We start from the raw sequence: 57,671 nt of genomic DNA, 5'->3' as shown, positions 1-57,671 counted from the left end.
ACGCCAGCCATCACGCCAATAGTCATAGCTGCCATGGCGCCAGTAGGGAAAACCTGTGCCTATGCCGATACGCCAGCGCCAGGGATCATAGAAGTCCCTGTCCCAGTCGGGGCGATATTCCCAATCTGGATCCACGCCAAAATCAGGATCCACCTCGAACTCATCGTCTATCTTGAGCGCCCAGGCGTCATTCACTATGGGCGGCAAGGCCCCGAGCCAAAGCACGCCCGCCAGGAGCAATAAAGGTTTCAAATCGGGCTTCATCTTGTCACCTCACTCTCAAGGGGTTTACCGCATCTTACCCTTAATTATACCCCCTGAAAATCTTGCCATGCCGGGCTCGCAAAGCCGACGCAAGCTATTTGGGAATAGCGCCCATAAATGGTATAGTGCGCGCCATATCACATTTTTCTCAACGCGAGTATTTCCAAATGAGTTTTAAGGATTTACGCAGTTTTATCGATCACCTCGAAGCCAATGGCGAACTTAAGCGTATCGCCCACCCTGTCGATCCCCATCTGGAGATGACGGAGATCGCCGATCGTGTGCTGAGAGCCAAGGGCCCGGCGCTGCTGTTTGAAAATCCTGTCGGCAAGACAATGCCTGTGCTGGCCAACTTGTTTGGCACCCCAAAACGCGTTGCCATGGCACTGGGCAAGGAAGATCCCCTCGCCCTGCGCGATGTGGGCGAGCTGCTGGCCTTCCTCAAGGAACCTGAGCCGCCACGCGGCTTTAAAGATGCCATCTCCAAGATCCCTATGTTCAAGCAGGCGCTGAACATGCCACCCAAGACAGTGCGCAACGCCCCCTGCCAGGAGGTGGTGGTCAGCGGCGATGAGGTGGATCTCACCAAGCTGCCTATTCAGCACTGCTGGCCTGGCGACGTGGCTCCGCTGGTGACCTGGGGATTGACCATCACCAAGGGGCCGAGGCAGAAGCGACAAAACTTAGGTATCTATCGCCAGCAGCTACTGGGCAAGAACAAGCTGATCATGCGCTGGCTGGATCATCGCGGCGGCGCGCTGGATTTCAAAGACTTTAAAGAGCAGCATCCGGGCGAACGTTACCCGGTTGTGGTGGCGCTGGGCGCCGACCCCGTGACCATCTTAGGCGCCGTGACGCCTGTGCCCGACGCCATGAGCGAATACGCCTTTGCCGGCCTGCTGCGGGGCGAGCGCACCGAAGTATGTAAGGCGCTGAGCTGCGATCTCGAGGTGCCCGCCACCAGCGAGATCATCCTCGAAGGTTATATCGAACCGGGCGAGATGGCCGAAGAGGGCCCCTACGGGGATCACACGGGTTACTACAACGAAACCGACGAGTTCCCCGTGTTCACAGTGACCCATGTCAGCCATAGACGCGACGCCATCTACCACAGCACCTATACCGGCAGGCCACCCGATGAGCCCGCCATGCTTGGGGTGGCACTGAACGAGGTGTTCGTGCCTATCTTGCGTAAGCAATACCCTGAGATCGTCGACTTCTATCTGCCGCCCGAAGGCTGCTCCTATCGCATGGCGGTGATCTCCATCCGCAAGCAATATCCAGGGCACGCCAAGAGGGTGATGATGGGCGCCTGGTCCTTCCTGCGCCAGTTTATGTACACCAAGTTCATCATCATAGTGGATGAGGATGTCAACTGCCGCGACTGGAACGATGTTATCTGGGCAATCACCACCCGGATGGATCCAAAGCGCGATACCGTCATGATAGACAACACCCCTATCGACTATCTGGATTTCGCCTCTCCTGTGGCCGGACTCGGCTCCAAGATGGGTATGGATGCCACCAACAAGTGGGAAGGAGAAACCAACCGCGAGTGGGGCACCCCTATCGTCATGGACGAAGCGGTCAAACAGAGAATCGATGCGATCTGGGATGACCTGGGCATAGACGATGCCCCGACACTATAATCAGTATCAGGCGTAAACTAATCGTCTGAATTTTAAAAATAAATCAAAGAAGTTAACCCTTTGAATACCTGAACAATTTAATCGGGTATTCAGAGGTGCTAAACCTCCACAGAGAGGGTCTGAAAGGAAAACGAATGAACACCATACGCTGTAAAGTTGAACATGTTACCGCCTTTAATGATGCCGTCTATCAGGTAGCATTAACCCCAGAAACCAGCTTCGAATTTAAGGCTGGGCAGTACCTTTGCGTCGTAATGGGTGAAAAAGATAAACGTCCCTTCTCTATCGCCTCGGCGCCGGGTAGCGTGCAGATCGAGCTGCACATTGGCGCGGCGGTCAGCGAGAGCTACCCCATGCAGGTGGTCGAACGTTTACAGCTGAGCGAATATATCGACATCGAGGCACCGGGCGGCGAAGCCTTCCTGCGCAGCGAAAGCCACAGACCCCGCCTGCTGATCGCCGGCGGCACTGGCTTCTCCTACATCAAGAGTATCGTCGAGCAGGCGATTGCCCTGGAACAGAAGGTCGAAACCACCCTCTACTGGGGCTGTCGTAATCAGGACGCCATGTACTATGAGTCGCTGGCACGCCAGTGGCATCAGGATCACCCCTGGCTACATTTCGTGCCTGTGGTAGAAGAGTCGACGCCAGATTGGCAGGGTAAGACCGCCAACCTGTTGGCGCAGATCAAGCAGGACTATGTCAGCCTCAACGGCTACGACATCTATATCGCCGGTCGTTTCGACATGGTCGGCGCCGCCCGCGAAGTCTTCCGCGAGATAGGCGTCGAAGAGGAACACCTCTACGGCGACGCCTTCGCCTTCATCAAGTAAATCTCATCTGCGCTTAGCCCTGGTCCGCGAGGCCGGGGCTAACTTGATTCAAGCCCTATCGCTATTTGGCTAAAGCGCCACCTTCTCATATTTGGTCCAGGCCACCAGGCTGCCCAGCAGAGGCACCACCCACACCGCCGTGCCGTTGTCGGCATGAACCCGCATGTAAAACAGCTCCTCGTCGCGGATATTGTGCTTGCGGATCTCGCGATAGAAATGCATCGCCGAAGCGCTCACCACGTCGGGCATGATGAGATCTTTCTGTCTCACCTTTACATGAAACACGTCCACATCCAGTTGCCCCAGCTTCTGGCGATACTGCTCGAACTCGCCGCGGATCTGATACTTTATCGGCGTGGTCAGACAGTCCTGGTCCGTGATACAGGCACGGGAGTAGAACTTGCCGCCGAGGGGCTGCTCATACACCAGAGAGATCCCTATGTCGGCGCGCACCAACAACTCGTCGGCCACGGGAAAATAGACGTCACCATTGTAGTGGTGTTCCACCAGGTCACCGCCAGCCTCACCAGGCGGGATAAGGATGCGGTTATAGCGTATCCGCTCCTCCATCCGCTTACTCAGCTCGACAAATTCCACCATGTTGAGCCCCGCCGGGGTGAGATCGATCGCCGTCAGGTTGACTATCTTGTCCCGGCGACACTCGCCGCGCTCATCCAGATCGCAGAGCGCCATCGAATAATGGTTACCATCGGTGAAGGCAAAGCCGCCAAAATTGTTAAACCCTTGGATGCTATTGCTCTCAGGTGCGATATGCTTCTGCCACATGGAAGGGTGCAGGCTATCGACCCCCTTAGGATTAATTAGCGTCACGGGCCGGGTGGTGCCACCAATGTCGAGATTGATCTCATGATCCGAGGCCCATCTGGCCGCATGCTTCATCACCTGGTGATAATCACTCTGATACCAGAGGGTCGCCACTATCCCCAGCAGGATCAGAATGCCGCTGACCTTGACCATAAGAGAAACATCGATGAGCGCATCTTTGATCGAGCCCGCATCGCTTACCGCCAGCATGGTCACATGGGATTTAGGCGATACATGGAGCTGATAACCACGCCGGGCTATGGTCTTTAACTGTATCTCAGGAAAGGGTTCCAGCTTCTTGCGCAGGGTGCTGATGCATTGAGTCAGCGAGGTTGCCGCCACCACACGATCGGGCCAACCCACTCCAATCAAGGCCTCCTTGTCGCAGATGGCATCGGGCTGCGAAAGCAGGTGAGCCAACACCGCCGACTCGGAAAAGCTCAGCCCTATCGTGGCGCCACAGGTACGATCGTGCAGTTGGTGCGCCTCATCATCGAACTCAAGATATGGCGTAATTTTTAACACCTGACACCTCAATAATTCCTAACCGTTAATTAGAAATATCTTATTGTTATCTTTGGCATTTTATTAACATTCGCCAAAAATTACCGTGACTACTCACTCAAATCCCAGGCCAGGATTTCAGGCCGCGACTCAGAGTGTGAACTAGCGCCCAAATCCCGGCTCTCTAGAAAATGCCAAGGGCTATACCAGCTTGTGAATAAACACGCGTCGCGTCCAATAGAGCAGCGACAAGAGCCAGGCAACGCCGGCACTTAGCAGCAGCGGCAGGCTCCATTCATACTGGGCCAGCAGGCCTAAACTGCCCAGCGGGGCACTCGCGCCGAGCATATTGATGGCGCGGTAGAGATCGGTCGGATTCAATAAAATGAGCAGGTTCACCAACCACTGGCTGGCATAGCCAAGATCCGCCACCAGGAGCAGCAACAGCAATAGATCATAGATAAGCACCAGGGCGAACCAGAGGGCTAACAGACTGCCGACGGCCCTGGCCTTCTCCGCCGACTTCAGGCTGACTAGATAGCTGATGAGGATGAAGATCACCGCCAGCAGGCAGCTGCTGGTGATCAGCAGCGCGAATGACGATAGAATCTCGCCCCAGGGCTCTCCTCGGCCAAACAAGATCAGCATGGCGGCGCTGCTAGCATAGCTACTGGCGATGGCGGTAAAGGTCACCCCGCCATGGGCCAACAACTTGCCGACGAGGATCTGCGACTTACTCACGGGATAGGTGAGCAACAGCTGCAGGGTGCCCGCCTCCTCTTCCCCCACGAAGGCATCGTAGCTAAGCAAAATGGCCGCCAGCGGAATGATAAATACCGAGATGGTGGTCAATGAGGCCACCACACTGCTCAGGCTCGGCAGCGACAGTGTGCCGCTCACGGCGCTACCGGCAAAGGTCATACAAAGGGCCAGCAGCCAGAAGATGGCAAACACCACCATGACCCAGCGATTGCGCACGCTATCCTTCATCTCCTTGGTGGCGATCACCCGAATAAGCTGGAGACTCGGCCGTTTTACTGTGGTCGACATCATAGCTCTCCCGAGGTAAGGCTGAGCCCCAGCTCGCTCATCACCTGCATCTGCGCCATCTTGGCATAGTACACCTGGGCCAGATCAGGAAGTGTCACCTTCACATCAAACAGCTGGCATTCTAGGGTCAGGTATTTCATCAACACCTCGCGTTGTGAGACGGGGCAAATCAGGTCGCCATCTCGATAAAAAGATTGTAATAGGGGATGGGTCTCGACCAGGCGAGCCAGAGCCGGATGGGCCATACGCACACCCAGGTCGCAACTTAGCACCAGCTCATCCAGGGTGCCAAAGGCCAACCTCCGGCCCCGCCCCAGCACTAAGGCCAAGTCCAGCTGCGGTTCCACCAGCTGTAACTCGTGGGTACAGACGATGGCCGTGCAGCCCTGAGCGGTCAGCTGCTTAAGCTTGTGATAGATAAACTGAGACGCCTGGGGATCCAGCCCCACGGTCGGCTCATCCAGCAAGAGCAGCCTGGGCCGCGCCAGTATTGCCTGGGCAAACCCAAGGCGCTGTTTCATCCCCTTGGAGTAGCCCTTAACCGCCTTGTGCTGGGCATAACCCAGGCCAAACTCTTCCAGCAGAGGGGCGACCGCCCGAGCAGAGACCCCTTTAAGCGCGGCGAAGTAACTCAGCACCTCATGGCCGGTCAACTTATCGTAAAAACTGATGTTCTCCGGCAGGTAGCCGATGTCGGTCGAGGCGACCTTCGATGTCTGACTCTGGGTCTGGCCCAGCACACTCACCTCCCCCTGGCTGGGATGCAGCAGGCCTAAGATCATCTTGATAAGTGTCGATTTACCCGCGCCGTTATGACCCAGCAGCGCCATCAACTTGCCCCCCGGCAGAGAGAAGCTGAGATCGTTCAAGGCGCGCAGCTCATCGAAATAGTGGCTCACCTGCTTAAAACTCACCGCCATCTGACTCATAATGACTCCCAGGCGGCGGGGCCAAGAAGAGGTGGCGGCGCCATCACGGGATGACTGTCGACCACGCCGACCGAATGTTCGCCTTGCAGCTGGTTATCCAGCCACTTCAATAATTTCACTAGGGGACTCTCCATCAAGAACTTCGCCTCCGGGTACAGCCAAAACAGGCGATCTAAACTGTCATTTGGCAGATGTTGACCATCACCGATACCATCGCCATCGAGGTCCCAGCCCCGATAATCGCTCCAATAATTTCCCCGCCCCTGTAGACTCCACTCCACTCGCGTCTCTCCCACGTAACGCACCTGGGTGGCATTAGCCAGAAACTGGTTTTGATAGACAAGGTTGTCCTCGCCGCCGAGCGCCATGGCGATACCTATCTGATTACCTGCGATATAGTTACCGCTGATCTGATTGCGTTTGGCGCCATAGACAAACAGCCCCTTGCCCTCGCTAAAGAGATCCCCGGCGACACTATTGGGCATCTGGGTGGCCTCGATCTGATTAGCCTGGATCTCGGCGTCATGGGTAAGGTTAAGCAGCACGCCAAACTCTTTGGCCTCGCGCACGCGATTAAACACCAAGCGTATTCCCTCTGAGTTCATCAGGGCATAGCCACCACTGACCCGACAGGCCAGGTTATCCATGGCCTCATCCTGCTTGGTATACATATAGTGCAGGCCGTACTGCAGCTCAGAGAGATGATTGCCATAGACACGGCTACCGACGCCAGACTCCAGGTAGATGCCATCGCGCACCGTTTTGATGCGATTGCCGCTGACATGGGGATAGTTCACCTTCAGCAGATGAATCCCATCACCACGATCCAACAAGAAGGCCTCGGCCTCCCCCTCAATCTGATTGTCCTTTAGCTTAAGGTCACTCACCTCGCTGGCGTAGATACCAAAGCCAGGACCACTGAGCTCATTGGCGACAATGGTCACCTCGTTGGCGCTAGGCAGCAGACGAATGGCGGCATCTTTCTCATAGAGATCCCGCCCCCAGTTGCGTATCGTCAGCCGGGTAAGGGTCACGCCGGTCGCGCTGACGACCAGCGCCGAGCCTGCTCCTTTGGCATCTAAGACCGCGCCAGGCTCGCCTCGCAGCGTCAGCGGCTGATCGACCTCGAAACGCCCAAGGTAACGCCCAGGCAGCAGTCGTATCTCGGCGTCATTTGGTGCAGATGCCAGCGCCATGCGCAGCGACTCGCTATCGCCCACCTCTATGATCTGAGGCTCATCGGCGGCCAGGGCCAAATGAGGCACTAAGCAGAGGCCTAGACTCAAGACCAGCGCCAGGCACTGCCCTTGTCGTCGCCAAAGGTTGTGCGATAACCTGAGTAACAGACGAAGCGACGGCCTGAATGACAGGCTTCGCCTATTTTGCCGACAGCAGCTCAAGGGTGATCTCGTCATATTCGAATACCGCACCGCCATATTGCTGGGCGAAGGCCTCGGCCGCAGCCAAAGTGGAGAAAGGCGCCACGGCAACGCCCATCACCGCCTTGCGGTTTGAGCCATAGACATACCAGGCTTTGGTGGCATCGATAAAATGCTCATCCTCCGGATGCTGCCAATCGGTCGCCGCCATATCGTGCACCCAGAGCGCCTCGACCTGACGGCGATTCTCGGGTTGCAGGGCAAACATAAACATATCCCGGGTGGAGCAGAACTTGGGCTGCATCTCGTTACCCTTAAGATCCAGGCTGCCCTTAGGGCCTGGGTATTGCTTCACCATCATGCCGCACATGTGGCAGCGCTCGTGGTTGCCTATCACTAAGCCGTCGTGGTTGTGGGTATCGCTCTCGGCGGCGCCACAACCCGAGATAAACAAGGCGCTGATAAAGATGAAGATAAAGGCTCTCATTATGACTCCTATAACTGGAAATCAGCCCCTGTCACACAGAGGCTGAGCAAGATGGTCAGATGGCAAAGTTCTGACCGGCATAGAGGATAAACATCCGCAGGCACATCATGCCGCTCACGGCGCACAGGCCAGAGAGGTAGAAGGCCTGAGAGGAATGGCTAAAGCGCTCGCCAGTGGCGAAGTTCAGCAGCAAGGGGCCGCCGAATCCCACCCCCACGACACCCAGCCAGAACACCATGGACCAGCTGCCTGTGTGGAAGGCCTCGAAGGCGCTCTGGGCCCCGGCGTTACCTGTCACCAGCGACATGATGATCATGAAGAGGAACAGGGCTTCGGCAAACATGATGGGCCACTCGGCGCCGTGCAGAATCTGCATGTCGCTGCTGTGTCTGTCTTCCTTAAACAGCCCCACCGCCAGCATCTTGGCCGCCGCCGCGCCGGCCGACAGGCCAGAGGCCACGAACAGGGCCGGCAACACAGAGGTGTTAATGATGGGGAAGCGGATGAGCGCCGAGATCAAGAAGCCCGTGTAGGCACATACCGCCAGCGCCAACACCAGCACCAGAGTCTCACTGCTACGACGCCAGGGTCTGAGCTTGTCGATCAAGGGTAGCAGCGGCGCCAGCATAGGCAGGCGACGTATCTCTTCCTCAAGCGCGAACAGGGCGATCAAGGCCACCAGCGGAATATAGGCTGACAGGGCGATCACCCCGACCGACATCACTGAGTTGAGGTTGTAGTAGACCAAGATGCGCCAGAAGAACAGCGGATTGGTCAGGTCCAGCACCAGGCAGAGCATGCCCAGGGCTATGGTGACGAAGGCGATCAGCGCCGATGCCTTGAGGAAGGGAGTATTGGCACTCTGCTGCTTATAGAAGCGGATAAACAGGGCGACAGACAGCGCACCGCCCGAGATACCAGCGAAGAACAGGTAAACGGCGATGGGCCAAGGCCAGGCGACCCCTTCCGAGAGGCCCATGGTAAATTCGAGTGTTCCGTCCATCTCTATACCCCCAACTTAACGATAGGTATGTAACGTAGGCTCGGCTCAGTGCCAAGATGAGCCTTGACCCGCACCGAATCCTTCACCGCCAGCAGGCGGCTCACATAGGAGTTGGGGTCGTTGGCGTCGCCAAAGACCAGGGCGTTGTAGCGACACTCCTGCACGCAGGCGGGCAGCTCTCCCTTGGCTAACTTGCTCTGCAGACAGAAGTCGCAGTTGTCGGCCACATCGGTCTCGCTGTTGATATAGCGGGCATTGTAGGGACAGGCGGCGATACAGTATTTACAGCCGGCGCATTTGCTGGCGTCCATGGTCACTATGCCCGTCTTGGGATCCCTATGGGCCGCACCTGTGGGACACACAGACACACAGGGGGCGTTCTGACATTGCTGACAGGAGACCCGCACATACTTACGCTGACAGTCACAGTCTGTCTTGCCGCAGTGCGGACAAGCCTGCCCGGCAACGGCAGATGACTGCTGCTCCAGTAACACCCGCGAACGTCCCTCGGGCAGATTATTGGCCTTGTTACAGGCCTCCTTACAGCCGCCACACCCCACACATTTGTTTTGATCGAACACCATCACATAGTGCGGTGCAGCGTCTTGCGCTGTCTGCTCCTTAACGCTGCACCCCAAGGGCGCCAACATCAAAGAGCCGGCTCCTAAGCACTTCAGGAACCTCCGTCTCTCTATATTTTCACTCACAGCATCCTCCATCCGTCGGCACGCATGCCGACCTCATTGAATCTTTCATTTTGGTGACTTTTACTCAGATGCAGTCACGGTACGGTTAGCCATCTTCTGCTCAGCGTTGACAATCGCACAGTTAATCGATGCTCGGTTTATGTTGGGGTTATCGCTGTCCAGTAACTGCCGCCAATGGACGATCGCTTGCTGAAAATCCCTATTCAGATAAGCGTGGGTCGCCATCAGCAGCAGTGACTGCACTTCCTCGGGGTCGAGCGCCAGCGCCTGGGATATCACGAGGGAGACCTCCAGGCTCATGGCGCGGTTATCACGGTAATAGAGCGCCGTCGCCTTCATGCCATACAGCTCGGCGTCGGGCGCTATTGCCAGTAATTTGTCTAAGGTCTCTACCGCCTCGCCGTAGCGTCCCCCTTCTGTGTAGGCATTGGCCAGGTTGAGCAAGGCCAGCCTGTCTAGGGGCGTGTCATCCAAGATGCGCGCATTCTTGTTGATGTCGGCGGCGATCAAGTAATCGATGTTCTCGTCGATCTGGCCGGTATGCCAGTCGTTGAAGCGGCCCAGCAGGCCATAGAGGGTAAGTGGTATCAGCAGTAGCATGCCTGTCACCACAATAGGTGTCAGGGTCTGCTTCCTAGCAGGGATGGTCGCATCGCCAGCCAGGGCGTTTGCCTCTTGGATGAAATAGTGGCGCCAGATTGGCGCAATAAAACAGACCAGGGTTACCGCCATGGCGAACACTAAACTATTCATAACAAGCACCTACTGCCGATAACCTAAACTAGTGGCCCATGCCCATCATGCCGCCCATGCCCATACCGCTGAGGCCCATGCCGTGGGCGTTCTCGCCGGGTGCCTCCATCTTGAGCAGCTCGACATCGAAGATCAGGGTCGAGCCAGGCGGGATCACGCCGACGACCTCCTTGCCATAGGCCAGCTCGGCAGGAATGGTCAGGCGATATGTCGAGCCCACATTCATCAGGGCGATCCCCTCTTTCCAGCCGTCGATCACCGACAGCAGGGCGAAACGGTTGGGCTCGTCGCGCTCATAAGAGTTATCAAATTCGGTGCCGTCCAGCAGCTTACCCACATAATGAACAGTGACCACATCGGACTCGACCGGCTTAGGACCGTCGCCCTGTTTGATCACCTCATATTGCAGACCCGACTCGGTCACCTTGACTCCAGGTTTGGCCTGGTTGGCCGCCAGGTAGGCCTGGCCCTCGGCCTGATGCTTACTGGCTAAGGCTTCGAGTTTGGCGGCCTTGGCGTTGTTGAGCCACTCGGCGCGGGCGTTGAGGTGAGTTAGTATCTCTTCGTTGGACATCTTGCCCTCACCCTTGAGGGCGTCTATCACCCCCTGGATCACGGTATCGACCTTGACCTGGGCGCCAAGGTCGACCTGGTTATAGATCTTGCCCGAGATGTAATGACCGACAGAGGCCCCCAATGCATAGGAGGCATCTTCGACCTCCTGGGGCGACTCGCTTGCCGTGGCAAAGAATGACCAGGTGCAGGCCAGGGCTAAGGTGGTGACACGACAAGATTTCAGTAGATTCGCTTTCATATTCACACTCTCAATCATCTATTGCTCAAAAGGTCTATTATTCAAAATGCCTAATATTCAAAATCTTAGGCAAAATTCTGTTTGTTATGGTTTTTCAATACTTCTACCCGACAGGCGCCAGCCATAGATGCCATCGTGCATCTGCATCACATTGGTGTAGCCCAGCTTCATTACCTGATGGGCCGCGATCTCGCTGGCATTGCAGAGGCGATTGGCACAGTAAAACACCATGCGCGCCGCCTTATCCTCAGGCAGCAGGGTTTTCCAGTTATCGACATTGAAGTAGACGGCCCCAGGGATATAGCCCTCGGCCCACAGCTCCAGGGTGTTGACGTCGAAGAAGTAGACATCTTTCTGAGCCAGCAGGGCCTCGGCCTCGGCCAAGCTGATGGTATGCAGGCTATGCTCGTATCTGTGCGCCGGTGCCATCTCGGCGCCACCGCCCGCCAGGCTACAAAGTGGAGTTAACCCTAGCAGCAGAGCCAGTGATAGCCCTAGTTTGGATTTCATCTTCTCTCTCCTCTAATACCCGGCGCTGGGACGGCGCCGGGTGGTTAGTGATTGACCTAGATATCTATCTCTAAGTGTCAGAGACTTAGTGGGCCTTGGCCGAATAGCCGCTGCCGTCTAAGATCTTCTGCGCCTGAGTCACATAGGTGAGGGCTGCATCGAGACGTTTCTGGCTATAACGGAAGCCATGGACACCCCAAGAGCCATCTTGCTTGATCAGATCCACTGTGGCCTGGGCCTTCTCGGCCAGCATCAGCACCTGAGTCTTGTCTTCGGTAGACAACTTGGTGACCTCAAGCAGCTGATCGATACGCACCAGTGCCTGCTCAACCTGACCGAAGACCTCTTTAATAGGCTTCTGCCACTTCATCACTTCACCGTAGATCTCCAGCTGATCCTTGTAGTGCAGGCCTGTCTCGAGTTCAGACTGGAACTGGCTATGACAACCCTTGTTTTCCACTACGTCGTGATCTGAGATAGAGGTGCGGGCACAAGACCACATGAGATCCAGGTAGGTACGACCCTCTTCGTTCTTGGCCACTGTCCAGCCCTTGGCACCCTTAGGTCCCTGGATCCTTGGCTGACCTTCTGGCGGGTTGAGTGTCTTACGCTCAGGATCGACATCGATCTTCCACATGTGCGACTTACGCACCGCATCGAAGCCAGCCTGATCGGGGAACTGCATCGCCTTGAAGTTTTCACAGCTGCCCATGTTAGGCATGTGACAACTCTGGCAGGTCTGGTTGGCGTGGGTGTCTGTGTTGCTGGCAATCACAGTCTGCGCCTCGTGGCAGTCCTTACAGTCTGTCTTCAACTTAGGCTTAGTGATGCCTGACATCCAGGTACCGTCTGTAACCTCGTGAGGATCGTGACAGGTGGTACAACGCATCCCTTTCTCGTAGTGCGCCGAGCCATACATCTGCGAGCCCTCGGTACCACAAGAAGGACAGAGCGACTTCATCTTCACGCCGAAGGCCAGCTCAGGCTTCTCCTGAGCAGCAGGGGTTTCGGCCATAGCAGGGTCGTACTGGAAGCGTTGGTGACAGCGTTCGCAGTTAGACTGCATGCCGCCGGTACCACCATCTAAGTGGCCGCCAGCGCCGTGACACTCTTCACAGGCGATCCCTTTACTGATGGTGTGTTCCTGCAGCTTCTTCGGATCGCCCAGGGCGTCGAAGTACTCCTGCTTGGTCTTAAAGTCGAACTTGAAGGTATGGCATACCTCACAGTAGGAGCTGGCGGGTTGGAACAGCATCTCCTTACGATACTTGGCGCCATAGGAGCTCATGCCCCACTGGTGAGAGCCTGAACCGCCATAGGCTTCCAGGGTCGTTGGAAACTCAGGGATCACCGCATTGATCTTCTTGGCCATCTCGGGAGTCAGCCACTCGGCCCAGCCACGTGAGAACTGGTTGGCACCAGCCACCATCTTGCCCGTGCCATCCTTCAGTAAACCACCCTCGATATGGTAAGAGCCACGCACCAACCAGGCATCGATGAAGCCATACTTGGTTCTGGGCGTACCCACGGTCGCATAGATCACATCCGGCGTGATGCCGTCGGGTAGAATAGAGGTGTCCTTAGTGCCGTACATTGTCTTGTTGAGATCGTTATCCACCTCGGGATGATCCCCGGGGAAACGGATCGTCTTGGCGTGGCGTGAACGGCTCCACTTCTCATATTGAGTCGCGTGACACTCGGCGCACTTTTCTGGGCCGACGAAGTTGTTGGGATAATCCAGAATCGACTTGGCGCCAAGGCGGTACTGTACCGCTCTGGGTTTACCCGCCTTCTTGCTGTATTCGGGGCTGTGGCCGGTGTCCAGATACTCCTCGCCCCGGTCACTGATGTGATAGTCGCCGACCAGATTGCCCGCTTCCTGATATTTGAACATAGGGTGGTTTTCAAACAGGAAATCAAACAGCTCGGCTTCTTGAACAATATAGTCTTGCAGGGTTTTAACACCATTAACCTGTTCCGTGCCCTGATAGTTTGCTATCGCCTCTTTGGCGGTCTTGCCCATCTCGGGCACGCTGTTGTATTTACCACCAGCGGCATTCACATTGGCAATGGCAATGGCACCGAAACAAAATAGCGCACTTAAGGCTACCTTGAGTTTCCATCGTCTCATCATTCACTCCTAAATATTTTTAGTTTTATCTGTTTATGTTTAATTCCAAATCAGCTCATCCTTTTCGCTGGCGGGAATTAATTGGAATAAACCTAATCGTTAACCGAACGACTTATACAACTGAGCAATTTCAGTATTTTTCACAGACAAAGAAGAAAAAAGTTGAGCTGGCGCACACGGAATTTTTCGTGAGTTATGAACAGATATAAAATCAATTTAAACAGAGGCTTAAGACGTGTTCGCGTGTGATTTTTTAGTTTTAAAAGCGACATTTTTAGATCTCAAAAAAGCTCAAGCGGCTTTTTGAGTTATGAAAAATATTGAGCAGGAAAACAGCTAAAAAAGACCCTGCGATAGCTCACAGAATACGCTTGGGAGTTCGCCTAAGGTGAGGCCAAAACAGAGACAGACCAGGCTTATCCATCACCAGCGAATAGATGAGTAGCTTGGTCCCCTTGGCTGAAGGCAAGACCATGACAGCGGAAATTGGCTTACTACATCTTATTATCTCCTTGACCCTATGTTTACTCACGGCCATGAGCCCTGTCATGCCTGCCTGCGGGGTCAAACTCAGGCTTAAGCCTTACCAGTCCCTCTTTATTCGCCTTAATAGCCTGGCGCAGATGGCTAGCCTGTTTATCCTGGCCTATCTGTTTCTCAGCAATGATTTTTCCGTGGCCTATGTGGCCAACAACTCCAACACCCAGCTGGCCAGCCTCTATAAGCTAGCCGCCGTCTGGGGGGGTCACGAAGGCTCCATGCTGTTCTGGATCGGCGCCATGGGGATCTGGAGCTGCGTGCTCAGCCTCCAGCCCAACCACAAAGACCGGTTTTTTCACTACCTCCACGCCGTGCTGGGCGCCATTCAGGCCGGCCTAATCGCCTTCTTGCTCATAGGATCGAATCCCTTCGCCAGGCTTCTACCCGGCATCCCGGTGGAGGGGCGGGATCTCAATCCCATACTGCAGGACATAGGCTTAATTCTGCATCCGCCGCTACTCTTTATCGGCTATGTGGGGCTGGCGGTCTGTTTCGCCGCAGCCATCGCCGCCCTGCTGGATAACAGTCAGCCGCTGAAACAGCACTGCCGCTTGATGCGCCCATGGGCGATACTGGCCTGGGCCATGTTGACCGGCGGCAACGCCTTCGGCTCCTGGTGGGCCTACAACGAGCTGGGCTGGGGCGGATGGTGGTTCTGGGACCCGGTGGAAAATGCCTCCTTTATTCCCTGGCTGGTCGCCACGGCGCTGATGCACTCATTAATCTTGGGCGAACGTCGAGACAGATTTCATGGCACCAGCCTGTTCCTGGCAATCTTAGGCTTCAGCCTCTGCCTGCTGGGCACCTTCCTGGTGCGCTCTGGCGTGGTGCAGTCGGTTCACGCCTTCGCCGCCGATCCCCTGCGCGGTGGCGCCATGTTGACCCTATTTGCCCTGGTCTCTATCTGCGGCTTTACCCTGCTGCTTCACCGCCTCCCCAGGCTGCACAGACAGATAGATGGCAATATGCTGAGCCGGGAAAGTCTGATGCAGCTGGGCAACCTCTTATTGCTGGTCGCCGCCATCTCCATCTTACTGGGCAGCTGCTATCCGCTGCTATATGAAGTAGCAAGCGGTCAGAGCATCTCGGTCGGCGCCCCCTACTTTAATAGCCTCTTCATCCCGCTGATCTGGCTTATCTGTCTGGTCATGGGCGCCGCGCCTTTGATGCGCTGGCAAGTATCAAACCCAGGCATACTAAGACAGTTAACGGCGCTGGCAGTTATCTGCCTGTTTATCAGCCTTACTCTTAATGCTCTGCTGCTGAAAGAGTTTGCCGCCCACTTCCTGCTTGGCAGCTTCGCCTGCCTCTGGCTACTCGGCTGTACTGGGCTCTATCTGCATAAACGCCTGGCGACGTTCACAGGCCCTGGGAATAACAGGCGCTACTACGCCATGTGCTTTGCTCACCTGGGTGTGGCCCTGAGCATACTTGGGGCCACCTGCTCCAGCTATTTTCAACAGGAGGAGCTACTCAGGATGGGGCCGGGCCAAGGCAAGGAGGTGGCGGGCTATACCTTTATCTACCGGGCGACCGAAACCGTTTCCCACACCAGCTACAGTGCGCTCCAAGCCAAGATAGAGGTGAGAGGCAGACGCGAGCAGCATCTGGCCTACCTCTATCCCCAGCGCCAGACCTTTAACAGCAACGCCATGCAGATCTCCGCCGCCGGGATCCATCGCAGCCTGTTTGCCGATCTCTATATCTCCATGGGCAATAGACTGAGCGAGGAGGAGTTTCTGATCCGCATCAGCTACAAACCCCTGATCGGTTGGATCTGGATAGGCGGCCTCATCATGATGCTTGCCGGCCTGAGTCTGCTGCTGCCACGCAAGGTGCGCCAACTGTCTCGGGCGCCCTCGCCGCAACTGGCGGTGAAAGGAGCCTGAAGATGAAAGGATATTGGATATTACTCTTGCTCGCACTCGCCTGCAGCCTTGGATCGACTCGAGCACAAGCCCAGGCGCTAGCAGAAACTCATGGAAGCCCTCAATGGCGCACGCCCGCTCAACTTAAGCATCAGGCGATAGCGATCGCCTCTGGCCTGCGCTGCCCCATGTCCACCAATCAGAGCCTGCAGGACTCCCAGAGCCCGATCGCCAACGAGCTCAAGGCGGAGATCTATCTGCAGCTGGAGCAGGGCAAGACGAGCGATGAGATAGTCGACTTCATGGTGGCCCGCTACGGCGAGCGTATCCGCTATATGCCCAGCCTAAGTGCCGGCACCGCCCTGCTGTTCTTCGCGCCGCTGTGCCTGCTGGCTCTAGCGATATTCTGGTATTTCAGGCAGACAGCTGGCGCCGCATCCTTTAACCCCTCTCAGGAAGATAGATCATGAGAAAACCACGACTTGTCCTGCTAAGCCTCGCCCTGTCCGCGCTAACTTTAATGACACCGACAGGCAACGCCCTGGCCGTGATGCCGAGCGCCAAGGTATATGACACGGGAGAGAACCTGCCTAAGCCGATGATCATGTCGCGCTTCGTAGAGATGACCAGTGCCCGGAAAGTCGATGAGGCGACCTTCGAGAGTCTGAGTGGTGACCAGGTCAAGCTGAGCGACTACCGGGGCAAGCTGGTCTTAATCAATCTGTGGGCCACCTGGTGCGCCCCCTGCATCAAGGAGATCCCTATGATGGATAAGATAAGACGGGACAATCTCGCCAAAGATCTTGTGGTGCTGCCCCTGTCCATCGACGAGGCCCATGATGAGGTGGGTGCCTTTCTGGCTCGCCACCAGTTGGCGGGATATCCCACGCTGATTGACCCTCAGCGGCAGGTGGAAAAGATGCTGCCCGCCAACATAGTACCGGCCACTTACGCCTTCGACGGCGAGGGGAATTTAATCGGATTTCTAAGGGGGTATCTAGACTGGGGCGATAAGGCGGTACAGCCCTATCTGGAACGGCTCACCGCCAAATATGCCAAGCCGAACAAAGCACAAAATCTTCATTAAGCAATGGCGCCCTTAGGCGCCACCCACCATCACTTTATTGCTCCCGCCCGGCACGACGCCAGTGATTTCGCCGGGCGGATTTTTTTACGCTTCCAATACCAAGCCAAGCGGCGCAGGCGAAAAGCCTAAGCCACGGCCTCCACAGCTTCACTCTCTGCCAGTCGCTCAATCTTGATGTCATAGTAGGCGTAGGCCGCGCTGACGAAAGGACAGATGAGGTTAAAGAAGGCGAAAGGCAGATAGGCGATGGTCGCCACGCCTAAGGTGCTGGCCATGTAGGCGCCGCAGGTGTTCCAGGGCACCAAAGGGCTGGTGATGGTGGCCGAATCTTCCAGGGCGCGGCTCAGGTTAACCGGCGCCAGACCGTGCTTCTCATACTCGACCTTGAGCATACGACCCGGCAGCAAGATGGCAATAAACTGATCGCCCGTGATCAAGTTGGCGCCGATGCAGCTCGCCAGGGTGGTGATGATCAGGCTGCCGCTGGATTTCACTAGACGCAGCACCCCTTGCAGCAGACGCTGTAGCAGGCCAGTCTTTTCCATCACACCGCCGAAGGCCATGGCGCAGAGGATCAACCAGACGGTATTGACCATGCTGCTCATGCCGCCGCGACTCAGTAGGCTGTCGAGCGTCTTATCACCCGTATTAGCTGTGTAGCCATCGAACATGGCGACCCAGATCCCCTTCACCAGGGCGACCATAGTCGGCAGGCTGTCGTCGTTGACGAACTTGATCACGCCGTCGAACTGAAACAGTGCCGCGCAGATGGCGCCGGCCAAGGTACCCAGAATCACGGTCGGGAAGGCAGGTAACTTCTTGTAGGCCAGCACTAACACCACCAGCAGGGGCAGCAGCAGATGAAGGCCGGGATGATACTGGGTCTCGATGCGTGCCATGGTCGCAGCCAGATCCGTCGCCACGCCGCTGCTGTCGCTGTTAAGGCCGATAAACAAAAAGCCTATCAGGGCAAGTAATATGCTCGGAGTCGTGGTCCACACCATGTGGCGAATATGGCCAAACAGCTCGCTGCCGGCGACCGCGGGCGCCAGGTTGGTAGTGTCTGACATGGGCGACATCTTGTCACCAAAGTAGGCGCCGCTGATGATGGCGCCGGCGGTGATCTCGACGCTCAGCCCCATGGCTCCGGCAACACCGATAAGCGCGATGCCCAAGGTGCCGGCGACCGTCCAGGAGCTACCTATACTCAGGGCCACCACGGCGCACAGTAGGCAGGAGGCGGCATAGAAATAGTCTGGGTTTAAGATCTTCATACCATAGAAGATCATGGTCGGCACGGTACCGGCCAAGATCCAGGTGCCAATCAGGGAGCCGACCGAAAACAGGATCAACAAGGCGCCTGTGGCCAACGAGACACTCTTGACGATACCCGCCTCCATCTCCTTCCAGCTATAGCCGTTCTTCACCCCGATAACCAGAGTGATACAGGCCGCCATGATCAGGGCGATCTGGTTGGCGCCATAGGAGCTGTCGGACGAGAAGAGATACACAGAGGCCGTTAACATACAGACCAGGGCGATAATGGGGATCAGGGCATCTAGTAGCGTCGGCTGCTTGTGGCGTTTAGCCGACGCGGGACTCGAATCTCTGCCAGGCTGTTCTGGCGACTGCTGATGAGAGGTCATGGGTAATCCTTATTATAATTATGGGGTTTCCTATTCTTCTCCCCGGCGATCAAACCAGCCATTTGAACTATGAACCGGCCGTTTCATCGCCAGACGGGTCAAACATAGTTACACATTTTTAACAATCCAGTCCAGACCGGGCGGGCATATCGACGCCATGAGACCAAAGGGCTTATGTCCCATAAAGCGTACAAATTCACCAAGAGCGGCTTTTTGAGACTGGTTATGCAGGATATCCACATATATCCCTGGCTTGCGCCGCAGGAAAAAAGTCACCCAGACAGCAGCCAATCCCCTACTCTCGCGGTCGTATGCCGCTAACCCAGCCGGTATAAGGGAGCTAACTTTCAATTAGCGACCGGTTAAATTAAAATTGCCGCCACGCATATAGACATTCAAGACCCATAAGGCATACAGATGAAACTGACCGCACTCGATCAGCCCCTTTACGACCACCTCTACCGCGACATCCATCAGTTCCGCTCCACCTTCGATCTGCCTATCGAAGATGAGTCCAGCCTGGATGAGCAGGCCGATACCCTGCACACCTCGCTCGCCATCGAGGAGTTGACCGAGCTGGCCGAGGCCGATAGCCGCGTCGAGCAGGCCGACGCCATCGTCGATTCTGTCTATGTACTCATGGGCCGCCTGGTGCATCTCGGCGCCACGCAGATGAGTGACCGCTTGGAGATCAGCTATGTGATCGATCTGCTGCTGCATGTCGCCAAGAACCGCAACATCGACTTCGTCCGCTGCTGGGACGAGGTGCATTCGAGCAACATGAGCAAGGTCTGCCGCAACGAGCAGGAACTGGAAGAGACCATAGCCCACTATGCCAAGCAGGGCGTTGAGATCGTCGGCAGCCGCAAGGGCGATTTCATCATCGCCAAGTGCGCCAAGGATGTGGAGATGGCCGGTAAGGTGGTACGTCAAGGCAAGGTGCTCAAGTCTGTCTACTATCGTCCGGCCGATCTGGCCAAGCTGGTCGCCGCCTAACTTACTGTAGGTGGCTCGCAGGGTTAACACCTTGTTGCCGAGCGCAGAAAATTTCTGCAATTTAGCGACAAATGTGTGAAGCCCTGCGCTAAGCTATCGACCATGGCGTGATCCAGTTAACAGCTCGCCGCATTCGCGCTACTCTCGGTGCAACTTAGATGATTGAATAGCATCAGAATGAAATGAATTCTCAATTCTGGTTTTTGTCTACGGGCCTGAGGTACTATTTATGACCAATAATATTAAAGCATTACTTGCCACCACAGCGCTGTTCTTTAGCACTCAGGCACTGGCAAATAATGGCTGTGCATTCGATGAAAAGCAGGAAGGCTTTATCGCCACTTGCAGTGAGGAGAAACAGGAAGTGATACTGACCGGCGAAGTACAAGCCCAAACCTTAGTCACAGAGCTTGATGATTTCACCCAGGGCTATAAGAGCTACCAGGTCGACGAGGCCGCCATAGCGCCAATCAAGAAGCTGCAGACACCAACCGAGATTGTCGTCATCATAGGTACCTGGTGCCCAGATTGTCACCGTGAGACGCCGCGCTTCATCCGTATCATGGAAGCGGCCAACAACCCGAACATCAAGGTGACCTACATAGGGGTGGATCGTAAGAAACTCGACCCAGAAGGCCTAGCTGCCAAGTATGATTTTACCCGCATCCCAACCTTCATCGTGAAGCAGGATGGCAAGGAGATAGGTCGTATCGTCGAGCGTCCAGAAACCTCTCTCGAGGTGGATCTGGCGAAGATTCTCGACTAAACGAACAGTAATAAAAAAGGCCGCAATTGCGGCCTTTTTTGATCTGACTAAAGATTAAAAGTCGTAGCGTACCGACGCACGTACATATCTTGGTGTCTGGAAGCTGTCGGCATAGCCGTAGCGGATGTTCTTATCGCCACTGTCTAGCTCATACTGCTCATCCACACCCGTGATACCGTCGAAGTTAAACAGGTTGTACACGTTCAACTTGAAGTTCAGGCGTCCCGCCGTGTCGAAGTCCATGGTGTAGGACAGGTTAAGATCTATGTTGTAGACCCAGTCTGTACGTCCCATGCTGCCGCGCGGTGCTGCCTCGCCATTGGCGTAGAAAGAGGAAGCGCCGTACCAGTCACGACCATAACAGGTACCATCGATGGCGATCGCCTTCACACAGTAACCCTGATCCGCCGGATGCAAGCCGAAGGCATTGATCGGACGGCCCGATTGCAGATAAGAGTTGAAACCGACACTCAAATCATCCGTGATGTGATACACACCATAGAGCTTGAAGTTGTGGCGTCTGTCGTTAGGCAGGTAGCCCTCGCCGTTATCCATCAGCTCTGGATAGTCGAACGAGGTAGTCCAACCCGGATCGGCCTGCTCGTTGTCCGAGCGAACCAGACCTTCGGTGTTACCTTCACTCTTAGACCAGGTGTATGAACCGTTCAGGGTAAAGTCTTCGGTCACGTTACCGCTAAAGCTCAGCTCAACTGCCTTATAGGTACGAGTCGCCTTAGGGAAGCCCATCTGATCTGCGGTCACGTTAACCGTCTCTTTCACGCCATCGCCGTCGACATCATAGTTGATCTCTGTGCCTATGCCTGGGTTGGTCAGTGTCGGGAACCAGCCACCGACGAAGTAGTCTTCGGCGCTAGTCTCGCCATTACCGGCATACCAGGAAGAATCATAGTTTTCCTTGATCCACTGGTTCATCCCGTAGTTGAAGGAGACGTCTTCAATCGACTGCTTCAGGTCGCGATAGACACCGCGAATGCCCACGGCCCAGTCATCGTTAAGCTGCTGTTGGAAGCCCAGGGCAAACTCGTCCGAATACATGGAACCGGCCTTGTTGTTAAACAACTGGTCGGCATCGGGCACTGTGCCGTCGGCCACCACGCGGCGAGAGATCTCATCGCCCAGGATAGGCGAGCCATCGGCGTTTACACCGTTGAGATGGCTGACGATATGCGAATCGTAGGCGGCAGAAGCCATGCGCAGGTTGGTGTTAGGCGATACCGGCTGGAAGTAACGGCCATAAGAGGCGTAAACCTTGCTCGAACCATCACCAATCACATCCCAGGTCACGCCCAGACGCGGCGCAAACTGACCGTCGAGGTCGACGTACTTGTCGCCAGAGCCTGTGGTGTTACTGAACTCGCTGTAACGCACGCCGGCATTCACAGTTACCGTATCGGTGACCATCCAGGTGTCTGATACATACAGGGCGGTGTGCACGTTTTCTGTCTCACTCGCCTTACCCCAGATACGCAGATCCGCATATTCTGTGCCTTCGGCCAGGCCATAGGCGTTGTCGGCACCGGCGGTGTAATACTCATACCAGCCATCGCCGTGCGGGGTGTAGAAGTCGGCGATCTCGAGACGCTCATAATCATAACCGGCGCGCAGGGTATGGTCGCCAATCACCCAGTCCAGATCGATACGGTAGGTGATACGCTTATCTTCTGTCTCAGACGAACCATAGCCGACCCAGTCACCCAGACGCTGATAGCTGCCTGAGCGGTAATCTTCATAGGTGGATTGATCTAGGGTGCCCGAGTTGTCCTTGGTCGACTGAGTGATCTCACCATACATGGCCGACAGGGTGATGTCGTCGGTCAGATAACCCGTGTACTGGGCGTTCCAGCCGATGCCGCCGTAGGTACTTTCGGTAAGGCCGATGGCGTCGCCACGACTACCGTCGTCATTGCGACGATACTGGGTGCTGGCATAATCCCCTTCGTTGCTGAAGGCCATCACACCGAGAGAGTGATCCTCATGGATAAACCAGTCCACCTTGGTAAACCAGCGGTTGGTATCCCACTCTTTATCGCGCAGCGTAGTCTCGCCATAGGCGGTCGACTCTTCGCCATAGGGGTTCCACAGGCCGTAGAAGAAGAGCTTATCTTCGATAAGGGCGCCAGACGCCCAGAGGTTATATTCGGTTTCTTGCCAATAGGCATCGGATACGGTTTCTATGCTGCCGTCATCTTTCATACGCGGCACAGGTTCGGCCAAGGCATCCGGGGCTACTTCGGCCTTGGCGCCGAACTTCCACTCGTTGTCACCCGACTTAGACACCAGGTTGACCACACCACCGATGAAACGGCCATATTCCGCCGACACGCCGCCAGTCTGTACCTCTGTCTGCGAGATCGCTTCCCAAGGCAAATCGATATCGCCCATCCCCTTACGCAGATCGGTAATGTTCAGGCCATTTAGATAGTAGCCGTTCTCGGCCACCGAAGAACCTGCGATGGCAACACCGCCGAAACCGTTATCGCCGGCGACCGCACCAGGGCTCAACAATGCGATTGAGGTGGAGTCTAACTCTACCGGCAGCTGATTAAGCTCCTCGATAGAGATCACCTGAGAGTTAGTGGTGCTCGAAGTATCGACACGACTGATGCGGGCGCCTGTCACCGCGATACGCTCAACTTCGTTGTTCTGGGCATCCAGCGCCACATCGAAGGTCAAGGCGTTACCCACGGTCACGGCTACATGCTGCTCTTGTACCTGGTAGAAACCATCTTTGACGATAGTGATAGTGTAGTTACCTATGGGCAGGCCCTTCAATGAAAAGCTGCCGTTGGCACCTGTGGTGGTCTCTTTGACTATACCCTTGCTCTCGTGGCGAATGATCACCTTGGCGTTATTAACATCTGCGCCGACAGAACTCGTGATGTGCCCTTTAATTGTGCCCAGACCATCGGCCGCCATCGCGGCGGGCGCAGACAACATGAGCGCCGAGCCGACTGCGATTGCCGCCAAGGTTTTCCTCGGGACAAAACGCCTAGTAGCGTTACTTCCTGACATAAGTTTTATCTCCCTTCTCTTTATTATTTTGCTGACATTCAGGGCGATGAATGTGGTGTTTTATGGGTACGGCCCCTGAACGCAACAAAAACATAACACAAAAGACATATTTTATACAATCTTCAATATACAAAAGATCTTCATGTAGAGATGCTGAGAAGAAGATGGCTAGCGAAATTAGATAAACATCTGAAAATATTTAGATAATTTAAATATTGCTTAGCAAGAGGGAAGAAATTACGAACTTTAAGGGTGCCATCTAAATGCTGGCTATCGCCGATAAAAGGCAGAATTAGGCGGCCAAGACTCGCTGGGCAAGTTGATGCAGCACGCCTTCTCTCAGGGCGCCGCCGGAGAGATTGAGGGACTGAATGTCGAGCAGATTAAACAGGGCAGATAGTATGGCTAAGCCAGCGGCAAAGGTGGGCGCACGCTCGCTATGGAGGCCGCGAATGTCTCGCAGGCTCACATCTGTCTGTGCCAGCACCTCGCCCCTGAGATCGGCTAGCACTGCCGGGGTAATGGTGGCGGAGACGCCGCGATCGTTGAGTAGCTCCACCACAGACTGTACCGTACCCGAGGCGCCGACCACGCAGTGCCAGCCATAATCGGTCAGCTGCCTGCGATAGTCACCCAGGGCGGTCTCGACCTGGCTCTGGGCCGCATCGAAATCCAGTTGTTGAAATGGGAAGCTGTTGAAGAACTTATCCTTGAAGGTGACACAGCCCATGGGAAGGCTGGTCTTAAGCAGCACCTTATTGCCATCGCCTATGATGAACTCGGTACTTGCGCCGCCGATATCGATCACCAGGCGTCGCCCCTCACCCACAGTGGTGGCGACCATGCCCTGATAGATAAGCTCAGCCTCGCGCAGGCCGGAGATGATCTCTATGGGTTGTCCCAGGATAGGTAAGGCTGCCTTGCAGAAGGCGTCTGCGTTGCTGATACTGCGCAGCGTCGCCGTGGCGATGACGGCGATATTGTCACGACTCACCCCCTCGCGGTCCAGCATCTGCGAAAACATCTGCAGACAATCCAGGCCACGGTCGAACACCTCGGGGCAGAGCACACCATCAGCGCCTATCCCCTCGGCAAGGCGTACCTTGCGCTTATACTTGGCCACTACCGTCGGCTTGCCGGCGCGGGTTTGCGCCACCAGCATATTGAAACTATTCGAGCCTAAGGTAATGGCCGCATACAAGGGACTGACGCCAGAGTGCTTCATTAACTGTGTCTACGGGTCCTATCGTGGCGTCTTGGACGTGCACCTGGACGACCACCCTGTGGCTTACCACCACCGGAACGGCCTGTAGGACGTGGCGAATGCTTACGATGAATGCGCACTGGTGGCGGAATATCATCGAGCAGCGCTTCGCTGTCGTAGTTAGTCACAGGAATACTATGTTGAATATAGTGCTCGATAGCCGGCAGGTTCAGGGCGTACTCTTCACAAGCGAAACTGACAGAGACCCCTTTCTGACCCGCACGTCCGGTACGACCGATACGGTGTACATAGTCTTCACAGTCATCCGGCAGATCATAGTTATAGACATGAGACACGTCTGAAATATGCAGACCGCGCGCCGCAACGTCTGTGGCGACCAGGATATCCAGCTGACCCTCGGTGAACTGCTCGAGAATGCGGATACGTTTCTTCTGCGGTACATCGCCGGTGAGCAGGCCAACACGGTGACCGTCACCCTCCAGGTGTGCCCAGAGGTTTTCACAGCTGTGTTTAGTGTTAGAGAATACGATCGCCTTCTCTGGCCAATCTTCTTCGATCAGAGTTAGCAGCAGACGCATCTTATCTTCCATCGACGGATAGAAGATCTCTTCGGTGATGTTTTTAGATGTCTTCTCGCTTGGCGCGATCTCGACCTTCTCGGGATCATTCATGTGATCGTAGGCCAGCTCCTGCACCTTCATCGACAGAGTCGCCGAGAACAGCATGTTCAAACGCTCGTTGGCGTCTGGCATACGTCTGAAGAGGAAGCGGATATCTTTGATGAAACCGAGATCGAACATGCGGTCGGCTTCGTCCAACACCACCGCCTGGATGGCGCTGAGGTTGATCACCCCCTGACGCACATAATCTATGATGCGACCAGTGGTACCGATCAGGATATCGACGCCCTTATCCAACACCTTGCGCTGCACTTCGTAGCTCTCACCGCCGTAGACAATACCCACCTTAAGGCCGGTATGTTTTGCCAGCAGCTCCCCGTCCTTGGCGATCTGAATAGCCAGTTCGCGGGTCGGTGCCATCACTATGGCTCTGGGCTGATTGAGTTGACGTCCGTCGGGGATGGGTGTGGTTAGCAGATGATTGAAGGTGGCGACCAGAAAAGCCAGGGTTTTACCTGTACCCGTCTGCGCTTGGCCTGCGATATCTTTATGTTCGAGTAAAATCGGTAATGATAATGCCTGGATAGGCGTGCAATATTCAAAGCCGCTTTCGACTAGTGCCTGTTGTATCTCTGGATGCAGAGAAAAGTCGGCAAACTTTTGATTAGTTAAATGTGTTTCGCTCATAGCGCAAGCATACCAGTTAGGGTTGCAATAAGGAACTCGATCGTTTGAAATAACGGCTAATAAAAAAAGACCGTTGAAAGCCGCGAATAACTCTTGAAAAGCGAATTTCAGACCCAATATACAGGTTAAGCCATTAACAAACCAGCAATGGCACCCTAACTGGAGAACATCATGAGCGATAAAATTATTACCCTAAGCGACGACAGCTTTGAAAACGACGTTTTAAAATCAGACCTGCCAGTCCTCGTTGATTTCTGGGCAGAATGGTGCGGCCCTTGTAAAATGATCGCCCCAATCCTGGATGACGTTGCAGACGAATATGCCGGTAAGGTAACTATCGCTAAGCTAAACGTAGACCAAAACAACGCCTCTCCGGCTAAGTACGGCGTACGTGGCATTCCAACACTGCTTCTATTCAAGAATGGTGAGCTAGCCGACACTAAAGTAGGCGCCCTTTCTAAGACTCAACTTAAAGAGTTCATCGACGCACAACTATAATGCTTCGATCCCTATGACATTTTTGTCATAGAAAGTGATTCTCGACACAGCTTGGTCAAGTAATTGTGTCGAGGGTCGCTAAATTTCTAGACGCCCTGCTCCTATAGTGCTACTTTAATAACCAGAAACTTTCTCATTAACCACACCTCGCTATTTCGATTAATATCCAAACAACTTTATGCTATTAGTCCCAAAATAGCTTTGTCTCGCAATATACAAGACCCACCACGATGAATTTATCAGAATTAAAAGAGAAGTCGATTTCAGACCTAGTCATTCTGGCTCAGGATATGAAAATCGAGAACATGGCCCGAGCCCGCAAACAGGACATTATTTTCGCAATCCTTAAAGCCCACGCCAAAAGCGGTGAAGATATTTTCGGTGGCGGGGTACTAGAAATCCTGCAAGATGGTTTTGGTTTCCTTCGTAGCGCAGACGGTTCTTACCTGGCAGGTCCAGACGATATCTATGTTTCACCGAGTCAAATTCGCCGCTTCAACATGCGCACCGGTGATACCATTTTTGGTAAAATCCGTCCCCCGAAAGAAGGTGAACGTTATTTCGCGCTACTGAAAGTCAGTGAAGTCAACTTCGACAAACCCGAAAACTCCCGCAGCAAGATCCTCTTCGAAAACTTAACCCCACTTCATGCAGAAGAACGTATCCGAATGGAACGTGGTAACGGTTCAACCGAAGATATTACGGCCCGTATTCTCGACCTCTGCTCGCCAATCGGTAAGGGCCAACGTGGTCTGATCGTGGCGCCGCCAAAGGCTGGTAAGACCCTGCTGCTGCAAAACATTGCCCAGAGCATCACTTACAACAACCCAGAAGTTGTACTCATGGTACTGCTGATCGACGAACGTCCAGAAGAAGTAACCGAGATGCAACGCCTGGTGAAGGGGGAAGTGGTCGCCTCTACCTTCGACGAACCAGCCAGCCGTCACGTACAGGTAGCCGAGATGGTTATCGAGAAGGCCAAGCGTCTGGTAGAACACAAGAAAGACGTAGTGATCCTGCTCGACTCTATTACCCGTCTGGCACGCGCCTACAACACAGTGATCCCTTCATCAGGTAAGGTTCTTACCGGTGGTGTGGACGCCAACGCATTGCACCGTCCTAAGCGCTTCTTCGGCGCAGCCCGTAACATAGAACATGGCGGCAGCCTGACCATTATCGCCACCGCGCTGGTCGATACCGGCTCTAAGATGGACGAAGTGATCTACGAAGAATTTAAGGGTACGGGTAACCAGGAACTTCACCTGTCTCGTAAGGCCGCCGAGAAGCGTGTCTTCCCAGCTATCGACTTCAACCGCTCGGGTACCCGTCGCGAAGAGAAGCTGACCACACCGGACGAGCTACAGAAGATGTGGATCCTGCGTAAGATCCTCAATCCGATGGACGAAGTCAGCGGCATGGAGTTCCTCATCGACAAGCTGGCGATGACCAAGACTAACGAAGAGTTCTTCACCGCGATGAAACGCGCTAAGTCTTAATATAAGTCTTAATATAAGTCCTAATATTAGTCTTAAAATGTTATCGATAAAAAAGCCGCAACGATGCGGCTTTTTTTATGCCTGCTGAGTAAAAGCTGGGGCTAGGTTCTTGGCACGCTGTTGGCAGCGCTGGCGCAGATGCTCCCTCAGGGTCAGCACCAGAGGCGTCACATGTTGCCGCCCAGGACACACAAGATAGAGATCGGCGCTCTCGCCGCTGTATTGGGTAAGCAGCGGCACCAGGGCGCCGCTGGCCAGGTCATCCGCCAGATCTAGGGATGATTTGTAGACGATCCCCTTGCCCGCCAGCGCCCACTTGCGAGCGACTTCTGCGTCGTTACAGGTGCGATTGCCAGACACCCTCACCCTGTGACTCTGACCGTCGCGATAGAAACACCATTGGTCGTGGGTCTTCTCATCTAACATGAAAAACAGGCAGTTATGCTTCTCCAGCTCGCTTAGGGTCTCGGGGCGGCCATGGGCAGCAATATACTCGGGCGAGGCACACAGGATGCGCTGAGCCGAGCAGATCTTAAAGGCTACCAGGCTAGAATCCTTTGGGGTGCCACTCCGCAGGGCCACATCTATCTTGTCGTGATAGAAGTTGGTCAAGCTGTCGGCGAGATGCAATCTCAGCTGTAACCTAGGATATTCGTCCATCAGATGATCCAGCCAGGGCAGAATATAATTGCGCCCGGCATCGGACGGCAGGGCCACACTCAGCTTGCCGGCAATCTGCGACTTGGCGCAGGCCAGCGCCTGTTCGCCGAGACGCAGGTCCTCCAACGCCCGACGACAATAGCTGAGGTAACGCTCGCCGGCGTCGGTCAGCCTCAGGCTACGGGTGCTGCGGATAAAGAGCACGGTATCCAGCTCCTTCTCCAGCCGCTTCAGGCTGGCGCTGGCCACCGCCGCGGAGATCTCCAGTTCCACCGCCGCGCCGCTCAGGCTGCCGCAATCGGCGACCCGCACAAATAACAATAGATCATTGACCTGCATCGCCTGTTTCCCCGCCGCGTTCGGCACTCTCTTTGAGTGAATTTCTATTAAGCATAGACTGGCTAAAAACCTTACTTTTATCAAAATATTTTTGATAAAAGTAAGCCAAGTGGTGGATTTGGTGCCAATAAAAAAGCCTGCTCGGGCAGGCTTCTTGTGAAGGATGGGGCAATCGACTGAACGTTATAGGCTTATACCAAGGCGGTCGCCATCTTACGTCTGAGATAGGCGATCTGCTGCATATGTGGCAGGTCTTTAGGACAGTTGTCCTGACAGCCCAACAGGGTCATGCAACCGAATACCCCATCCTGATTGCCTATCACGTGATAGAAGTCTTCCACGCTGCGGGCATCGCGACTGTCGAGCTCGAAGCGGGCGATCTTCATCATGCCCACGGCGCCGACGAAGGTGTCGCGCATCTGCTTGGTAGCACAAGCCGAGACACACACACCACATTCGACGCAGCGCTCAAGCTCGTAGAGCTTGGCCGCCTCCTCGGGATCCATGGGCGCCTCGATGCGGTGAATGTCCGCCTCGTCGTTTCTCGGATGCAGCCAAAGCTTGAGACGCTCCGCCAGCTCGCGCATAAACTTACCCGTGTTGACCGACAGGTCGCCGATCAGCTCGAAGCCCGGCAGCGGCATCAGGGTGATCTCCCCCTTGGGATACTTGCTGGTCAGGGTGCGACAGGCCAAGGTGGGATAACCGTTGATCACCATGGCGCAGCTACCGCAGATCCCGGCGCGGCAGACGAAATCGAACTGCAGTGACGGATCCTGCTGCTCACGCAGCATGTTCAGCGCGATAAACACTGTCATGCCCGGCGCCTCTTCCAGCTGATACTTGACCATCTTGGGCTTATCGTCCGGCATCTGAGGATCATAACGGAAGATATTAAAGGTTAGTGTACGACCCTGACTCATTTGCTTTCTTCTCCAAGCTGCTGTCTGTTTCCGAGCGGCTTATCATGCAAACGCTCATTCTTCTCTCTAAGGGATTCTGGCACCTCGAACGGCATCAGCGCGTGCTGGCGCTCATGGCGATCGGCATCTTCGCCCAGGTTACTCAAGATCTCGACTATCTGTTTCTCTCGCTTCTCTGTGTCCGGATGGGCGATGGCGTTGTTGATACCATAGCCACGATAGCCGGGTGGCAGCTCCATCTTCATCACGTCGAGCTGTTCGTAATCCAGCTGAGGACGGGTGGCGTCACTGCTCGGCCAGGAGGAGAGCGTGCGGTTGAGCCACTCTTTATCGTTACGCTGTGGATAATCTTCACGGGCGTGGGCACCGCGGCTCTCGGTGCGCGCCTCGGCGCCGCAGGCAACGGTTAACGCCACCTTGAGCATGCGCTTGACTCTTAACGCCTCGACCAGCTCTGGGTTGGCATGGCGCTTCTTGCACTTGAGGCCCAAGTTACGCGAGCGGATCAGCAGAGCCTCTAACTCCTCGACCGCCTTGGTCAGCTCAGGGCCATTACGGAAGATGCCCACATAGTCCATCATGATGCGCTGCATCTCGCGCTTAAGTTCATAGGCAGACTCACTGCCCTGCCCCTCGACCAGGCCATCTATCTCATCTCGCACCTGAGCCACGAAGCGCTCGGCCAGCGAGGTGTCTATCTCCAGGGTGTTCTCTTCACAGAAGTCGGCCACATACTTGCCGATGATCATGCCGCCCACCACAGTTTCTGCCAGCGAGTTGCCCCCCAAGCGGTTAAAGCCATGCATGTCCCAACAGGCCGCCTCACCCACACTGAACAGCCCCTTTAGCTGTGGACTCTGCCCCTTGGCATCGGTACGTATACCGCCCATGGAGTAGTGCTGGGTCGGACGCACAGGGATCCAATCTTCGGCGGGATCTATGCCGAGGAAGTTCTCGCAGATCTCCTTCACCTCACGCAGGTTGGTCTCCACATGCTTGCGACCAAGCAGGGTGATATCGAGCCATAGGTGTGGACCATAGGGGCTATCGACCCCTTTACCTTTACGCATATGCTCCGTCATGCGGCGAGATACAACATCGCGCGAGGCCAGCTCCTTCTTCTCCGGCTCATAGTCGGGCATGAAACGGTGGCCATCTTTGTCTCTGAGCAGGCCACCATCACCGCGGCAGCCTTCGGTAGTCAGAATCCCCACAGGCACGATGGCCGTCGGGTGGAACTGCACCGCCTCCATGTTACCCAGGGTCGCCACCCCGGTTTCCAGCGCCAACGCCTGGCCTATCCCCTCGCAGATGATCGCATTAGTGGAGACCTCATAGATACGGCCATAGCCGCCGGTGGCGATAGTGGTGGACTTGGCCACATAGGCGCGAAGCTCACCGGTGATCAGGCACCTAGCCACCACTCCATGGCAACGCTTGCCATCGTGGATCAGCGCCAACGCCTCGACCCTTTCGTGTACCGGAATATCCAGGGAGATCGCCTTGTTATCTACGGCGTAGAGTAGCGAGTGACCGGTACCATCAGCGGTATAGCAGGTGCGCCACTTCTTGGTGCCGCCAAAGTCGCGGGCGTTGATCAGGCCATGGGCCTCCTCGGCCTCTTCGATGGTGACCTTCTCGGCGTTTACCACCACCTGGCGCCGCCCCTTGGTGACCCGCGTCCAGGGCACGCCCCAGTTCGCCAGTTCACGCACAGCCTTGGGGGCACAATGAGCAAACATGCGCGCCACTTCCTGATCACAGCCCCAGTCCGATCCCTTTACCGTATCTTGAAAATGTACGTCTTCATCGTCTCCCATGCCTTTGACGGTATTGCCCAAACTGGCCTGCATGCCGCCCTGGGCCGCGGCCGAATGGGAACGCTTGGCGGGGATCAATGACAGCACCAGGGTATCCAGGCCGCGTTCCTTCGAGGCGATGGCGACCCTTAGTCCCGCCAGTCCGGCGCCCACGACTAAAGAATCGGTATATATCAGTTTCACACTTGCTCCTTACGAGGGATAAGAGATCAAATTAGCGTCTAATGGGTTAGCTGGCGTAGGGCAGGAAGGCAAGCAGAGAGGCCAGACCTATCACCACAAACACCACACTTACTATGGTTTTTATTTTTTTAATTCGGGCGCGGGCGTCGATGGCGCGCTTGGCGCCCCACTTGATGGCCACGCGATAGATGCCGATGGCGGCATGTAACTCGACACACAGAAGCAGCGGCAGATAGACCATCCAGACCCCTTGGTTCCAGATACGGTCTGCACTACCCACAGGGCCTATGGTTTCCGGCGCGCTGCCGATCAACCAAAGATGCACGGGCAGTAGCAGGAAGATCCCCACACCTGTGATCGCCTGCCACACCCACAGCTTAGTGTCGTCATGGTGGATCACGCTCATCTGCTGGCGTAGCGCCCGCTGCTGTTGCAGGTTCAGCGGCATCTTATGCACGGCAACCAATACATGGATCAGCGCCAGTAGCGCCACTATGATGGCGATGCCCGACACCACCCAGGGATAACCATGGCCATCGGCGCTGAGGAAGCTCAGCTCCATGGTGCGTGCCACAAATGTCATGGCATCGGCCCCCAACAGGATGGAGGAGACCAACACCAGATGTGTCCAGAGGAACAAGGCCAAGATGACGCCAGAGACACTCTGGCTCATATCGAGCCAACCGCTTACATTATTATTTTTCTTCGCCAGCGACATAGGCACTCCTGTGAAAAGTGGGGAAAAGTGGGAGACAAACAGATTTAAAAACAGCTAGCCTTAATGTCGCTCACAAACCCAACTGAAACCGTGAGATAGATCAAAACACAATCCGATATTTTATAATTTGCTAATCTACCCCGCGCCTACACAGTTATGGCACAAATGGCGTAATTGGCAAGACGAGTGATCGGCCTATCATGATGTAAGAGATGAGGCTCAAGATGCCCAGGGTCATCAGATAGATGATCAACACCTTGATCGCCTTTCTCAACCCCTTACGGTGACGGATAAGCCCCCACTTCACCGCGACGCGGTAGAGTCCTATCATGGCGTGCACCACCACGGCGGGCAGCAACAAGGCGTAGAGCAACCAGGCATTGGCGTGATAGACGCGCTCGGCCGACAGATGGGGGCCGATCTCCGGATTGGTTATCATGGTAAAGATGTGTACCGGCGCCAAGAAGAACAGGATGAAGCCTGTCACCAACTGCCAGAACCAGGCGTGGCTGTCTTTATGCTTGATCCCCTGCATATGATTACGCAGCGCGCGCCATTGCCCCAGCTGGGCCGGGAAGCGACGTAGCGCCACCGCCGCATGCAGCATCACAACCAGCATGATGAAGATAGAGAACACCTTGGTAACGATCGGCATGCCGTGACCATCATCACTAAACATGCCGCCTTCAAGGAACTGCACCACGTGATAGAAGGTCTCTTTACCGAAGAGAATGCTCGACTCGAAGTGCAGATGCGCCAGCAAAAAACATCCCAATAAGATGCCGGTGGCACTCTGTATTCTGTCAGCCTTGGCTGACCAGGGACTGCCCAAAGCAGCGTAATGTGTGTGTTGGTACTGCAAGCTGTTAACCTTCATGATCTTTCTGCGCCTAGTGTCGGGATCTACACCATACCAACAAGTTTTAGGCTGCCTATACGGACAGCTGAAAAGCGTGAGACACCTCACCCTGCTAAGGTGGAACATTTGACGTCGATCACAAACAATCTGCCCACAACGAAACAAAGGTAAAACCAATTAACCAATAGTAATCAGTAATTTAAACGCTTATTTCAAACAATACAATCAATCACAACCGAGGCGAAATAACCGATTGAATTTAGATGCTAAATCCCCCAAATCTCAGTTTCGGCACAGATTCCTCGGCCTTTGCCTTAGGCTTGGTTTACAATAGGGCCATTATTGACCTTATATTGACCTTAGAGAGAAGATCCCATGGCCTGGATCCAGTTAAAGATAGACACAGATAACCAACACGCCGAGCAGCTCAGCGACATGCTGATGGAGCTGGGTTCCCTGTCGATCACCTATGAAGATGGTAAAGACACCCCAATCTACGAGCCTAACCTGGGTGAGACCCCGCTGTGGAGCCACACAGTGATCACCGCCCTGTTCGAGGCCGACTATGATCTGGCGCCCGTGGTGGAGATGCTCAAGCTGCAACCTTATTTAGGTGCCGACTTTAGCCATAAGATTGAGCAGGTCGAAGACAAGGACTGGGAAAGAGAGTGGATGGACAACTTCCACCCTATCCAATTTGGTCGTCGCCTATGGATCTGCCCAAGCTGGCGCGAAGTACCCGACCCAGAAGCGGTCAACGTCATGCTGGATCCCGGCCTGGCCTTCGGCACCGGCACCCATCCTACTACCGCCCTGTGCCTGGAATGGTTAGATGGCCTGGATTTACAAGGTAAAGAAGCGATTGATTTTGGCTGCGGCTCAGGCATTCTCGCGGTCGCCGCGCTTAAATTAGGCGCCGCCAAGGTCACAGGTATCGACATCGACTACCAGGCGATCGATGCCTCTAAGGCTAACGCCGAGCGCAACCAGGTGGCAGACAAGCTCGACCTGTATCTGCCAGAAGACCAGCCTGCCGATCTTAAGGCAGAGGTTCTGGTGGCCAACATCCTTGCCGGCCCGCTGCGCGAACTGGCACCGCTGATCGCCGAAAAAGTTCAGCCCGGTGGCCTGCTGGCACTCTCTGGCTTATTAAAGGAACAGGCCGACGAGATCAGCCAGCATTATGCCCAGTGGTTTGACATGGACGCACCAGTTCACAAAGAGGATTGGAGCCGCTTGACAGGCAGACGCAAATAGGGGTAAAAGCCAGCGGCCGCAAGGCCGCCACAGACTTCTCACCTCGCAAAAGTCAAGCAAAAAAGTTGCTCTCAGGTCATTTATTGACCTTTTCACAGGCTTGAAAAAGGCGTACTATAGCGCCCCTTTGAAGCGCAAGGTGTGATGATTAATGCAGATTGGACCCTATCAACTGAAGAATCAGCTGATCGTGGCTCCTATGGCAGGAGTCACCGACCAACCCTTCCGAAATCTCTGTTTACGCTACGGCGCCGCCCTGGCTGTATCTGAGATGCTTTCGTCCAATCCCGAGGTCTGGGACACGGACAAGAGCCGACAGCGCATGGCACACGCTGGTGAAGATGGGATTCGCTCAGTACAAATTGCAGGTGCCGACCCCGATATGATGGCCCATGCCGCCCTTGTCAACGTACAACAGGGCGCACAGATCATCGATATCAACATGGGGTGTCCTGCAAAAAAAGTGAATAAGAAGTTGGCAGGTTCGGCACTACTGCAGCAACCAGAGCTGGTAAAAGCGATTTTACAGGCTGTCGTTGCCGCTGTGGATGTACCTGTCACCCTGAAGATTCGCACCGGATGGGCACCCGAACACCGAAATGGGGTTCACATAGCCCAAATTGCGCAAGATTGTGGCATTGCCTCGCTCGCGGTCCATGGCCGTACGCGACAATGCATGTACAAAGGCGACGCCGAGTACGACACGATTCGTGCGATTAAACAGAATGTCTCTATTCCAGTTGTCGCAAATGGCGATATCTGTACCCCGGAGAAGGCACATTACGTGCTGGACTACACGGGCGCAGATGCCGTGATGATAGGAAGAGGCGCTCAAGGACGGCCTTGGCTATTCAGAGAGATCCAACATTACTTGGAAACAGGTAATAAGCTAGCGCCCATTGAAGTGGACGAAAAGCGTCAAGTGATGCTGGAACACCTCAAGAATTTATATGCATTATATGGCGAATACAAAGGGTTACGTATCGCCAGAAAGCATGTTGGATGGTATCTGGACCAAGAAGCGCAGAGATCTTTCAGAGCCGACTTCAATCGGCTGGAAACTGTTGAAGAACAACGTTCCATGTTGGAGCGTTATTTTGATGAATTAGTAAAGAATTAATAAAGAGCAGAATACGAATGTTTGATCAGACAACTCAACCAGAAGCTCATCAGCTTACCGTAGGCAAAATCGAAACCGCTAACGGCACTATCAAGCCTCAGTTACTTCGTGACGCAGTGAAGCGCGCAGTAACTAACTTTTTCGCTCAAATGGACGGCCAGGAAGCCGAAGAAGTTTATGAAATGGTGTTATGTGAAGTTGAAGCACCTCTACTAGATATCATCATGCAACACACTCGTGGTAACCAGACTCGCGCGGCCAACATGCTAGGCATCAACCGTGGTACTCTGCGTAAGAAATTAAAGAAGTATGGCATGAACTAAGACTTTCTTAGTCAGCTGTATTGAACGGGCTCACCAGCGATGGTGAGCCCGTTTTGCTTTCTGAATCCACGTCCACACAACAACGTAATAAATAGTCCGCCCACGAAAGAAAAAACGCACACCATCAATAAAATACCTTAAAGTTACCTATTCGTTGCCTACGATTAAATTAGATATGGATATCCTTGATAAATACGAACTGAAAGAATGGTGGTTAACTTCCTTAACGGCTGCACACCGTGACCAAATATCACGCGATTATCAACCAATGGGCTATCCATCTAGCGAGTGTTATCTCTACGCAAACCTGATCGGCAAAACGTATGGTGAAACGGATAAATGCTGTTTATTGAATGTGTTGGCCTGTGTGGCAAAAGATGACGCCAAAGACATCATATGGGACAAAACCGAGCAAGCTGTAAAAGAAGCTCTTAATCGACCAAGGAAGAACTACAAAGACATACATTTAGCACTCACTGGGTTAATTAAACATCACTACAGCCTCCGGGATAACCCTTCGCATTACAACAAAGCTAAGGAGCTTTGTCAGTTACAAATCTCCATCGCAACACAAGCGGCCAAAGTTTTCAGCAAACCACTAAAACCAAAGGGAATCAGTCTAAAAAAGCTCGAGGAAATTTTAGGTCATAAACCTGTAGGTTATGATGTTCCGCAAATAATGCCATCTCATATAGGTTACAAACAACTGGCTATTATTCTTGAAAAGGAAGGTGATCTTAAAGGCGCTCTTGAACTGTCACGAAAAGCCTTAAAACAGGGATGGAATGACGACTATAAAAAACGCATAGCCAAGCTAGAATCAAAACTTGCTAAGCAAAAATAGCTAAATACGACTCCCCCAAAACCAACAAAACGCGGTTAAATCAATACGTTGACTGTTACGGAACAATTCTTTATAACTCAGGTTCTTAGCCAATTGCTGTCTAATCCACAATATTCAAAGATGAAGTTTCAATATATAGCCGTATCTCAACTCCCATCCAAATTTATCCTCTGAAGCCAGCATCTTCACCAAATTATGATCTGCCTCAACTAAACCAACAATCCCGAGTAAAACACTCAAGTTTACGTTGAATTTACTCGGCAACCTCTCTACCATCTAAACACACTTATAAAATACAGCTTTTAAATTGGAGTCACCATGTCTTTATCTACACACTCCCCGTTGGCCTCAGAATTTGCCGAAGAGACAGTTGGCAGCCTAGTGGCCGGCGACTTTCGACGTGCCCACGTCTTCAGCCAATTTGGTATTGATTTCTGCTGCGGCGGCAAGCGCACCCTGGCAAAGGCCTGTGATCGGGCGGGCATCGCCCTGGTGGAGGTAGAGGCGGCGCTGCTGGCCGTGAAGGCGGAAGGGATGCAAGAGGATAGCCTGAATCAGTTACCCTTAGGCGAGCTGATCGACTACATTGAGGCGACGCACCACGACTATGTGCGTGAGAAGGCGCTACTGCTTATCGAATATAGCCAGAAGATGGTACGCGCCCACGGTGAGCATTATGATGAGATAAAGCCCTTTGCCGGCTGGGTGCGAGCCCTGATAGAAGATCTCATGCCGCACCTGATGAAGGAGGAGCAGATCCTCTTCCCCGCCATCCGCGCCATGGCTGCGGGCGAACAGGTGAGTGGCTGTTTCGGTCACATAGGCAACCCCATCAACGCCATGGAGCATGAGCACGATGAGGCCAGCGAGATTGTCGAGCGCCTGAGAGCCCTCACCAACGACTTCACGCCGCCGGCCCATGCCTGCACCACTTGGCGTATCTGCTACGCTACCCTGAAGGAGTTTGTCGCCGATCTGCAGCAGCACATACACATCGAGAACAACATCCTCTTCCCTAAGACCCTGGCTATTTAAAACACAGCCATCTAAAACATCGCTATTTAAAACATAGCTATTTACAACTTGGTAGGAGAAGGGGCGCAGCAACCAGCGCCCCTATCCAATCGACGGCCTATACGCCGACAATCAGATAACCACCGACCAAGGCGATCACGCCGCCACTGAGACGCAGCAGCGGCAGCTTACGGCTCAGCTGCTGCATTATGATGCCAAGCGCCACCCCGAGCAGATGGATCACCGCGGTTCCCGTGAGGAAGCCAAGCGCATAGAGCACAGGGCTGGCTAAGGCCGGCATCTCGGCGCCGTGGGCATGGCCGTGAAAGATAGCAAACAGTCCCACAAATCCCATGGCGAGCAGCAACGGAATGTGCCTACCCAAGGCGATAGCCAGACCAAGCAGTAACACAGACAGGGCGATCCCCAGCTCAACCCAGGGCAAAGCCACGCCATAGAGGCCAAGGATGCCACCGACCAACATGAAGGCCATGAAGGCCAGCGGTACCGTCCAGATCGCCCGCCCACCCAACTGGGTGCTCAACAGGCCCACACTCAGCATGGCCAGCAGGTGATCGAAACCGAGCACCGGATGATTAAAGCCGGTCATGAAGCCCGCACCATGGGTGATCCCGTGGGCGAATACGGGCGTCGTCCACGCCAGCAGCAATAGGGGAAGTAACCTTGTTCGCATAAATCCTCTCTATCCTTGAAATATGAGCACCGACAATAGAGGAATTAAGGTTAACTGACTGTGATGGTTAGCCGAAAAGTACAAATAAGTGACTGACAAGCCTAGTCGATAAGGGCCAGCAGATCGTCAAGATCGCTGCAGGTGATATGGGGTAGTTGCCCCTCAGAAATTAGCTGAGGCTTCCTTCCAACCGCCGGATTCAGCCAGGCGGCCTGACAGCCGGCGCGGCGAGCCCCCTGAACATCGGCCTTAAAGCTGTCGCCAAGGTGCAAGAGCTCATGACAGCCGATATCCAGCCGTTGGCAGGCCTGATAGAACATGTCGGGATAGGGCTTCATGCGGGTGCCGTTACCGGGATGCAGGACAAACTCCAGCACCTCACCCAGCCCAATCCGCTGGGCATCGACATTACCGTTGGTGATGCCAACCAAGGGATAGTGCCGCGCCAGACGAGTGAGCTTAGCAACGACCTCGGGCGCGACGGTAAAGTCGGAGCGCTGCTCGACAAAGTAGGCCAGGGCCTGCTGCGCCGCCTCTCCCGCCTGCGTCTTAGCGTAACCTAAGGTTATCAGCCCCTGCTCCAGGGTCACTAGGCGCGCCGCCGACGTGTCATGGGCCAGGCTTGGGCACTGTCTTATCAGGCTGCGCTTCAATGCCTGCCAATCATCCAGGCCCCAATCTTGGGTCAGTGGATGCCTTTGTGCCAGAAAGCTTAGCAGGCGCTGCTCGGCGGCCATGATGATGGGCCGGTTGTCATACAAGGTATCGTCCAGATCGAAACTGATCGCCTTAAAGGGTCGTAGACCTATGGCCACATTAACCATTACCACCTCGTTTCTTCGCCCTGGGATGGGCGCCGTCGTAGACCTTGGCTAGATGTTGAAAGTCCAGGCTGGTGTAGACCTGAGTCGTCGACAGGTTGGCGTGACCCAGCAGTTCCTGCACCGCCCTGAGATCGGCGCTGGATTCCAGCATATGGGTTGCGAAGGAGTGGCGCAGCTTATGGGGATGTACCCGGGCATTTAACCCTTGCTGCTGACCCCACTTGTTTAGCCTGGCCTGTATGCTCCTGTGGGCGAGGCGTTTGCCCTTGGCGGTGACAAACAGGGCGTCGTCTTCACAGGGCAAAAGTGAGCGCACCTTGAGCCAGTCGTCGATGGCACTCAGTGCCATGCGGCCAATGGGCACGATACGCTCCTTGCTGCCCTTACCCATGACCTTGACCTGATGCTCGCCACTGGCGATATCTCGGGTATCCAGAGCTGCCAGCTCGGCCAGACGCAGGCCCGAAGAGTAGAACAGCTCCATGATCGCCTTATCCCGCAACGCCAGCGGGTCGTCCCCCTCGATAGACAGAAGATGGGTCACGGAATCGAGATCCATATTCTTAGGCAGGGGCTTTTGCTGTTTGGGGGCGCTGAGGTTCAGGCAGGGATCTTTTTTGATATAGCCCTCTTGCAACAGATAGTGACAAAACTGCTTGAGGGCCGACAGCGTTAGGGCGATAGAACGAGGCCCCAGCCCCTTGCGGTGCAGCTTATTGAGCACGGCTTGCAGCTGTTCGTCGCTGACCTCTGCCCAGATAAAACCCTCGGGGAGGAGTTCGCCGACCCGCTCGAGCTCGAAGCGATAGTTTCTAACCGTGTGAGGAGAGAGCTGCCGCTCACTGACCAGATATGAGACAAATTCCTGCACCCAGTCGTCAGACATCACGGCCTCACAACTTAGGCAGCAGGTGGTCGAGTAACTGTTTGAGCTGATCCAGCAAGAGGTTATCCATTTCAGGATGGAAATGCATAGGGTCTTGGCTGGCGATAGCAAAGATCACCTGGCCACACTGCTGTGACAGGCGGGACAGCGCCACCGAGCCCACCTCGCAGCCAAACAGACGCTTGGACTCGTTTTGGGTGAGACGGCCGAAGTAGTAACCCTGCTTCAGGCGTTCGCTCCAGATGTTCGACAGTTCGCTGTCGATATCATGGACAGTGATCAAACGGACATGGGTAAACTGAAACTGCTTCTGCAACTCGCTCGACAGTATCTGTCTCAGGTCGCCGAGATCTTCGGCCTGCAACAGCTTGAGCGACAAGGCGGTATTGAACATATAGATCTGTTCGTTACGCGAGGCCATGGCCAGCAAGGAGGTGATTTCCTCCTCTAGCTGAGTCACCCTGGATCTGAGCATCTCCTGACGACGCTCCACCAGAGAGACGGCGCCGCGCTGCTCATGGGGGATCCGCATCGCCAACAACAGCTCGGGATAGCGGGCGAAGAAGTCGGGATTGTCGAGCAGGTACTCGCGAATTAAGACTTCATCGAAGGGCAACTCGGCTTTTTTGTTCATCGCATCATTCATTGCTGTATCTGTCCATCGTATACATGTTCAGCAGGCCCCGTCATCCATAGGGGCTTACCCTCGCCTTCCCAGTTAATGGTTAAGCTACCACCGGGAAGATCGACCCGCACGCGTCTGGCGAGCTTGCCTTGCAGTTGGCCCACGGCCACGGCCGCACAGGCGCCGCTGCCACAGGCCAAGGTTTCGGCCGCGCCGCGCTCATACACTCTAAGTTTAATATGGTTTGCATCGACCACCTGCATGAAACCTACGTTCACCCCCTTGGGGAAGCGTTCATGCTTGGTCAGCAGTGAACCTATCCGCTCGACATCGGCGTTGGCTACGTCGTCGACCTCGAGCACGCAGTGGGGATTACCCATAGACACGGCACCGCAGAGGAAGGTCTGCATGCCCTCAGGCATATCGGCCTGCAGCAAGTAGGTCTTCTCCGCCTTCTTGGCATTGAAGGGGATGCGGCTCGGCTCCAGCACAGGGATCCCCATGTTGACCGTGACGCTGCCGTCACGCTCAAGGCGCAAGGTCATCTTGCCAGAAGAGGTACTGACCTTTATTTTCTGCTTGTTGATCAATCCCTTGCTCTTTACGAAGCGCGCAAAACAGCGGGCGCCATTGCCACACTGCTCGACTTCGCTGCCATCGGCATTAAAGATGCGATAGTGAAAATCCAGATCAGGATCATAGGGCGGCTCCACCAACAGGAGCTGATCGAAACCGATGCCGAAGTTGCGATCCGCTAAGCGCTTTATCTGCTCGGGCGAGAAATAGACGTTCTGCGTCACGCCATCGACCACCATAAAGTCATTGCCTAAACCGTGCATCTTGGTGAAATGGATCAAATGTGTTTTCCTTCAAAAAGTAACCGGCCTGCCCTGCTTAAGGGAGGAGTTGTTCACCTTGCCACAATTGCGCGACTTTTTCTCTCTCTCTCACCAAATAATGACGAGCGCCATCCACCATCACCTCGGCGGCGCGGGGGCGAGAGTTATAATTTGATGCCATGGTAAAGCCATAGGCGCCCGACGAGCGCACCGCCAACAGATCATTGGCCTCGATGTTGAGCGACCTGTCTTTGCCTAAGAAGTCCCCCGTCTCACACACTGGGCCTACCACGTCATATTGGCGGGTCTCGCCTGGGCGTGGAACCACAGGGATGATCTTCTGCCAGGCACTATACAGCGAAGGACGAATAAGGTCGTTCATGGCGCCGTCGACCAGGGCGAAATTCTTCTCGGCGTTCTCTTTCAGGTAGAGCACCTGAGTCACGAAGATACCGGCATTGGCGGCAATGGCACGTCCCGGCTCGAAGATGAGCTTAAGGTCGCGTCCCGCGAGTTTACCAAGCAGGGCACTGGCGTAGGCACTCGGCTCCGGCGGCTGCTCGCCATCATAGGTGACCCCCAGACCGCCGCCCACATCCAGGTGCGCAATCTTCACCCCCTGCTCGGCCAGACGGTCGATGAGGGCCAACATGCGATCCATGGCATCGAGGAAAGGCTGTAACTCGGTGAGCTGCGAGCCGATATGGCAATCGGCGCCCTTCACTGCCAGGCCCGGCAATTCATTTGCCCGCAGGAAGATCGCCTCGGCCTCTTCCATGGCGATACCAAACTTGTTCTCTTTCAAGCCGGTCGAGATATAAGGGTGTGTGCCGGCGTCCACATCTGGGTTAACCCTCAGTGATACTGGCGCGACTTTGCCCAGCCTCAGGGCAACCAGATTTAGCTGCTCGAGCTCGGCGGCCGACTCGACATTGAAGCAGTAGATCCCCGCCTCCAGGGCCATCTCCATCTCGGCAACTGTCTTGCCGACGCCAGAGAAGACCACCTTACTCGCCTCACCACCGGCTTCTAATACTCTTGCCAACTCGCCTCCGGAGACGATATCGAAACCACTGCCCAGACGCGCTAACACATTCAGCACCGCCAGATTAGAGTTAGCCTTCACCGCATAGCAGATCATATGGGGATGGTCGGCAACCGCATTGTCGAAGGCATGCCAGTGGCGCTCTAGGGTCGCGCGCGAATAGACATAGAGCGGCGTGCCATAGGTTTCTGCGAGCGAGGCAACGGTACATTGCTCGGAATAGAGTTCATCTTGTTGATAGAGAAAGTGATCCACAGGGCTTAATCCTTATCGTTATTCTGCTCGGTTGCTGGTGTGGGCTGTTCCACCTGCGGCTTCTGGTTGTCTTCTTGCGCTGGCGATTTATACAGAGGACCCTTCTGTCCGCAGCCGCTCAGCACCGCGCTCGCCAACACCATAAGTAAAATCGGTTTCATCTTATTCAACATCAGACATTCCAGTTTCGAGGGGATCACACACGGTAGCCAAAGGGCTCCGTACCTTTTTCATCATGTTTCTCATGATTGTACGCACTATCTCGGCTCGCGGGGGAGAAAAGATGATTTTTACCCCAAACAGGATAAATCCCCGCTAAAACCCATAAAAATCCACTTTTCATAACTCAGGCATCGACCTGACAAACGAATTCCCTGCTCGGCAAAATCTCGCTTTATCGCCATCAAACAGGGCCCTTACCCTTCGCCTGACTCGCCCGCGCACAACCAATATCGAGTCTGTCTGATGTTTGCAGAGATAGGGCCAAAACGTCAAGCTTAACCCAGACTAAAAACCCCGAATGTGAATATTTTTATTCATTGGCAAGCCGAGGCGACCTCCTTAGTTTCTACAAAGCAGAGAGAGATGCAGGCGGCTGGCGACAAACTTCACCTCACAAGGGCCCGGCCAAAGTTAGATATTTGGTAAATTTGGTATTACTATGTGGGCTCTGCAACAACCCACTCCACTGAAGGATGCCCAGATGGCAATGACAGATTCAGAGTATCACCAACTCGCCGACGAAATGTTTACCGCACTTGAAGATGCCATAGAGAACGCAATCGATGAACAAGATGCCGATATCGACATCGATGCCTCAGGCAATGTTTTGCAACTCGAGTTCCAGGACAAGTCCAAGATAGTCATCAATAAGCAAGAACCCCTGCATCAGATCTGGGTAGCGACACAGTTTGGTGGATACCACTTCTCTTACGTCGAGGGTAAATGGCTGGATGAGCGCAGCGATGCGGGCGAATTTATGCCCTTCGTGCTCGCCTCTATCCTGCGTCAGGGCGGCATAGCGCTGAGCCTGTAAGCCGGCGTTAAAATTCGATGGCTGCCTCGTCGACGTTGACCCCAAAGGGCTGCGCCTGCAGGCGGCCATCGACTCTGACCAAACGGAAAAACTGCGGCAGATTAAAGCGTTCGTTATCCAGGTAAGAGTCGGCAAAGGCATGATGATGACTCACCTGACTCACCAGCTCCTCTAGGTTGTTCCCCGGCTGAACATAATGATTCAGTTCATTTTTTTCATCCAGCACAAATACGTCTATCCCCTCCTTGCCCGGGCGCAAGAAGTATTGAATCGCACCTATGGCGGCAAAATCCTGGATCACCTCGGGGATCTTGCTGAAAGGCTCGTTGCCGAGATCCGGCCGCGGCAGCTCGAGCATTCGCTGCTTGGAGAGACGTTGATAGAAGGCCGTGGACTCACTCAAGTCCTGATACACCATGCCCTTGGAGTTGAAGAACAGGCCATATTTTATCCCGCCCACCTGCAAGGGGTGCACCATGGTCGACGAGGTTTTCGCCTTGGTACACATGCGATTAGCTCGGTGAACCAGCTGGCTGATACTGCGCTCTATCTGAGTACTGAGGCGGCTTGAACAGCTCACCACATCCACCTTCACCTGCTGGGGTGCCCGCTGCATGCCAGGGGTGATATACACCAGGGCATCTAAGATGGCTTCGTTACCCTCGAAATGGTGACAGTGCCACTCTCCCCAGCTGTTTTGGCAGATAACATCCAGCGACTGCACCATATTCCTGTGGTGACGCCCCATGGAGAAGATATTGGCGTTCATGTAGTCGAAGATGATCTCCTGCCCCCGCCATAGCTGGGTCTCATCGCGATTGAAATTGATGAGAAACAGCAGCTGACGAAAATGCCACGGCTGACACAGATCCAGCTTAGATGCCCGCCAGCGACGCTCCGCCATGATAGTGGGCAGACGCTTGGCCGCCTTAGTGAGCGCCTTATCCTGGCCTTTGCCTTCGCCATAGGCATACCACTGAGTCTGGGCGGTGGATACGCCATTCAGGCTGGCCCAAATCAATAACTTAGCCTTGCTATGGGAGTGAAATACCGCGCGATTCCCCATGAAGTTTTTCGATTCTGGGGTGCAACGGTAGAGGTAATACTCCTTGGTATTATGGCTGTAGATCACCGTCAGGTGCGCCTCGGCTACCGAGCGGGTCCAGAGCCGGTTGAGGCTGATGATCTGCTTGTCATCCTCGCTAAAATAGGTGTGTAGCTTGCGGGTCAACAGCCCCAACTCGGAGATCTTCAGGCTGTCGCTCAGCTTGTTGGCCGAGGCAAATTGTAAGAGGGTCTGATAACAGCCCAGCATCAACTCATTGAGCTGTTCGTTGAACCACTGCAATTGGCCACAGTGCCAACTGGCGCATTGATCTAAGGTGCGCAGCAGGTTATCGGACCAACCCCAGCGCGTCACCAAGGATTGCAACTTATAGTAACGCCAATCTTTAGGGTGCTCCGCCACCGTCAGTCTGATACCACATTTCAAATAGAAACAGCGACGTACGATCTCGAGGCGCCGTTTATCGTTCTTATATTCCAGATAATGTTCGATCGACTGATACAGGAGAAAATAGGCATCGTTGAAGGCCGAAAAATCCCCCGCCAGGGTGCGTTGCCACACCTGAGTGGTCACCAGGTTACTATTGGGATAATCGCTGGCATAGGCCTCCAGCAGCATTACCTTGAGCAGCGCCTTGTGGGGCTTGTCCAAGCCTTTGTAGAGCTGCCACAGAGATGCACCGAAATACTCGCTGGCGGGCAGGTTACTCACGTCCCCCAGAAAGAGATGGCTCTCGATCGCCTCGGCCCCTGGCCACCAGGCGACCCGCTTACCGCCGAGACAAATCTGGCTGCGGTAAAATTCTTCCAGCAGCAACCAGTGCTGCACGCTGCCGCTGTTTTCGCACCCCAGGCTGGCGGTCTGAACCACGCCGTCACTACTGCTGGAAATAAACTGTTTTGGATGAACCAGATAGATGTTCACTTCGAGATCGTGCTGCCCAAACCAGGCCGTCAGTAGCTGCGACTTATCCTGTAAGGAAGCGATTTCATCGTCGGCCAGGGTTGGGTCATACACCAACCAGACGTCGATATCACTCTTAGGGTTTTGGCCAAAGCTGGCGGTACTGCCCATGGTATAGACGCCATACAGGGCGCTCTGCTGCTGATGGATCACTTGGGGCTCGCTGAGCCCTAAGGTACGGCAGGCCTCGAGGGCATCGTCACTGGGAAAATATTCGAACACGCCGCTTGGCGTCATGGGGCCGTTGTAGCCGGGGAAGTCACTACGATGATAGTGAAATAGCACAGGGATCAGCTGCATCAGATGACGCTGCAGAGGCGTCAACATGGCAAGCGCACGCGCTAAACGCACTTTGTTTAAGCGCTCCGCCGTTGCGATAAAATGCTCTTGCTCTTTCAATTTTAAGCAACCTAGTCCATTTAGCTCACCTATAGCATGCTAACAGCTTAGGCGGAAACAGCAAGTATTTGAGAGCTAGATCACACTTTATCCTCAAGCTGCACAAACCGTAAGCGGGTGAACTTCAAAGAATCGACAGCCATTTCTTACATCTAGCAATTAGCAATGTTAGCATTAGCGCAACTATGGCCTCTGATGGAATATCGAGCATGTCTCAAAACGTCATTCGTATCGCTACACGTAAAAGTCCACTGGCAATGTGGCAAGCTGAATTTGTTAAAGCCGAACTAGAAAAAGCCCATGAGGGATTAGTCGTCGAACTGCTGCCGATGAGCACCAAGGGAGATGTCATCCTGGACACGCCATTGGCAAAGGTAGGTGGTAAAGGCTTGTTCGTTAAAGAGTTGGAAGTTGCCATGCTAGAAGGCAAGGCAGATATCGCCGTGCACTCGATGAAAGATGTGCCGGTCGACTTCCCCGAAGGCCTGGGCCTGCAGGTGATCTGCGAGCGTGAAGATCCCCGCGATGCCTTCGTCTCAAATACCTATAAAAACATCGAAGAGTTACCACAGGGCGCCATTGTCGGCACCTCAAGCCTGAGACGCCAATGCCAGATCCGTGCGGCGCGCCCAGATCTTGAGATCCGCGATCTGCGTGGCAACGTGGGCACTCGCCTGGCCAAGCTAGATGCCGGCAACTATGACGCTATCATTCTGGCGGCCGCTGGCCTGAAACGCCTCAAACTCGAAGACCGTATCGCCAGCTTTATCTCGGCGGAAGACTCGCTACCCGCTAACGGCCAAGGCGCCGTGGGTATCGAATGCCGCACCGACGATGAACGCGTCAAGGCGCTACTTGCACCGCTAGAGCATATCGAAACCCGCTACCGCGTGATCGCCGAGCGCGCCATGAACACTCGCCTGGAAGGTGGCTGTCAGGTGCCAATCGGTGCCTATGCGGAAATCGACGGCGACACCCTGTCGCTGCGCGGCCTGGTAGGTAACCCAGACGGTAGCCAGGTGATCCGCGGCGCAACAAGTGGCGCTAAGCAAGATGCTGAGCAGCTAGGTATTGCACTGGCCGATGAGCTGCTATCTAAAGGCGCCAAAGCCATTTTAGATGCGGTATACGCCAAGTAAAAATGAAGCTACTCCTGACGCGCCCTGAGGGGCGCAATCAGTCTATGGCCGAGGCACTGTCACAACGTGACGTGCCTTTCACCATAGCGCCGCTGCTAGCGGTGGTCGCGAATGATGCCGCGGACCATGAGCACAAGAAAAAGCTTTTCTATCAGTCTGATATCATCATCTTTATCAGCACCAATGCGGTAGAGTATGCCGATATTGCCCTGGCGTCAGCTTGGCCTAAGGATAAGCAATATTTTGCGGTCGGTCAGGCAACCTATTGCGCCCTTAAGGACAAAGGCATTGTGGCCTTTGAGGCCCCCGAGTCTTGCCAGCAAACCGAAGGCCTGCTTACTTTAGCTCAGCTACAAGCCATCACAGGACAACAGATCACCATAGTCCGGGGAGTCGGCGGCCGGGAAACTCTGGCCAGCGAACTGGCAGATAGAGGCGCCAAAGTCGACTACTGGGAGGTCTATCGCCGCGCCTGCCCTCAGCTAGATCCCCACATTCCCTATGAATGGCGAGAGCAAGCAATTGACACCATAGTGATTACCAGTGGTGAAATTCTGGCCAATCTAATTACACTTGTACCTAAAGAATTATTTGCTTGGCTGCACGCATGTCATATTATAGTGCCCAGCGCACGTGTCTATGACCAAGCCATTGCGGCAGGTTTTACACGGGTCACCAATGCAAAAGCAGCAAACCGCGACGCAGTACTCACAGCCTTAGGTTTACAGGATTAAGCCTTCTTACACCGCTGCTCGCCGATGTCGCCCTCGTCTTCAAGGATCTGCCTAAATGGACAAAAATACCCAAGAGAGTAAAGCGGTCGCCACCACAGAGCACGATGAGTCTATCGATGCGACCTTTACCGACACGCCACAGGCCAAATCGACGGCATCCCAGGAGACCAAGCCCGCTCAGTCTGGCGGCGGGGTTTCATGGGGATTTCTCTTTAATCTGGTATTTATCCTATTACTCCTGTTTGCCACGGCAACCGGCGGCTTCTACCTGTATCAGGAGCTGACCCAGCAGAAAGAAAAGACGGCCGCGCTGGCTAAACAGCTGCAACAGGGGCTGGACGATCCGCGCACCCGCATTACCCATCTAGAGCAGCAGCAACGCACAGCAGAAAATCAATTCGATCAAAAACTTGCCCAGCTACAAAGCAAGCAGGGTGAGGTGCAGGATCAGGTTAACAAGTTGGCACAGCGCAACCCCAACCATTGGATGGCCGAGGAAGCCAAATACCTGGTCAGAATGGCGGGCAATAAGCTGTGGCTAGAGAAAGATCCCCAGACGGCACTTAGCCTGCTGGAGGCCGCGGACGATCGCATCGAAACCATGAAAGATCCGTCGCTGACACCGATCCGTAAGGCCTTGGCCCGAGACATGAACGATGTCGCCGCCATCAAGAGTACCGACGTCGCCGGCACTGTACTCAGCCTGGATACCATCATAGAGCGTCTGCCTAAACTCAAGGTCAATCGTAGCGAGTCCAAGATCAACGCCAAAGACGACTCGCTGCAAGTCACCGAATCTATCGACGACTGGCAGAGTAATCTGGCCAAGTCTTGGCAGGCACTCATCGAAGAGTTTGTCATCATACGCAAACGCACCACAGACCCAGCGCCGCTACTGGCGCCCGATCAACAGTGGTATCTTGTTGAAAACATTCGCAACAAGCTCCTGCAGGCACAACTGGCGCTGTTCCGACAGGATCAGGTGAATTACCGTCAGTCGGTGACGCTGGCCAGAAAATGGATCTTCCAGTATTTCGATCTCGACGATAACAAGACCGAGCAGACCCTGGCCGCACTGGATGCCCTGGCCACCCTGGAAATTCAGTCGCCCACCATAGAGCAATTTGCCGCCACGCCACTGCTACAGCAGCTGGTGACCAACGGCAGTCTGATTAAGGATCGGGAGACATCGCTATGATAAGAGCCTTGATCTACCTGGTAATCGTCATCATAGGCCTAATCGCCAGCCCCTATCTCTCCTGGCTAAAAGGCTATATCTATATCGCTATTGGCGACTATGAACTGGAAACCAGTCTGGTATTTGCCATTTTTGCCGCCGTCATGTTCTACGTGGGGCTGGTATTGTTGGAGATGCTGGTCGTCTGGACCATAAACTTGGTCCTAAACAGCCGCCTGCTACCGGAAAAGTGGCGTCGTAAGGCAGCCAGAAAACATACTCTCACAGGCGCCTTAGCCCTGGCCGAAGAAGATTGGTCGACCGCCGAAAAGGCGATGGCCCGCGGCGCCGATAAGGGCGAGATCCCGGCGTTGAACCTGCTGGCCGCCGCCCGCGCCGCCCAGCACAGAAACGATCATGACGCCCGTGACCATTACCTCAACGAGGCGGCCAAAGATCCTGCGGCCTACAAGGCGGTACTCACGACTCGAGTAAGATACCTGCTTCAACAAGGCGAACTCACCCGGGCACGCGCCCTGCTGGACGAGCTCAACCCGACCAGCAAAAGCAAGCCACCGGTATTGGGCTTGGCACTCGATCTCTATCGCACCCAGCAAGATTGGTCGGCCCTCAAACTGCTGCTTCCCATCGTTAAGAAGCGCGGCATCATAGACGAAACCGAGCATCAAGAACTTAACGCCGAGGTTAACCTGGAGCTGCTAAAGCAAGCTGCGGGGCAGAACGAACAGGCATTGGAAAAAGCCTGGCACTGGCTTTCCCGCGCAGAACGTAAGCAAACCGAGTTTATTGCACAATATGCCCTGGGCCTCGCCAAATTTGAGCGCAGAGACGAGGCGATAAAGCTGTTGATGAAACAGGCGAAACAGCAGCCCACGCAGGCGATCTTCGACGCCCTGCCCCAGGTGCTGACGCCAGCGGATCTCGACGCGAGAAAGCAACTTTTTGAACTTGAAAAGAAACTCGGCGAGCAAACCGAATACCAGGCCTGTATCGCCGCGCTGTACGATCAAAGCAAGGAGTTCAGAGAGTCTCAAAAGTGGTGGGCTAAAGTCTGCCAGCAATCCCCCACCAAACAGCGCTGGCTGGCGCTTGCCGAGGCCTGCGAACACTTGGGTGAACAGAACCAGGCACTGCAGAATTACCGAAAAGCGGCAATTTTTTGACGCTTTTTTATACTGTTTTCAACTAAGAAACCACCTTTACTGGTGGTTTTTTATTTATAAAAATGCCCCCAACCAGCTTCCTTACATATAACCCGCATTAAAACAATTAATTAGTTGTATTTTTATAAAAACACACTATTTCACCCTATTTTTCCCTTAATTACCGCTATTTGACAGCTATCCAATGCCAACCACACTTAAAGAGCTAAACCACGTGGATATACCAATAGCAAGCGCAAAACAGAACTCTTTTGCTCTTGATTTTACTCTTTAGTAGAGCGAGACATGATTATGGGTGCTTCAATCACAACACAGGATGCAGTAGTTGTTAACCTTGTAGGCGAACTCAAGGTTAAAGATGAACAAGGAAATATCAGAGAGGTAAAAATAGGCGACCTGATCCATGCCGGGGAGCAACTTATATTTTCACCCAATGCTAAGTTTAATCTTGAATATGAAGATGGCTCATCAACGACCCAAGCCAACTTGATGCAAGACACGCTTAATCAAGATACAACCGTGAGCCAGGACACCAGTCAGGGACAACAGAGCGACGCCGCGCCGCAAACCGACACGCCAGTAGCCCTGGATCCTGAAATCGCCGCGCTGCAGGCGCAGATATTGGCCGGTGAAGATCCTACCCAAGGACTGCCTGAAACCGCTGCCGGAGCCGGCACGCCGACCAACCAGGGGGACGCTTACTTCGTCTCCGTCGGCCGAACCGGTGATGAGACACTCGCCGATGCTGGTTGGGACACAGCAGGCTTCCCACTGACGCCAGATACCACGGTTGAAGAGGTGATCATTCCCGAGCTTCAACCCAGTGCGCCCACTGTCTCCTCTGCGACCTTCTCGCTATTTGAGGCCAACCTGGCCCAGGGTAGTTCACCTTCTGCACTACTCACCAATTTTGCCAACAGCATTCAAACAGCTGCAGATGCAGGTATTAGCAGCCTGACCATTAACGGCATCAATATCATTAGTGGCGGCCAATTTGCTGGCCCCATAGTAATCAACACGCCCAATGGTGTCCTCACCATCACCGGCTTTGACAGCGCGTCGGGACAATTTACCTACGACTACGCTTTCAATAGCTCAGCCGATCACAGCGCTGGCGATCAGCTGCAGTTCCTGTTCAATATAGAGTTGGTCGATAACCAAGGCGATATCGCCACAGGTACCATTACCGTCAATATTATCGACGATCAGCCAGAAGGGTTCGCCGACAGCAACGCCGTCACAGAAGATACGGCTATAGTGGCAACAGGCAACGTACTCGGCAACGACATACAAGGTGCAGACTCAGCAGAGGTTACCGCTGTCACTAACAGCCAAGGCACCTCAATTAGCCTTGGTGAAACCAATAGCATCCAAGGTCAGTTCGGGGTACTCACCCTGTTTGCCGATGGTAGCTATAACTATCAACTCAACAATGGATCCAGCGCTGTACAATCACTCGCACTAGGCCAGCAGATAACCGAAACCTTTAACTACCTGCTAACCGATAGCGATGGCGACTCAGTACTCGTCCCGCTAACCATTACCATTACAGGTACTAATGACACTCCCATCATCACCTCGAACATTGAAGCCGCCACCGGTAGCGTACTGGAAGCCGGCGTCATGGATGGTGGTAACGTGCCTGAGCCTGGCAGCCTGGTCACCGGCGGCACCTTAACCGCAGCAGATGTGGACAACGGCGCCAGCTGGACCTGGAGCGGTGTGCCTCAGGTCAGCGACTACGGTACCTTCAGCATCAACGCCAGCACCGGGGAGTGGAGCTACACCCTGGCCGATAACGCCCTGGTCAATGCCCTCGCCCAAGGCGAAACCCATGAGGAGACCTTCCTGGTCACCGTCACCGACGAGCACGGTGCCTACAGCACCCAGCTGGTCACGGTCACCGTTACCGGTACCAACGATATTCCGGTCATCACCTCGAACATTGAAGCCGCCACCGGTAGCGTACTGGAAGCGGGCGTCATGGATGGTGGTAACGTGCCTGAGCCTGGCAGCCTGGTCACCGGCGGCACCTTAACCGCAGCAGATGTGGACAACGGCGCCAGCTGGACCTGGAGCGGTGTGCCTCAGGTCAGCGACTACGGTACCTTCAGCATCAACGCCAGCACCGGTGAGTGGAGCTACACCCTGGCCGATAACGCCCTGGTCAATGCCCTCGCCCAAGGCGAGACCCATGAAGAGACCTTCCTGGTCACCGTCACCGACGAGCACGGTGCCTACAGCACCCAGCTGGTCACGGTCACCGTTACCGGTACCAACGATATTCCGGTCATCACCTCGAACATTGAAGCCGCCACCGGTAGCGTACTGGAAGCGGGCGTCATGGATGGTGGTAACGTGCCTGAGCCTGGCAGCCTGGTCACCGGCGGCACCTTAACCGCAGCAGATGTGGACAACGGCGCCAGCTGGACCTGGAGCGGTGTGCCTCAGGTCAGCGACTACGGTACCTTCAGCATCAACGCCAGCACCGGTGAGTGGAGCTACACCCTGGCCGATAACGCCCTGGTCAATGCCCTCGCCCAAGGCGAGACCCATGAAGAGACCTTCCTGGTCACCGTCACCGACGAGCACGGTGCCTACAGCACCCAGCTGGTCACGGTCACCGTTACCGGTACCAACGATATTCCGGTCATCACCTCGAACATTGAAGCCGCCACCGGTAGCGTACTGGAAGCGGGCGTCATGGATGGTGGTAACGTGCCTGAGCCTGGCAGCCTGGTCACCGGCGGCACCTTAACCGCAGCAGATGTGGACAACGGCGCCAGCTGGACCTGGAGCGGTGTGCCTCAGGTCAGCGACTACGGTACCTTCAGCATCAACGCCAGCACCGGTGAGTGGAGCTACACCCTGGCCGATAACGCCCTGGTCGATGCCCTCGCCCAAGGCGAGACCCATGAGGAGACCTTCCTGGTCACCGTCACCGACGAGCACGGTGCCTACAGCACCCAGCTGGTCACGGTCACCGTTACCGGTACCAACGATATTCCGGTCATCACCTCGAACATTGAAGCCGCCACCGGTAGCGTACTGGAAGCGGGCGTCATGGATGGTGGTAACGTGCCTGAGCCTGGCAGCCTGGTCACCGGCGGCACCTTAACCGCAGCAGATGTGGACAACGGCGCCAGCTGGACCTGGAGCGGTGTGCCTCAGGTCAGCGATTACGGTACCTTCAGCATCAACGCCAGCACCGGTGAGTGGAGCTACACCCTGGCCGATAACGCCCTGGTCAATGCCCTCGCCCAAGGCGAAACCCATGAGGAGACCTTCCTGGTCACCGTCACCGACGAGCACGGTGCCTACAGCACCCAGCTGGTCACGGTCACCGTTACCGGTACCAACGATATTCCGGTCATCACCTCGAACATTGAAGCCGCCACCGGTAGCGTACTGGAAGCGGGCGTCATGGATGGTGGTAACGTGCCTGAGCCTGGCAGCCTGGTCACCGGCGGCACCTTAACCGCAGCAGATGTGGACAACGGCGCCAGCTGGACCTGGAGCGGTGTGCCTCAGGTCAGCGACTACGGTACCTTCAGCATCAACGCCAGCACCGGTGAGTGGAGCTACACCCTGGCCGATAACGCCCTGGTCAATGCCCTCGCCCAAGGCGAGACCCATGAAGAGACCTTCCTGGTCACCGTCACCGACGAGCACGGTGCCTACAGCACCCAGCTGGTCACGGTCACCGTTACCGGTACCAACGATATTCCGGTCATCACCTCGAACATTGAAGCCGCCACCGGTAGCGTACTGGAAGCGGGCGTCATGGATGGTGGTAACGTGCCTGAGCCTGGCAGCCTGGTCACCGGCGGCACCTTAACCGCAGCAGATGTGGACAACGGCGCCAGCTGGACCTGGAGCGGTGTGCCTCAGGTCAGCGACTACGGTACCTTCAGCATCAACGCCAGCACCGGTGAGTGGAGCTACACCCTGGCCGATAACGCCCTGGTCAATGCCCTCGCCCAAGGCGAGACCCATGAAGAGACCTTCCTGGTCACCGTCACCGACGAGCACGGTGCCTACAGCACCCAGCTGGTCACGGTCACCGTTACCGGTACCAACGATATTCCGGTCATCACCTCGAACATTGAAGCCGCCACCGGTAGCGTACTGGAAGCGGGCGTCATGGATGGTGGTAACGTGCCTGAGCCTGGCAGCCTGGTCACCGGCGGCACCTTAACCGCAGCAGATGTGGACAACGGCGCCAGCTGGACCTGGAGCGGTGTGCCTCAGGTCAGCGACTACGGTACCTTCAGCATCAACGCCAGCACCGGTGAGTGGAGCTACACCCTGGCCGATAACGCCCTGGTCGATGCCCTCGCCCAAGGCGAGACCCATGAGGAGACCTTCCTGGTCACCGTCACCGACGAGCACGGTGCCTACAGCACCCAGCTGGTCACGGTCACCGTTACCGGTACCAACGATATTCCGGTCATCACCTCGAACATTGAAGCCGCCACCGGTAGCGTACTGGAAGCGGGCGTCATGGATGGTGGTAACGTGCCTGAGCCTGGCAGCCTGGTCACCGGCGGCACCTTAACCGCAGCAGATGTGGACAACGGCGCCAGCTGGACCTGGAGCGGTGTGCCTCAGGTCAGCGATTACGGTACCTTCAGCATCAACGCCAGCACCGGTGAGTGGAGCTACACCCTGGCCGATAACGCCCTGGTCAATGCCCTCGCCCAAGGCGAAACCCATGAGGAGACCTTCCTGGTCACCGTCACCGACGAGCACGGTGCCTACAGCACCCAGCTGGTCACGGTCACCGTTACCGGTACCAACGATATTCCGGTCATCACCTCGAACATTGAAGCCGCCACCGGTAGCGTACTGGAAGCCGGCGTCATGGATGGTGGTAACGTGCCTGAGCCTGGCAGCCTGGTCACCGGCGGCACCTTAACCGCAGCAGATGTGGACAACGGCGCCAGCTGGACCTGGAGCGGTGTGCCTCAGGTCAGCGACTACGGTACCTTCAGCATCAACGCCAGCACCGGGGAGTGGAGCTACACCCTGGCCGATAACGCCCTGGTCGATGCCCTCGCCCAAGGCGAGACCCATGAAGAGACCTTCCTGGTCACCGTCACCGACGAGCACGGTGCCTACAGCACCCAGCTGGTCACGGTCACCGTTACCGGTACCAACGATATTCCGGTCATCACCTCGAACATTGAAGCCGCCACCGGTAGCGTACTGGAAGCGGGCGTCATGGATGGTGGTAACGTGCCTGAGCCTGGCAGCCTGGTCACCGGCGGCACCTTAACCGCAGCAGATGTGGACAACGGCGCCAGCTGGACCTGGAGCGGTGTGCCTCAGGTCAGCGACTACGGTACCTTCAGCATCAACGCCAGCACCGGTGAGTGGAGCTACACCCTGGCCGATAACGCCCTGGTCAATGCCCTCGCCCAAGGCGAGACCCATGAAGAGACCTTCCTGGTCACCGTCACCGACGAGCACGGTGCCTACAGCACCCAGCTGGTCACGGTCACCGTTACCGGTACCAACGATATTCCGGTCATCACCTCGAACATTGAAGCCGCCACCGGTAGCGTACTGGAAGCGGGCGTCATGGATGGTGGTAACGTGCCTGAGCCTGGCAGCCTGGTCACCGGCGGCACCTTAACCGCAGCAGATGTGGACAACGGCGCCAGCTGGACCTGGAGCGGTGTGCCTCAGGTCAGCGACTACGGTACCTTCAGCATCAACGCCAGCACCGGTGAGTGGAGCTACACCCTGGCCGATAACGCCCTGGTCGATGCCCTCGCCCAAGGCGAGACCCATGAGGAGACCTTCCTGGTCACCGTCACCGACGAGCACGGTGCCTACAGCACCCAGCTGGTCACGGTCACCGTTACCGGTACCAACGATATTCCGGTCATCACCTCGAACATTGAAGCCGCCACCGGTAGCGTACTGGAAGCGGGCGTCATGGATGGTGGTAACGTGCCTGAGCCTGGCAGCCTGGTCACCGGCGGCACCTTAACCGCAGCAGATGTGGACAACGGCGCCAGCTGGACCTGGAGCGGTGTGCCTCAGGTCAGCGATTACGGTACCTTCAGCATCAACGCCAGCACCGGTGAGTGGAGCTACACCCTGGCCGATAACGCCCTGGTCAATGCCCTCGCCCAAGGCGAAACCCATGAGGAGACCTTCCTGGTCACCGTCACCGACGAGCACGGTGCCTACAGCACCCAGCTGGTCACGGTCACCGTTACCGGTACCAACGATATTCCGGTCATCACCTCGAACATTGAAGCCGCCACCGGTAGCGTACTGGAAGCGGGCGTCATGGATGGTGGTAACGTGCCTGAGCCTGGCAGCCTGGTCACCGGCGGCACCTTAACCGCAGCAGATGTGGACAACGGCGCCAGCTGGACCTGGAGCGGTGTGCCTCAGGTCAGCGACTACGGTACCTTCAGCATCAACGCCA

At 55.1% G+C, this 57,671-nt stretch carries 49 protein-coding genes (2 of these 49 cut by a window edge); 20 read left to right on the top strand and 29 right to left on the bottom strand.

The window, feature by feature from the left end; all coding sequences use genetic code 11:
• Positions 1-264 carry the 5' portion of a hypothetical protein gene (locus K0H80_RS01820; protein ID WP_220072882.1) on the bottom strand. The gene continues 213 nt to the left of window position 1, outside the view, so 264 of the gene's 477 nt are visible here — the first part of the coding sequence; its start codon is at positions 262-264; its stop codon lies beyond the left edge, outside the window.
• A 167-nt stretch (positions 265-431) separates the two neighbouring features.
• On the opposite strand from K0H80_RS01820, the gene ubiD reads away from it, so the two are divergent.
• Both ubiD and fre read left to right on the top strand, forming a co-directional pair.
• Positions 432-1,913, top strand: a complete 1,482-nt coding sequence (gene ubiD, locus K0H80_RS01815) for a 4-hydroxy-3-polyprenylbenzoate decarboxylase (protein ID WP_144200074.1) — start codon at positions 432-434, stop codon at positions 1,911-1,913.
• Between the two features lie 134 nt (positions 1,914-2,047).
• Positions 2,048-2,746, top strand: a complete 699-nt coding sequence (gene fre / locus K0H80_RS01810; RefSeq protein WP_220072881.1) for an NAD(P)H-flavin reductase — start codon at positions 2,048-2,050, stop codon at positions 2,744-2,746.
• 69 nt (positions 2,747-2,815) lie between these two features.
• Here fre and K0H80_RS01805 read toward each other — a convergent pair whose 3' ends face one another.
• From K0H80_RS01805 to K0H80_RS01755, 11 genes are all read right to left on the bottom strand, one after another.
• Positions 2,816-4,096 (bottom strand): winged helix-turn-helix domain-containing protein, encoded by a 1,281-nt coding sequence (locus K0H80_RS01805; protein ID WP_220072880.1) that lies wholly within the window; start codon positions 4,094-4,096, stop codon positions 2,816-2,818.
• Positions 4,097-4,276: 180 nt separating this feature from the next.
• A complete protein-coding gene (locus K0H80_RS01800) occupies positions 4,277-5,128 on the bottom strand; it encodes an ABC transporter permease (RefSeq protein WP_220072879.1) in 852 nt (283 codons plus the stop codon).
• Complete coding sequence (locus K0H80_RS01795; protein WP_220072878.1) at positions 5,125-6,054, bottom strand: ABC transporter ATP-binding protein; 930 nt, start codon at positions 6,052-6,054, stop codon at positions 5,125-5,127. Before K0H80_RS01795 ends, K0H80_RS01800 begins: the two co-directional genes overlap by 4 nt.
• On the bottom strand, positions 6,051-7,319 hold the full coding sequence (nosD, locus tag K0H80_RS01790; protein ID WP_258406156.1) for a nitrous oxide reductase family maturation protein NosD: 1,269 nt from the start codon (positions 7,317-7,319) through the stop codon (positions 6,051-6,053). The genes K0H80_RS01795 and nosD overlap by 4 nt, the downstream gene beginning before the upstream one ends.
• 112 nt (positions 7,320-7,431) lie before the next feature.
• Positions 7,432-7,920: a nitrous oxide reductase accessory protein NosL gene (locus K0H80_RS01785; protein WP_011864160.1), complete on the bottom strand. Its 489-nt coding sequence runs from the start codon at positions 7,918-7,920 to the stop codon at positions 7,432-7,434.
• A 55-nt stretch (positions 7,921-7,975) separates the two neighbouring features.
• The gene (gene nrfD / locus K0H80_RS01780; RefSeq protein ID WP_011864159.1) at positions 7,976-8,923 is read right to left on the bottom strand and encodes an NrfD/PsrC family molybdoenzyme membrane anchor subunit; all 948 of its coding nucleotides are present in this window, start codon (positions 8,921-8,923) and stop codon (positions 7,976-7,978) included.
• A 2-nt stretch (positions 8,924-8,925) separates the two neighbouring features.
• The gene (locus K0H80_RS01775; protein WP_220072877.1) at positions 8,926-9,630 is read right to left on the bottom strand and encodes a 4Fe-4S dicluster domain-containing protein; all 705 of its coding nucleotides are present in this window, start codon (positions 9,628-9,630) and stop codon (positions 8,926-8,928) included.
• A 60-nt stretch (positions 9,631-9,690) separates the two neighbouring features.
• Complete coding sequence (locus tag K0H80_RS01770) at positions 9,691-10,383, bottom strand: tetratricopeptide repeat protein (protein WP_220072876.1); 693 nt, start codon at positions 10,381-10,383, stop codon at positions 9,691-9,693.
• A 28-nt stretch (positions 10,384-10,411) separates the two neighbouring features.
• Positions 10,412-11,197 carry an FKBP-type peptidyl-prolyl cis-trans isomerase gene (locus K0H80_RS01765; RefSeq protein WP_258406155.1) on the bottom strand — a complete coding sequence of 262 codons (786 nt, stop codon included), beginning with the start codon at positions 11,195-11,197 and terminating at the stop codon, positions 10,412-10,414.
• Positions 11,198-11,281: 84 nt separating this feature from the next.
• Positions 11,282-11,707, bottom strand: a complete 426-nt coding sequence (locus K0H80_RS01760) for a rhodanese-like domain-containing protein (protein ID WP_011864155.1) — start codon at positions 11,705-11,707, stop codon at positions 11,282-11,284.
• An 85-nt stretch (positions 11,708-11,792) separates the two neighbouring features.
• Positions 11,793-13,838 (bottom strand): cytochrome c3 family protein, encoded by a 2,046-nt coding sequence (locus K0H80_RS01755; RefSeq protein WP_220073895.1) that lies wholly within the window; start codon positions 13,836-13,838, stop codon positions 11,793-11,795.
• A 473-nt stretch (positions 13,839-14,311) separates the two neighbouring features.
• On the opposite strand from K0H80_RS01755, the gene K0H80_RS01750 reads away from it, so the two are divergent.
• The 3 genes from K0H80_RS01750 to K0H80_RS01740 are packed head-to-tail and all read left to right on the top strand — an operon-like array spanning position 14,312 to position 17,333.
• On the top strand, positions 14,312-16,267 hold the full coding sequence (locus K0H80_RS01750) for a heme lyase CcmF/NrfE family subunit (RefSeq protein ID WP_258406154.1): 1,956 nt from the start codon (positions 14,312-14,314) through the stop codon (positions 16,265-16,267).
• 2 nt (positions 16,268-16,269) lie between these two features.
• Positions 16,270-16,716, top strand: coding sequence for a cytochrome c-type biogenesis protein (locus K0H80_RS01745; RefSeq protein ID WP_220072874.1), 447 nt, complete (start codon positions 16,270-16,272; stop codon positions 16,714-16,716).
• Complete coding sequence (locus tag K0H80_RS01740; RefSeq protein WP_220072873.1) at positions 16,713-17,333, top strand: TlpA family protein disulfide reductase; 621 nt, start codon at positions 16,713-16,715, stop codon at positions 17,331-17,333. Before K0H80_RS01745 ends, K0H80_RS01740 begins: the two co-directional genes overlap by 4 nt.
• Positions 17,334-17,458: 125 nt before the next feature.
• Here the strand turns inward: K0H80_RS01740 and nhaC are convergent, their stop codons facing one another.
• Positions 17,459-18,979, bottom strand: coding sequence for a Na+/H+ antiporter NhaC (nhaC, locus tag K0H80_RS01735; protein ID WP_220072872.1), 1,521 nt, complete (start codon positions 18,977-18,979; stop codon positions 17,459-17,461).
• Between the two features lie 417 nt (positions 18,980-19,396).
• On the opposite strand from nhaC, the gene K0H80_RS01730 reads away from it, so the two are divergent.
• Together K0H80_RS01730 and K0H80_RS01725 are read left to right on the top strand one after the other, a co-directional pair.
• Positions 19,397-19,975: a nucleoside triphosphate pyrophosphohydrolase family protein gene (locus K0H80_RS01730; protein ID WP_220072871.1), complete on the top strand. Its 579-nt coding sequence runs from the start codon at positions 19,397-19,399 to the stop codon at positions 19,973-19,975.
• A 229-nt stretch (positions 19,976-20,204) separates the two neighbouring features.
• Positions 20,205-20,741 (top strand): thioredoxin family protein, encoded by a 537-nt coding sequence (locus tag K0H80_RS01725; RefSeq protein ID WP_144200080.1) that lies wholly within the window; start codon positions 20,205-20,207, stop codon positions 20,739-20,741.
• Positions 20,742-20,795: 54 nt separating this feature from the next.
• On the opposite strand, the gene K0H80_RS01720 is transcribed toward K0H80_RS01725, so the two are convergent.
• From K0H80_RS01720 to rhlB, 3 genes are all read right to left on the bottom strand, one after another.
• Positions 20,796-23,729, bottom strand: a complete 2,934-nt coding sequence (locus K0H80_RS01720) for a TonB-dependent receptor (RefSeq protein ID WP_258406153.1) — start codon at positions 23,727-23,729, stop codon at positions 20,796-20,798.
• 337 nt (positions 23,730-24,066) lie between these two features.
• Positions 24,067-24,999 carry a Ppx/GppA phosphatase family protein gene (locus K0H80_RS01715; RefSeq protein ID WP_220072869.1) on the bottom strand — a complete coding sequence of 311 codons (933 nt, stop codon included), beginning with the start codon at positions 24,997-24,999 and terminating at the stop codon, positions 24,067-24,069.
• Complete coding sequence (gene rhlB, locus K0H80_RS01710; protein ID WP_220043993.1) at positions 24,999-26,306, bottom strand: ATP-dependent RNA helicase RhlB; 1,308 nt, start codon at positions 26,304-26,306, stop codon at positions 24,999-25,001. The genes K0H80_RS01715 and rhlB overlap by 1 nt, the downstream gene beginning before the upstream one ends.
• Before the next feature lie 171 nt (positions 26,307-26,477).
• On the opposite strand from rhlB, the gene trxA reads away from it, so the two are divergent.
• Positions 26,478-26,804 (top strand): thioredoxin TrxA, encoded by a 327-nt coding sequence (gene trxA / locus K0H80_RS01705; RefSeq protein WP_011864144.1) that lies wholly within the window; start codon positions 26,478-26,480, stop codon positions 26,802-26,804.
• A 230-nt stretch (positions 26,805-27,034) separates the two neighbouring features.
• Complete coding sequence (rho, locus tag K0H80_RS01700) at positions 27,035-28,300, top strand: transcription termination factor Rho (RefSeq protein ID WP_011864143.1); 1,266 nt, start codon at positions 27,035-27,037, stop codon at positions 28,298-28,300.
• A gap of 75 nt (positions 28,301-28,375) precedes the next feature.
• On the opposite strand, the gene K0H80_RS01695 is transcribed toward rho, so the two are convergent.
• The 5 genes from K0H80_RS01695 to K0H80_RS01675 form a co-directional block, all read right to left on the bottom strand.
• A complete protein-coding gene (locus tag K0H80_RS01695) occupies positions 28,376-29,299 on the bottom strand; it encodes a LysR family transcriptional regulator (RefSeq protein WP_220072868.1) in 924 nt (307 codons plus the stop codon).
• A 191-nt stretch (positions 29,300-29,490) separates the two neighbouring features.
• Positions 29,491-30,222, bottom strand: coding sequence for a fumarate reductase iron-sulfur subunit (locus K0H80_RS01690; protein ID WP_144200089.1), 732 nt, complete (start codon positions 30,220-30,222; stop codon positions 29,491-29,493).
• The gene (locus K0H80_RS01685; protein WP_220072867.1) at positions 30,219-32,225 is read right to left on the bottom strand and encodes a fumarate reductase flavoprotein subunit; all 2,007 of its coding nucleotides are present in this window, start codon (positions 32,223-32,225) and stop codon (positions 30,219-30,221) included. The genes K0H80_RS01690 and K0H80_RS01685 overlap by 4 nt, the downstream gene beginning before the upstream one ends.
• 46 nt (positions 32,226-32,271) lie before the next feature.
• Positions 32,272-32,943: a fumarate reductase cytochrome b subunit gene (locus K0H80_RS01680; protein ID WP_144200093.1), complete on the bottom strand. Its 672-nt coding sequence runs from the start codon at positions 32,941-32,943 to the stop codon at positions 32,272-32,274.
• Positions 32,944-33,097: 154 nt separating this feature from the next.
• Positions 33,098-33,820 (bottom strand): fumarate reductase cytochrome b subunit, encoded by a 723-nt coding sequence (locus K0H80_RS01675; RefSeq protein ID WP_220043991.1) that lies wholly within the window; start codon positions 33,818-33,820, stop codon positions 33,098-33,100.
• 357 nt (positions 33,821-34,177) lie between these two features.
• On the opposite strand from K0H80_RS01675, the gene prmA reads away from it, so the two are divergent.
• From prmA to ric, 5 genes are all read left to right on the top strand, one after another.
• Positions 34,178-35,059 carry a 50S ribosomal protein L11 methyltransferase gene (prmA, locus tag K0H80_RS01670; RefSeq protein WP_011864137.1) on the top strand — a complete coding sequence of 294 codons (882 nt, stop codon included), beginning with the start codon at positions 34,178-34,180 and terminating at the stop codon, positions 35,057-35,059.
• A 151-nt stretch (positions 35,060-35,210) separates the two neighbouring features.
• A complete protein-coding gene (dusB, locus tag K0H80_RS01665; protein WP_220072866.1) occupies positions 35,211-36,179 on the top strand; it encodes a tRNA dihydrouridine synthase DusB in 969 nt (322 codons plus the stop codon).
• Positions 36,180-36,196: 17 nt separating this feature from the next.
• Positions 36,197-36,502, top strand: a complete 306-nt coding sequence (gene fis / locus K0H80_RS01660) for a DNA-binding transcriptional regulator Fis (RefSeq protein WP_011864135.1) — start codon at positions 36,197-36,199, stop codon at positions 36,500-36,502.
• Between the two features lie 175 nt (positions 36,503-36,677).
• Entirely contained in the window at positions 36,678-37,346 is a 669-nt protein-coding gene (locus K0H80_RS01655) for a hypothetical protein (protein ID WP_220072865.1), read from the top strand.
• A gap of 318 nt (positions 37,347-37,664) precedes the next feature.
• Positions 37,665-38,381, top strand: a complete 717-nt coding sequence (ric, locus tag K0H80_RS01650) for an iron-sulfur cluster repair di-iron protein (RefSeq protein WP_220072864.1) — start codon at positions 37,665-37,667, stop codon at positions 38,379-38,381.
• A 97-nt stretch (positions 38,382-38,478) separates the two neighbouring features.
• Here ric and K0H80_RS01645 read toward each other — a convergent pair whose 3' ends face one another.
• The 7 genes from K0H80_RS01645 to lptM form a co-directional block, all read right to left on the bottom strand.
• Entirely contained in the window at positions 38,479-39,054 is a 576-nt protein-coding gene (locus tag K0H80_RS01645) for a HupE/UreJ family protein (protein ID WP_220072863.1), read from the bottom strand.
• 101 nt (positions 39,055-39,155) lie between these two features.
• Positions 39,156-39,878: an HAD-IA family hydrolase gene (locus K0H80_RS01640; RefSeq protein ID WP_258406227.1), complete on the bottom strand. Its 723-nt coding sequence runs from the start codon at positions 39,876-39,878 to the stop codon at positions 39,156-39,158.
• On the bottom strand, positions 39,871-40,764 hold the full coding sequence (xerC, locus tag K0H80_RS01635) for a tyrosine recombinase XerC (RefSeq protein WP_220072862.1): 894 nt from the start codon (positions 40,762-40,764) through the stop codon (positions 39,871-39,873). Before xerC ends, K0H80_RS01640 begins: the two co-directional genes overlap by 8 nt.
• 7 nt (positions 40,765-40,771) lie before the next feature.
• Positions 40,772-41,410: a DUF484 family protein gene (locus K0H80_RS01630; RefSeq protein WP_041406294.1), complete on the bottom strand. Its 639-nt coding sequence runs from the start codon at positions 41,408-41,410 to the stop codon at positions 40,772-40,774.
• Positions 41,407-42,246, bottom strand: a complete 840-nt coding sequence (dapF, locus tag K0H80_RS01625; RefSeq protein ID WP_011864129.1) for a diaminopimelate epimerase — start codon at positions 42,244-42,246, stop codon at positions 41,407-41,409. Before dapF ends, K0H80_RS01630 begins: the two co-directional genes overlap by 4 nt.
• Before the next feature lie 37 nt (positions 42,247-42,283).
• Entirely contained in the window at positions 42,284-43,528 is a 1,245-nt protein-coding gene (lysA, locus tag K0H80_RS01620) for a diaminopimelate decarboxylase (RefSeq protein WP_220072861.1), read from the bottom strand.
• A gap of 5 nt (positions 43,529-43,533) precedes the next feature.
• Positions 43,534-43,689, bottom strand: a complete 156-nt coding sequence (lptM, locus tag K0H80_RS01615; protein WP_258406152.1) for an LPS translocon maturation chaperone LptM — start codon at positions 43,687-43,689, stop codon at positions 43,534-43,536.
• A 542-nt stretch (positions 43,690-44,231) separates the two neighbouring features.
• Here lptM and cyaY point away from each other — a divergent pair.
• On the top strand, positions 44,232-44,564 hold the full coding sequence (gene cyaY / locus K0H80_RS01610; RefSeq protein ID WP_041406290.1) for an iron donor protein CyaY: 333 nt from the start codon (positions 44,232-44,234) through the stop codon (positions 44,562-44,564).
• 7 nt (positions 44,565-44,571) lie between these two features.
• Here the strand turns inward: cyaY and K0H80_RS01605 are convergent, their stop codons facing one another.
• Complete coding sequence (locus tag K0H80_RS01605; protein WP_220072859.1) at positions 44,572-46,992, bottom strand: class I adenylate cyclase; 2,421 nt, start codon at positions 46,990-46,992, stop codon at positions 44,572-44,574.
• 209 nt (positions 46,993-47,201) lie between these two features.
• On the opposite strand from K0H80_RS01605, the gene hemC reads away from it, so the two are divergent.
• The 5 genes from hemC to K0H80_RS01580 form a co-directional block, all read left to right on the top strand.
• The gene (gene hemC, locus K0H80_RS01600) at positions 47,202-48,131 is read left to right on the top strand and encodes a hydroxymethylbilane synthase (RefSeq protein ID WP_144200113.1); all 930 of its coding nucleotides are present in this window, start codon (positions 47,202-47,204) and stop codon (positions 48,129-48,131) included.
• A gap of 2 nt (positions 48,132-48,133) precedes the next feature.
• A complete protein-coding gene (locus K0H80_RS01595; RefSeq protein ID WP_220072858.1) occupies positions 48,134-48,865 on the top strand; it encodes a uroporphyrinogen-III synthase in 732 nt (243 codons plus the stop codon).
• A 55-nt stretch (positions 48,866-48,920) separates the two neighbouring features.
• Entirely contained in the window at positions 48,921-50,063 is a 1,143-nt protein-coding gene (locus K0H80_RS01590; RefSeq protein ID WP_220072857.1) for a uroporphyrinogen-III C-methyltransferase, read from the top strand.
• Entirely contained in the window at positions 50,060-51,226 is a 1,167-nt protein-coding gene (locus tag K0H80_RS01585) for a heme biosynthesis HemY N-terminal domain-containing protein (RefSeq protein WP_220072856.1), read from the top strand. The genes K0H80_RS01590 and K0H80_RS01585 overlap by 4 nt, the downstream gene beginning before the upstream one ends.
• A 291-nt stretch (positions 51,227-51,517) precedes the next feature.
• On the top strand, positions 51,518-57,671 hold the 5' portion of the coding sequence (locus tag K0H80_RS01580) for a retention module-containing protein (RefSeq protein ID WP_220072855.1). Its footprint extends 4,622 nt past the window's final position; 6,154 of the gene's 10,776 nt are visible here — the first part of the coding sequence; its start codon is at positions 51,518-51,520; its stop codon lies beyond the right edge, outside the window.

Source organism: Shewanella aegiceratis (assembly GCF_019457495.1).
GTDB classification, from domain to species: Bacteria; Pseudomonadota; Gammaproteobacteria; order Enterobacterales; family Shewanellaceae; genus Shewanella; species Shewanella loihica.
Note: the sequence above shows the minus strand (reverse complement) of the source record. Positions and strands in the feature narration are given on the sequence as shown.

What these genes read in the sequence shown, in the direction of transcription:
- ubiD (WP_144200074.1), top strand. Translation starts at nt 432, where the DNA reads ATGAGTTTTAAGGATTTACGCAGTTTTATCGATCACCTCGAAGCCAAT.
- fre (WP_220072881.1), top strand. Translation starts at nt 2,048, where the DNA reads ATGAACACCATACGCTGTAAAGTTGAACATGTTACCGCCTTTAATGAT.
- K0H80_RS01800 (WP_220072879.1), bottom strand. Translation starts at nt 5,128, where the DNA reads ATGATGTCGACCACAGTAAAACGGCCGAGTCTCCAGCTTATTCGGGTG.
- K0H80_RS01795 (WP_220072878.1), bottom strand. Translation starts at nt 6,054, where the DNA reads ATGAGTCAGATGGCGGTGAGTTTTAAGCAGGTGAGCCACTATTTCGAT.
- K0H80_RS01785 (WP_011864160.1), bottom strand. Translation starts at nt 7,920, where the DNA reads ATGAGAGCCTTTATCTTCATCTTTATCAGCGCCTTGTTTATCTCGGGT.
- nrfD (WP_011864159.1), bottom strand. Translation starts at nt 8,923, where the DNA reads ATGGACGGAACACTCGAATTTACCATGGGCCTCTCGGAAGGGGTCGCC.
- K0H80_RS01770 (WP_220072876.1), bottom strand. Translation starts at nt 10,383, where the DNA reads ATGAATAGTTTAGTGTTCGCCATGGCGGTAACCCTGGTCTGTTTTATT.
- K0H80_RS01765 (WP_258406155.1), bottom strand. Translation starts at nt 11,197, where the DNA reads ATGAAAGCGAATCTACTGAAATCTTGTCGTGTCACCACCTTAGCCCTG.
- K0H80_RS01760 (WP_011864155.1), bottom strand. Translation starts at nt 11,707, where the DNA reads ATGAAATCCAAACTAGGGCTATCACTGGCTCTGCTGCTAGGGTTAACT.
- K0H80_RS01755 (WP_220073895.1), bottom strand. Translation starts at nt 13,838, where the DNA reads ATGAGACGATGGAAACTCAAGGTAGCCTTAAGTGCGCTATTTTGTTTC.
- K0H80_RS01750 (WP_258406154.1), top strand. Translation starts at nt 14,312, where the DNA reads ATGACAGCGGAAATTGGCTTACTACATCTTATTATCTCCTTGACCCTA.
- K0H80_RS01745 (WP_220072874.1), top strand. Translation starts at nt 16,270, where the DNA reads ATGAAAGGATATTGGATATTACTCTTGCTCGCACTCGCCTGCAGCCTT.
- K0H80_RS01740 (WP_220072873.1), top strand. Translation starts at nt 16,713, where the DNA reads ATGAGAAAACCACGACTTGTCCTGCTAAGCCTCGCCCTGTCCGCGCTA.
- nhaC (WP_220072872.1), bottom strand. Translation starts at nt 18,979, where the DNA reads ATGACCTCTCATCAGCAGTCGCCAGAACAGCCTGGCAGAGATTCGAGT.
- K0H80_RS01730 (WP_220072871.1), top strand. Translation starts at nt 19,397, where the DNA reads ATGAAACTGACCGCACTCGATCAGCCCCTTTACGACCACCTCTACCGC.
- K0H80_RS01725 (WP_144200080.1), top strand. Translation starts at nt 20,205, where the DNA reads ATGACCAATAATATTAAAGCATTACTTGCCACCACAGCGCTGTTCTTT.
- K0H80_RS01715 (WP_220072869.1), bottom strand. Translation starts at nt 24,999, where the DNA reads ATGAAGCACTCTGGCGTCAGTCCCTTGTATGCGGCCATTACCTTAGGC.
- rhlB (WP_220043993.1), bottom strand. Translation starts at nt 26,306, where the DNA reads ATGAGCGAAACACATTTAACTAATCAAAAGTTTGCCGACTTTTCTCTG.
- trxA (WP_011864144.1), top strand. Translation starts at nt 26,478, where the DNA reads ATGAGCGATAAAATTATTACCCTAAGCGACGACAGCTTTGAAAACGAC.
- rho (WP_011864143.1), top strand. Translation starts at nt 27,035, where the DNA reads ATGAATTTATCAGAATTAAAAGAGAAGTCGATTTCAGACCTAGTCATT.
- K0H80_RS01695 (WP_220072868.1), bottom strand. Translation starts at nt 29,299, where the DNA reads ATGCAGGTCAATGATCTATTGTTATTTGTGCGGGTCGCCGATTGCGGC.
- K0H80_RS01690 (WP_144200089.1), bottom strand. Translation starts at nt 30,222, where the DNA reads ATGAGTCAGGGTCGTACACTAACCTTTAATATCTTCCGTTATGATCCT.
- K0H80_RS01680 (WP_144200093.1), bottom strand. Translation starts at nt 32,943, where the DNA reads ATGTCGCTGGCGAAGAAAAATAATAATGTAAGCGGTTGGCTCGATATG.
- K0H80_RS01675 (WP_220043991.1), bottom strand. Translation starts at nt 33,820, where the DNA reads ATGAAGGTTAACAGCTTGCAGTACCAACACACACATTACGCTGCTTTG.
- prmA (WP_011864137.1), top strand. Translation starts at nt 34,178, where the DNA reads ATGGCCTGGATCCAGTTAAAGATAGACACAGATAACCAACACGCCGAG.
- dusB (WP_220072866.1), top strand. Translation starts at nt 35,211, where the DNA reads ATGCAGATTGGACCCTATCAACTGAAGAATCAGCTGATCGTGGCTCCT.
- fis (WP_011864135.1), top strand. Translation starts at nt 36,197, where the DNA reads ATGTTTGATCAGACAACTCAACCAGAAGCTCATCAGCTTACCGTAGGC.
- K0H80_RS01655 (WP_220072865.1), top strand. Translation starts at nt 36,678, where the DNA reads ATGGATATCCTTGATAAATACGAACTGAAAGAATGGTGGTTAACTTCC.
- ric (WP_220072864.1), top strand. Translation starts at nt 37,665, where the DNA reads ATGTCTTTATCTACACACTCCCCGTTGGCCTCAGAATTTGCCGAAGAG.
- K0H80_RS01645 (WP_220072863.1), bottom strand. Translation starts at nt 39,054, where the DNA reads ATGCGAACAAGGTTACTTCCCCTATTGCTGCTGGCGTGGACGACGCCC.
- K0H80_RS01640 (WP_258406227.1), bottom strand. Translation starts at nt 39,878, where the DNA reads ATGGTTAATGTGGCCATAGGTCTACGACCCTTTAAGGCGATCAGTTTC.
- xerC (WP_220072862.1), bottom strand. Translation starts at nt 40,764, where the DNA reads ATGTCTGACGACTGGGTGCAGGAATTTGTCTCATATCTGGTCAGTGAG.
- K0H80_RS01630 (WP_041406294.1), bottom strand. Translation starts at nt 41,410, where the DNA reads ATGAATGATGCGATGAACAAAAAAGCCGAGTTGCCCTTCGATGAAGTC.
- lptM (WP_258406152.1), bottom strand. Translation starts at nt 43,689, where the DNA reads ATGAAACCGATTTTACTTATGGTGTTGGCGAGCGCGGTGCTGAGCGGC.
- cyaY (WP_041406290.1), top strand. Translation starts at nt 44,232, where the DNA reads ATGGCAATGACAGATTCAGAGTATCACCAACTCGCCGACGAAATGTTT.
- hemC (WP_144200113.1), top strand. Translation starts at nt 47,202, where the DNA reads ATGTCTCAAAACGTCATTCGTATCGCTACACGTAAAAGTCCACTGGCA.
- K0H80_RS01595 (WP_220072858.1), top strand. Translation starts at nt 48,134, where the DNA reads ATGAAGCTACTCCTGACGCGCCCTGAGGGGCGCAATCAGTCTATGGCC.
- K0H80_RS01590 (WP_220072857.1), top strand. Translation starts at nt 48,921, where the DNA reads ATGGACAAAAATACCCAAGAGAGTAAAGCGGTCGCCACCACAGAGCAC.
- K0H80_RS01585 (WP_220072856.1), top strand. Translation starts at nt 50,060, where the DNA reads ATGATAAGAGCCTTGATCTACCTGGTAATCGTCATCATAGGCCTAATC.